Annotated in this window: 43 protein-coding genes and 1 tRNA gene (1 of these 44 running past the window's edge); 22 read left to right on the plus strand and 22 right to left on the minus strand. The window is 47.3% G+C overall.

Going from position 1 to position 57,671, the window contains the following annotated elements; all coding sequences use genetic code 11:
* The 3 genes from A3860_RS21185 to A3860_RS21195 form a co-directional block, all read left to right on the plus strand.
* A partial coding sequence (locus A3860_RS21185) for a T9SS type A sorting domain-containing protein (RefSeq protein ID WP_158085319.1) occupies positions 1-321 on the plus strand: 321 nt, incomplete at its 5' end.
* 35 nt (positions 322-356) lie between these two features.
* Positions 357-920, plus strand: coding sequence for a M23 family metallopeptidase (locus A3860_RS21190; RefSeq protein ID WP_216823481.1), 564 nt, complete (start codon positions 357-359; stop codon positions 918-920).
* A gap of 236 nt (positions 921-1,156) precedes the next feature.
* Positions 1,157-2,404: a sialidase family protein gene (locus A3860_RS21195; RefSeq protein WP_081149522.1), complete on the plus strand. Its 1,248-nt coding sequence runs from the start codon at positions 1,157-1,159 to the stop codon at positions 2,402-2,404.
* A 66-nt stretch (positions 2,405-2,470) separates the two neighbouring features.
* On the opposite strand, the gene A3860_RS21200 is transcribed toward A3860_RS21195, so the two are convergent.
* The 3 genes from A3860_RS21200 to A3860_RS21210 form a co-directional block, all read right to left on the minus strand.
* Entirely contained in the window at positions 2,471-3,220 is a 750-nt protein-coding gene (locus tag A3860_RS21200; protein WP_081149524.1) for a DUF542 domain-containing protein, read from the minus strand.
* A gap of 77 nt (positions 3,221-3,297) precedes the next feature.
* Positions 3,298-5,475, minus strand: coding sequence for a sensor histidine kinase (locus A3860_RS21205; RefSeq protein WP_216823482.1), 2,178 nt, complete (start codon positions 5,473-5,475; stop codon positions 3,298-3,300).
* Between the two features lie 312 nt (positions 5,476-5,787).
* Entirely contained in the window at positions 5,788-6,357 is a 570-nt protein-coding gene (locus A3860_RS21210; RefSeq protein ID WP_216823483.1) for a GNAT family N-acetyltransferase, read from the minus strand.
* Between the two features lie 355 nt (positions 6,358-6,712).
* Here A3860_RS21210 and A3860_RS21215 point away from each other — a divergent pair, with 355 nt between their 5' ends.
* The 7 genes from A3860_RS21215 to A3860_RS21245 all read left to right on the plus strand — a co-directional run bounded on the left by A3860_RS21215 (position 6,713) and on the right by A3860_RS21245 (position 14,139).
* The gene (locus A3860_RS21215; RefSeq protein ID WP_081149530.1) at positions 6,713-9,778 is read left to right on the plus strand and encodes a SusC/RagA family TonB-linked outer membrane protein; all 3,066 of its coding nucleotides are present in this window, start codon (positions 6,713-6,715) and stop codon (positions 9,776-9,778) included.
* Between the two features lie 31 nt (positions 9,779-9,809).
* Complete coding sequence (locus A3860_RS21220) at positions 9,810-11,228, plus strand: SusD/RagB family nutrient-binding outer membrane lipoprotein (RefSeq protein ID WP_081149843.1); 1,419 nt, start codon at positions 9,810-9,812, stop codon at positions 11,226-11,228.
* Positions 11,229-11,550: 322 nt separating this feature from the next.
* Positions 11,551-11,621: transfer RNA gene (locus A3860_RS21225), tRNA-Gln, on the plus strand.
* Between the two features lie 170 nt (positions 11,622-11,791).
* Entirely contained in the window at positions 11,792-12,376 is a 585-nt protein-coding gene (locus A3860_RS21230) for an RNA polymerase sigma factor (protein WP_081149532.1), read from the plus strand.
* Between the two features lie 64 nt (positions 12,377-12,440).
* Positions 12,441-12,779 carry a hypothetical protein gene (locus tag A3860_RS21235; RefSeq protein WP_081149535.1) on the plus strand — a complete coding sequence of 113 codons (339 nt, stop codon included), beginning with the start codon at positions 12,441-12,443 and terminating at the stop codon, positions 12,777-12,779.
* Positions 12,776-13,291: a hypothetical protein gene (locus tag A3860_RS21240; RefSeq protein WP_143774207.1), complete on the plus strand. Its 516-nt coding sequence runs from the start codon at positions 12,776-12,778 to the stop codon at positions 13,289-13,291. The genes A3860_RS21235 and A3860_RS21240 overlap by 4 nt, the downstream gene beginning before the upstream one ends.
* 167 nt (positions 13,292-13,458) lie before the next feature.
* Entirely contained in the window at positions 13,459-14,139 is a 681-nt protein-coding gene (locus A3860_RS21245; RefSeq protein WP_081149541.1) for a TapB family protein, read from the plus strand.
* 319 nt (positions 14,140-14,458) lie between these two features.
* Here the strand turns inward: A3860_RS21245 and A3860_RS21250 are convergent, their stop codons facing one another.
* From A3860_RS21250 to A3860_RS21280, 7 genes are all read right to left on the minus strand, one after another.
* On the minus strand, positions 14,459-17,920 hold the full coding sequence (locus A3860_RS21250) for a T9SS type A sorting domain-containing protein (RefSeq protein WP_081149544.1): 3,462 nt from the start codon (positions 17,918-17,920) through the stop codon (positions 14,459-14,461).
* Positions 17,921-18,162: 242 nt separating this feature from the next.
* On the minus strand, positions 18,163-19,038 hold the full coding sequence (rfbD, locus tag A3860_RS21255) for a dTDP-4-dehydrorhamnose reductase (RefSeq protein WP_081149547.1): 876 nt from the start codon (positions 19,036-19,038) through the stop codon (positions 18,163-18,165).
* Between the two features lie 9 nt (positions 19,039-19,047).
* Complete coding sequence (gene rfbC, locus A3860_RS21260) at positions 19,048-19,608, minus strand: dTDP-4-dehydrorhamnose 3,5-epimerase (protein ID WP_081149550.1); 561 nt, start codon at positions 19,606-19,608, stop codon at positions 19,048-19,050.
* Between the two features lie 126 nt (positions 19,609-19,734).
* Entirely contained in the window at positions 19,735-20,808 is a 1,074-nt protein-coding gene (rfbB, locus tag A3860_RS21265) for a dTDP-glucose 4,6-dehydratase (RefSeq protein WP_216823484.1), read from the minus strand.
* A gap of 78 nt (positions 20,809-20,886) precedes the next feature.
* Positions 20,887-21,870, minus strand: a complete 984-nt coding sequence (locus tag A3860_RS21270; protein ID WP_081149552.1) for a UDP-glucuronic acid decarboxylase family protein — start codon at positions 21,868-21,870, stop codon at positions 20,887-20,889.
* A gap of 12 nt (positions 21,871-21,882) precedes the next feature.
* On the minus strand, positions 21,883-23,211 hold the full coding sequence (locus tag A3860_RS21275; RefSeq protein WP_081149555.1) for a UDP-glucose dehydrogenase family protein: 1,329 nt from the start codon (positions 23,209-23,211) through the stop codon (positions 21,883-21,885).
* Positions 23,212-23,249: 38 nt separating this feature from the next.
* Positions 23,250-24,383 (minus strand): DegT/DnrJ/EryC1/StrS family aminotransferase, encoded by a 1,134-nt coding sequence (locus tag A3860_RS21280; protein WP_081149558.1) that lies wholly within the window; start codon positions 24,381-24,383, stop codon positions 23,250-23,252.
* A 297-nt stretch (positions 24,384-24,680) separates the two neighbouring features.
* On the opposite strand from A3860_RS21280, the gene A3860_RS21285 reads away from it, so the two are divergent.
* A complete protein-coding gene (locus A3860_RS21285) occupies positions 24,681-26,090 on the plus strand; it encodes a 3-deoxy-D-manno-octulosonic acid transferase (RefSeq protein ID WP_081149561.1) in 1,410 nt (469 codons plus the stop codon).
* Here the strand turns inward: A3860_RS21285 and A3860_RS21290 are convergent.
* Positions 26,063-26,893 (minus strand): hypothetical protein, encoded by an 831-nt coding sequence (locus tag A3860_RS21290; protein ID WP_081149563.1) that lies wholly within the window; start codon positions 26,891-26,893, stop codon positions 26,063-26,065. The two genes, A3860_RS21285 and A3860_RS21290, sit on opposite strands and share 28 nt — an antisense overlap.
* Before the next feature lie 72 nt (positions 26,894-26,965).
* On the opposite strand from A3860_RS21290, the gene A3860_RS21295 reads away from it, so the two are divergent.
* From A3860_RS21295 to A3860_RS21315, 5 genes are all read left to right on the plus strand, one after another.
* Entirely contained in the window at positions 26,966-27,535 is a 570-nt protein-coding gene (locus A3860_RS21295; protein ID WP_081149566.1) for a thymidine kinase, read from the plus strand.
* A gap of 48 nt (positions 27,536-27,583) precedes the next feature.
* On the plus strand, positions 27,584-28,234 hold the full coding sequence (locus tag A3860_RS21300; protein WP_081149569.1) for a heme exporter protein CcmB: 651 nt from the start codon (positions 27,584-27,586) through the stop codon (positions 28,232-28,234).
* Positions 28,235-28,419: 185 nt separating this feature from the next.
* Complete coding sequence (gene ccsA, locus A3860_RS21305; RefSeq protein ID WP_081149572.1) at positions 28,420-29,106, plus strand: cytochrome c biogenesis protein CcsA; 687 nt, start codon at positions 28,420-28,422, stop codon at positions 29,104-29,106.
* Positions 29,107-29,114: 8 nt separating this feature from the next.
* The gene (locus A3860_RS21310; RefSeq protein ID WP_081149575.1) at positions 29,115-29,333 is read left to right on the plus strand and encodes a CcmD family protein; all 219 of its coding nucleotides are present in this window, start codon (positions 29,115-29,117) and stop codon (positions 29,331-29,333) included.
* 166 nt (positions 29,334-29,499) lie between these two features.
* A complete protein-coding gene (locus A3860_RS21315; protein WP_081149578.1) occupies positions 29,500-30,909 on the plus strand; it encodes a Glu/Leu/Phe/Val family dehydrogenase in 1,410 nt (469 codons plus the stop codon).
* Between the two features lie 112 nt (positions 30,910-31,021).
* Here the strand turns inward: A3860_RS21315 and A3860_RS21320 are convergent, their stop codons facing one another.
* Positions 31,022-31,387, minus strand: a complete 366-nt coding sequence (locus A3860_RS21320) for a winged helix-turn-helix transcriptional regulator (RefSeq protein ID WP_081149581.1) — start codon at positions 31,385-31,387, stop codon at positions 31,022-31,024.
* Between the two features lie 112 nt (positions 31,388-31,499).
* Here A3860_RS21320 and A3860_RS21325 point away from each other — a divergent pair, with 112 nt between their 5' ends.
* The gene (locus A3860_RS21325; RefSeq protein ID WP_216823485.1) at positions 31,500-31,907 is read left to right on the plus strand and encodes an antibiotic biosynthesis monooxygenase family protein; all 408 of its coding nucleotides are present in this window, start codon (positions 31,500-31,502) and stop codon (positions 31,905-31,907) included.
* Between the two features lie 27 nt (positions 31,908-31,934).
* Here the strand turns inward: A3860_RS21325 and A3860_RS21330 are convergent, their stop codons facing one another.
* Together A3860_RS21330 and A3860_RS21335 are read right to left on the minus strand one after the other, a co-directional pair.
* A complete protein-coding gene (locus tag A3860_RS21330) occupies positions 31,935-34,268 on the minus strand; it encodes a DUF2339 domain-containing protein (RefSeq protein WP_081149583.1) in 2,334 nt (777 codons plus the stop codon).
* A gap of 52 nt (positions 34,269-34,320) precedes the next feature.
* A complete protein-coding gene (locus tag A3860_RS21335; protein WP_081149586.1) occupies positions 34,321-34,761 on the minus strand; it encodes a type I restriction enzyme HsdR N-terminal domain-containing protein in 441 nt (146 codons plus the stop codon).
* A gap of 308 nt (positions 34,762-35,069) precedes the next feature.
* Here A3860_RS21335 and A3860_RS21340 point away from each other — a divergent pair, with 308 nt between their 5' ends.
* A complete protein-coding gene (locus A3860_RS21340) occupies positions 35,070-35,840 on the plus strand; it encodes an AMP nucleosidase (RefSeq protein ID WP_081149589.1) in 771 nt (256 codons plus the stop codon).
* A gap of 82 nt (positions 35,841-35,922) precedes the next feature.
* Here the strand turns inward: A3860_RS21340 and A3860_RS21345 are convergent, their stop codons facing one another.
* The 3 genes from A3860_RS21345 to rpsT form a co-directional block, all read right to left on the minus strand.
* Positions 35,923-38,964 (minus strand): BNR-repeat neuraminidase N-terminal domain-containing protein, encoded by a 3,042-nt coding sequence (locus tag A3860_RS21345; protein WP_081149592.1) that lies wholly within the window; start codon positions 38,962-38,964, stop codon positions 35,923-35,925.
* A gap of 231 nt (positions 38,965-39,195) precedes the next feature.
* Positions 39,196-40,914 carry a M14 family metallopeptidase gene (locus A3860_RS21350; protein ID WP_081149594.1) on the minus strand — a complete coding sequence of 573 codons (1,719 nt, stop codon included), beginning with the start codon at positions 40,912-40,914 and terminating at the stop codon, positions 39,196-39,198.
* A gap of 451 nt (positions 40,915-41,365) precedes the next feature.
* A complete protein-coding gene (rpsT, locus tag A3860_RS21355) occupies positions 41,366-41,623 on the minus strand; it encodes a 30S ribosomal protein S20 (protein ID WP_081149851.1) in 258 nt (85 codons plus the stop codon).
* Between the two features lie 313 nt (positions 41,624-41,936).
* Here rpsT and A3860_RS21360 point away from each other — a divergent pair, with 313 nt between their 5' ends.
* Positions 41,937-44,690 carry a 2-oxoglutarate dehydrogenase E1 component gene (locus A3860_RS21360; RefSeq protein WP_081149596.1) on the plus strand — a complete coding sequence of 918 codons (2,754 nt, stop codon included), beginning with the start codon at positions 41,937-41,939 and terminating at the stop codon, positions 44,688-44,690.
* A 27-nt stretch (positions 44,691-44,717) separates the two neighbouring features.
* Entirely contained in the window at positions 44,718-45,956 is a 1,239-nt protein-coding gene (odhB, locus tag A3860_RS21365; RefSeq protein WP_081149599.1) for a 2-oxoglutarate dehydrogenase complex dihydrolipoyllysine-residue succinyltransferase, read from the plus strand.
* A 152-nt stretch (positions 45,957-46,108) separates the two neighbouring features.
* Here odhB and A3860_RS21370 read toward each other — a convergent pair whose 3' ends face one another.
* Positions 46,109-46,735 carry a response regulator transcription factor gene (locus tag A3860_RS21370; protein ID WP_081149601.1) on the minus strand — a complete coding sequence of 209 codons (627 nt, stop codon included), beginning with the start codon at positions 46,733-46,735 and terminating at the stop codon, positions 46,109-46,111.
* 104 nt (positions 46,736-46,839) lie between these two features.
* Positions 46,840-49,920: a ligand-binding sensor domain-containing protein gene (locus tag A3860_RS21375; RefSeq protein ID WP_081149604.1), complete on the minus strand. Its 3,081-nt coding sequence runs from the start codon at positions 49,918-49,920 to the stop codon at positions 46,840-46,842.
* A gap of 73 nt (positions 49,921-49,993) precedes the next feature.
* On the opposite strand from A3860_RS21375, the gene A3860_RS21380 reads away from it, so the two are divergent.
* A complete protein-coding gene (locus tag A3860_RS21380; RefSeq protein WP_081149606.1) occupies positions 49,994-51,232 on the plus strand; it encodes an RsmB/NOP family class I SAM-dependent RNA methyltransferase in 1,239 nt (412 codons plus the stop codon).
* 6 nt (positions 51,233-51,238) lie between these two features.
* Here the strand turns inward: A3860_RS21380 and A3860_RS21385 are convergent, their stop codons facing one another.
* The 3 genes from A3860_RS21385 to mnmA form a co-directional block, all read right to left on the minus strand.
* Positions 51,239-53,209 (minus strand): S8 family peptidase, encoded by a 1,971-nt coding sequence (locus tag A3860_RS21385; RefSeq protein ID WP_081149609.1) that lies wholly within the window; start codon positions 53,207-53,209, stop codon positions 51,239-51,241.
* A 52-nt stretch (positions 53,210-53,261) separates the two neighbouring features.
* Positions 53,262-54,032, minus strand: a complete 771-nt coding sequence (locus A3860_RS21390; protein ID WP_081149612.1) for a hypothetical protein — start codon at positions 54,030-54,032, stop codon at positions 53,262-53,264.
* Between the two features lie 132 nt (positions 54,033-54,164).
* A complete protein-coding gene (gene mnmA, locus A3860_RS21395; protein ID WP_081149615.1) occupies positions 54,165-55,268 on the minus strand; it encodes a tRNA 2-thiouridine(34) synthase MnmA in 1,104 nt (367 codons plus the stop codon).
* A gap of 189 nt (positions 55,269-55,457) precedes the next feature.
* Here mnmA and A3860_RS21400 point away from each other — a divergent pair, with 189 nt between their 5' ends.
* Positions 55,458-57,671: the 5' portion of a M14 metallopeptidase family protein gene (locus A3860_RS21400; protein ID WP_081149617.1), read on the plus strand. Its footprint extends 381 nt past the window's final position; the window shows 2,214 of its 2,595 coding nt (coding positions 1-2,214); it begins with the start codon at positions 55,458-55,460; its stop codon lies beyond the right edge, outside the window.

The following is a 57,671-nucleotide window of genomic DNA, read 5'->3' on the forward strand; positions in this document are numbered from 1 at the left end:
ATTCAAACCGGCACTTTGGCTACCAGCAGCACCAGCGACAGCCGCATAACAGAAAACGGTACGTTGAAGCTGGCGCCCAACCCGGCAACAGGAAGCGCTGTCACTATTGAATATACGCTGGCCGATGCTTCGCAACCTGCCAGCATTGTAGTGACCGACAATTTTGGACAGGCAGCGCAACAACGCAATGTGGTATTGCAACAAGGGGTGAACCGCCTTACCATCAATACCGGCAGCCTGAAACCAGGCATCTATAATGTAACTATCCGTTTGGGCGCTTCTGGCAAAACAACCAGCAAGAAGCTATTGATAGTTAAATAACCTATGAGTTTATAATTCTAAAATAAATGAAAACTATGAAAAGAAACACCGCAAGAAATGTGTCATTAGGTCTTTTGGTTCTAACAATGGCTTTTATGGCCTGCAACAAAGGAGAGACCTCTGCTGCTACAGAACAGCAGGATTCAGAAGTTGCCCTAACACCTGTTATCGCTGCTGAAGAAACCACCGCTACTGCAGCCGTGGCCGCAGCCGCCAAAGTAAAATCGCCGGTGCCGGGTTATGGCATCAGCTATCCTTATGGCGTTAAGAATCCACGGTATGCCGCCGGCTATCATACCGGTGATGATTATGCCTCCCCTACCGGTACCAAGGTTGTAGCCGTGCTGGATGGCACCATTGCCTGGTCGAACAATAATGGTGGCGCCTATGGCCGCTGGATCGGGTTGCGCGCTTCTAACGGCCGCGATTATGTGTATTGTCATTTGAGTGTTCGCTCGGTAAGCGCCGGCACTAAAGTAGTTGCCGGCCAAAAGCTGGGTGAAGTAGGCGCTACCGGCAATGTTACCGGACCTCACCTGCATTTTGAAGACCGGCCCAAAGGTGGTGGATATGGTCAGGTGAGAAAACCCAGTTGGTAAGTTATTTAGTTTTTAAGTTTAAGAACTAAATAACCCAACAACTCAATAATTAATAAACTCCCCGTCAGGGGTAAACAACCCTTTACAAGACGCCCCTCTTCCGGGAAACTGAGGGATTCACCAGTGCTTCTTTAAATGGTTTGTTTCACCAGTAAGCTATGTTCTTTATTAGTGTGACCCGGTTTGTTCGCCGGGAACGCCGGGTACACTTGTTTTTAAACAGTAAAACTTAACAAATGAAACAAACAAAGTTTCCGGAAACAACAAGCATTAACCGGCTGCCGGGCCTGCTCACCTTTATTACGGTGATGGCCCTATCGGCCACCGCCTGCAAAAAAGGAATTGCAGACAACAAAGCAGCCACCGGTTCAGCGCGAAAAGCCAGTACCGAGGCTACCCAAACCCATACCTATGTCAAGATCTTTGATGGCGGTACCGACGGGTATCATTCCTTCCGTATTCCCTCCATTGTACGCACCAACGCCAATACATTGCTCGCTTTTGTAGAAGGACGCATGAGCGCCAACAAGGATTACGGAAACATTAATGTGGAGTATAAACGTTCTACCGACAATGGCGCTACCTGGTCGGCCATGAAGGAAGTGGTAGGCGCGGGTCAGGTTACCTGGGGCAACCCAACGGCGGTAGTTGACCACACTACCGGCCGCATTTGGGTATTTATGAGCTGGAATTCTGCTACCAAGAACCAAAGCGGTACCGATGGCTACGATAAAATTGATACCTGGGGCGATCGCCGGGTATATTCTTCCTACAGCGACGACGATGGGCTCTCTTTTTCTACCCCCGTTGATATGACCAGCACCCTGCTGCCACCCGGGCGCACCTGGGATGCCATGGGCCCCGGCGTTGGTATTCAAACCAGCAATGGCACGCTGGTAATTCCCGCCATTGGCAGAAATATTTACAGCACCGATCATGGCGCAACCTGGCAATACCAGCTGATCCCCGGCGGCACCAGTGAAGGCGCTATTGTAGAATTGAACGATGGCCGCCTGATGCGGAACGACCGCGCTACCAGCAGCACCTGGGCAACGGCCAAACGCCGCTGGGTATCGCGTGGTACACTCACCGGTAGTTTCAGCGCTTTTGAACCGGATGATGTGCTGCTCGATCCTGCCTGCCAGGGTTCTATTGTACGCTACACCGGTTCGCCCGACCGTATTATGGTATTAAATTCGGCCAGTACAGAAACCCGTTGCAAAATGCGGGTACGTATTAGTTATGATGGCGGCGTTACCTGGCCACTTAGCCGTAAAATATACGATTGGTTAACCGATGACCAAGCCTGGTCGCAAGGTAAAGGCGGTTATAGCAGTATGGTAAAAACAGCCGACTATACCATTGGCGCGTTGATAGAAGTGAATGAGAATACCAGTGACAGCGAGAACAGTCACCGCTCTATAGAATTCCATAAATTCAATTTACCGTGGATGACGAGTGGCGCTACCGAGCCCATTCCATAACGGTGTACCTATTTAGCATAAAGGGTAGAAGGCGCGCCTTCTACCCTTTTATTTTTATCAATTTGCTTACGCCCGCTTCAATTCACCTTCTATTGTCAGTAAACGGGGCAGCAGGATATTTTTCTCCAGGTGCATGTGCTGCACCAGGTCATTATCGAGCTCGCGCAATTTCATAAACACCACCCAGTGACTGCGGCAGGCATTGGCCGGCAACGTGTAATCATTGGTAAGGGTACGCATGCGGTGCAATACGCCCATAATGAGCTGGTGCTCCTGGTCCATTACCTTTTCAACGGGTTTGCGCAGGGTGCGGGTATATAAACCGGCCAGTGAATCCTTTGAGGCCCAGGCCCGGTTCAATTGTTTTATATAGGGGAAAATACTTTCTTCTTCCTGTATCATGTACAGGGGCAGCTGGGCATGCAGCCGGGTAAATTGTTGCTGCAGCTCATCGAGCCAGGTAAATTTTTTCCGGTGTTCGGCAATGAAATTTGCCAAGTGAGTTTCAAGCACCGGCAGGGTGTGGCGCAAATAACTGTGGTGCACCTGAACAATATAATCGGCCAGAAAATCGAGCGGCCATTGCGTAAAAGGCAAAGCCGTGGAAATTTGAACGGTTCGCACCGCTTCTTCCAGTTCCTGTTTTACGATGGCCACATCCAGTCCGCGCATTTCACAGGCTGTTTGCAAAGGCCAGCGGGCCCCGCAGCAATAGTCGATATTATACTTTTTAAAAATATCGGCGGTGCGGTAATCGCTCAACAGGATCTCTGTCACCAATGCCTGTTCATCAATTTTATTCAACGGATGCATCATACTCCCGGGCTTTCTGTTTGTGCTAATGAATTAGCAACAAATTAAATCCATTGCCCGCAGATTCTACCTGATTTTCGTCAGGTCACCGGTATTTGCACCAGAATTCGGCAGCCACCCATTGGTTTTGTATCAATTATGAGGGTTCCACCCAGTGTTTCGGCCCGGTTCAGGATGTTGAGCAGGCCAATGCCTTTGGTTTGTTTGGTTATATCGAATCCTTTTCCATTATCCTGTATCAGCAGGGTAAGAGACTGTTCGTTCTTTTCTATGGCTATTCTTACATAACCTGCTTCGGCATAGCGCAGGATATTATTGGTTTGCTCCTGTATAATACGGTACAGCATCAGCTGCACATCGTGACTCAGTTCATCTTCCAGCTCAGGATCGCACTCAAAATCAACCACCACCGGCCGAACCAGCTGCATATTCTTGATAATGTCTTCAACCGGATCAATAAGGCCCACCTCTTTTATGATAGAGGAATTCAGTGATTTGGAGATCTTCCTTATTTCCTGGATGGCCAGGTCGATATACTGGGTTGTTTTTTCGATCAGGAATTCCTGCTCATCGGCACTGCTGCGGGCAGTGGTGAGCATGATCATGGCCGATGACAGGATCTGGTTCACATTATCATGCAACTCTTTTGAAATTTCGTTCCGTTCAAAATCCTGACCGGCGATCATGGCCTGGTTAATGCGCAGGCGCTCCTTTTCTTTTTGCTGGGTCAGCTCTGCTTCCAGCTTTCTTTTTTCGGTAAGGTCCTGAATGGCGCCGATCGCGCGTACGGCTATTCCATCTTTATAAATGATATACCCTTTATCTGACAAATATTTATAGCTGCCATCGGCACAACGGAAACGGTATTCATCGTGCCAGTAATTATTGCGGGCCATTAAACAGGCATTGATGTGCCCCATTACCCGCTGGCGGTCCTCGATATGGATCTTTTCCAACAACCAGTAAAGGTCATTGTCCATATCGTTTTGCATATACCCGGTGAGCTGGCTGAAGGGCTCGCTGCGGTAGATGGTGCCTTTTTCAATATTCCAGTCCCAGATATAATCAGAGGAGGCCTTGGTGGTATAGTAAAACCGTTCGTTGCTTTTTATGATCTCTTCCTGGGCCTTTCTTTCTTCGGTGATATCGATCGATTGTCCGCCAATGAGCCGTTTTGGTGTGGAGGTTTGCAGCAGGAACTTGAACACCAGGTATACACCGGGCGTGCCATCGCGCCGGATGGAATTTTCAATGGTGATGAGGGGCTGATTCGTATCAAGCACCTTGCGGTTGTTGGCCATATACTCTTCCACCATTGCTTTCGGCATCAGGTCGCGCATATTGCTGTACAGGTGGGCATCGTTCAGTTTCCACACCCGCTTGAAAGTATCATTCATGTAAATTATAAAGCCATCCTCGTCGATGATCCAGGCCGGGCTGTGCGTATTATTCATAAACGACTGAAAGATGTATTCACTTTCAGTTAAACGCGATTCGGCCTCCTTGCAGGCGGTGACATCATTAAAGGTAACCGCTACCAGTCCCGGTACCCGGGCATTGTATTCTTCGAGCAAACAGGTATTTATCGATAACCAGGTGAGCCTGCCCCTGGCATTGATGAAACCCAATACCCTGTTCTGGATAACTTCCCCGGTACGCAGGGTCACCATGGCCGGATATTCCTGAACCTGTAGCGGCGTGCCGTCTTCCTTGAAAAGTTTGCCGCCCAATTCGGTCAGGTTCCGCCCAATGATTTGCTCATGGCTGAAGCCGGTGATATCGCAGGCCTTGTTATTGGCTGAAATAATGGTCCCCTGTTCGCCCTGCAACAACAGCACCCCTTCATCTAATGAGTTTAGCAGGGTATTATATAATACGCCGGGTGTGATATTTTTTTTGCGGTGAATGGTGGCCTGCAGGTCGCGAATGATGATCACCACATCGAGCAGGTACTGGGTGCCCGGAAATTTATGCGTATAGCACGAGACCCGGTAAGTGCGGTCATCGGGGGCAGCCACAAAAATATCCTCTACCTGTTCATCGAGCGCAATGGCCCGCTGTAACTGGCTATGCACTTCGGCATGCCCCGGGAACAGCGTGTTGAGGAAATCGACTATATTTTTTTTAGCAGGTCTTCGCGATTGTTTAAACCACATTTCTTCTGCTGCCACATTCCAGTGCAGCAGGTTAAAATGCCTGTCGGTTATGAATACGGAATCCTGGCAATCATTCAGGATGGCTTCCAGCCAGGGGGCCATCTCTCGGTAGTTGGTTGTAAAAGACGGGTTCATAGGGATCTCTGTAAAATGTTAAATCAGGTGGAACGCACTGTTGCTACTACCCAAATTGTGCCAATGATGTAATCACTTTACTTTCAACGCTAATCAAATCAGGCACCGGGTTTTTCTTTCCCACAAATAGAAAAACGTTCCCACATATTAGTATCTTATGTGGTTGTTTTGTTTGTGCGAAAAAATTTATTAATCACAGAATTACATACAAGTACTTACCATGCGGTACGTACATCTTCAGGTTGTGTAGAATTGTATTAACCGTCTGTGATACATGTATTAATGCTGCGTTTTGTGGTTCCATTCTTCTTTTAATACAGAATACACATACAGATCAACAAACTGATTGTTCACAAACTCTCCCTGCCTGATGATGCCTTCTTTTTTAAAGCCCAGCCGTTCGGGAATGGCCTGGCTTTTATAGTTTTCGAGAGCGGCCCTGATCTCTATGCGGTTTAAGTGCAGGTGCCTGAACCCTTCATCGATCACGGCTTTGCAACACCGGGTGATGATGCCCTTGCCCAGCCATTGCTGACTAAGCCAATAGCCAATGGATGCCGACTTGTTGTGCAGATCAATATTGTACAGGCCCAGCCGCCCGATCATTACCCCATTGGCCATGACCACATACCCCATTTCAGTATGATTGACATACCGCTGTTTTGAGCCGTTGATGTATTTTCTGAAATCATCAACAGAACGCATGTGATCGACCCAGGGAAGCCATTCCCGCAAATGCTGCCGGTTGACCTTCACCAGCTGGCACAATGTTTCAGCATGATGATGATCTATGAGCTCAAGAACAATTGACTCATCCACTTTTAATTTAATTGCCATTGCAGGAAGCATGTTGTGATTTTTCGGTTTTTGGATTTTGGGATTTAGAGATTTCAAAATTGCGAATAATTGAATTTACAGATTTATCAGGGGTCCCCAAATAAATAAATCTCAAAATCGCGAAATCCCGAAATCAGCAATTAACAATAATATCATTTTCTGTAAACAAGTCGTCAAGAACCATTAACACATTTACACGCAGTCAATATAAATTCGTACTCATGGGGAGCGTGCACTCTCCCGACCCCGTCAGTCACTACCAAAACCTGGTCCAGTACTCTAGCGATTGCCCAACCGAGTAACCGAGTAACACAACCGAAAAACACTTTCCGTAGCATTTTACGACATACAACCAAAACAATACAACATGCAATCAAAACTGCTATGTATAATGGCATTCACTGCAGCGCTGTTCATTTACACAGGGGCCCTTGCCCAAAGCAAACTGGTAAAGGGAAAGGTACAGGATGAGAACGGAGGCCCCGTACCCAAAGCATCTGTGCTGTTGAAAGGTTCAAAATCGGGCACCAGCACCGGTGATGACGGCTCGTTCCAGCTCAGCGTTCCGGCCAATGCCACGCTGATCGTTACCGCCATAGGTTATAACCGCAGCGAAATAAAAACCGGTGCACAGGAATTTGTAACGGTATCACTGATGCCCGATGGCCGCGCGTTGAATGAAGTAGTGGTTACCGCATTGGGCGTTAAGCGGGAGAAGAGAAATCTTACGTTCAGCTCGCAGGAGATCAAGACCGATGAACTGGTTCGCGCCAAGGAACCAAACATCCTCAATGCCATGACGGGTAAAGTGTCCGGTGTGCAGATCACCAGCTCATCGGGTACGCCCGGCGCTTCGAGCCGCATTGTGATCAGGGGCGTTACTTCCATCACCCGTAACAACGAAGCGTTGATAGTGGTAGATGGCATACCGGTAAACAATTCCGAAACCGGCGCCGTGAACAGTGGGCCCGGCAGCAACCGGCTTATTGATTTTGATCCTTCTATTATTGAAAGCGTGAATGTGCTGAAAGGCGCCGCCGCCACTGCCTTATACGGCTCTGCCGGGGCCCGGGGCGTGGTGATGATCACCACCAAAAGCGGGTCGGGCAGTAAAAAACCAGCCATCACTATTTCGCAGGACCTCTCGTTCGAGAACGGCATCTTCCCCAAAATACAAAACAAGTATGCCCAGGGCGACCGCAAAGTAATTAATGGTGTGTTGTATGACAACGTATATTATGATGGGGAAACAGATAAAGCCAGCAGCTCCTGGGGCCCCCTGATGGATACCCTGCGGGTGAACGGCCAGCCGGTGCAGAAAAGGAACCAGGTAAAAGACTTCTTTCAAACCGGTGTTACCAGTAACAGCACCATCAGCTTCTCCGGTTCAAACAGTCCGGGCTCCAATTATTTTGCGTCATATTCATACCTCGACCAAAAAGGCATTGTACCCACTACTTACCTGAAGCGACATACGCTTTTTAGCAAGTTCACCACCAAACTCACCGACAAACTATCGGGTACTTTCCAGTTCAACTATGCCAACAGCCGCACCAACCGCATGCCTGAGGGATATATACTGGAAAGCCCCATCTGGACCATTTATACAGCGCCCATATCGTGGAATCCCCTGCCCTACCTGAATACCGATGGTACGCAACGGCTTTACCGGTTCTCGCGCAATAATCCCTACTGGGTGCTTGACAATGTGTATACGCATGGTACGGTTAATCGTTTTGTACCGGTGGTGACCCTGAATTACGCCCCGTTCAACTGGATGAACATTACCGAAAGAATGGGCGCCGACATTTACACCGAGCAGGTGAAATATTATGAAGCCGTTGGTTCGGTAGCCAACCCCAATGGGGTGATCGTTGACCGGGTGAATACGTTCAGGCAATACAACCATGATCTCATCATCGATCTGCATAAACAGTTCAATAAATTCAATGTACAGTTGTTACTGGGTAATAATGTGCTTTCGACCTACAACCAGGATGTGCAGGGCCGCGGCGTGGGTTTATCGGTTACCAGCGGTTACGACAATGTGGCCAATGCCTCGTCCCAAACCTATAGCGAGAAGCATTACCTCACCCGCAAAACAGGTTTTTATTCGCAGGCGAATATCGACTACAACCATATGCTGAACCTGGCTTTGACCGGCCGGTACGATGGCACTTCGGTGCTGGCCCAGAAAAAGAACTTTTATCCCTACGGATCAGTGGCGGCCGGGTTTGTTTTCTCAGAGCTGTTCAACCCGAAATTATCGTCGGTGATCAACTTTGGTAAAGTGCGGGCCTCCTATGCAACGGTGGGTAATGACAATGTGGATGCATATGCGCTCACCACACCCTACCTCAGCGTCAACAGCATCAATAATACCGATGTTGGAGGCATCTCCTTTCCTTACCAGGGGCAAAATGGTTTCCTGTTAAGCGATATACTGGGCAACCCGCTGCTCAAGAATGAGCTCGTTAAAGAATTTGAGACCGGCATTGAATTGAAAGCATTGAACAACCGCATTGGCGCCGAGATCTCGTGGTTCTATAAAAAAGTGCAGGACGGCCTTATACCGGTTACCATTTCACCAACAACCGGGTATAACCAAACGACCATCAATACCGCCCGCATGCAAACGAAGGGCATTGAAATATTGTTGAACGCCAATCCGGTGCGGACAGGTAAATTCAACTGGGACCTGGTATTCAGCTTTACCAAACTCAGGAATAAAATACTGGCCCTGCACGAAGGCCTTAACAGTGTGAACATTGGGTTTACACAAGCTATTGTAGGCGAACCTTATGGTGTTAAATACGGCACCCGCTTTGCCCGCGACAGCGCCACCGGCAAATTGCTTATAGATGCCGATGGCCTTCCCTTTGCCGATGACAAGCAGGGCATACTGGGCACAGTTACGCCCGACTGGCTGGCCGGGCTCACCAATAACCTGAGCTATGGCCCCTTCAGCCTCAGCTTCTTTTTTGATATGAAGAAAGGCGGGGTCACCGAAAATAACGTAGATGGATACGGTTATTTTTATGGAACGCCCAAAGTAACCGAAGACCGGGGTGTTCGTACAGTAGCCGGCATCAGTATCGTCGACGGCAAAGACAACACTGTTGCGGTAAAAGGACAGGATTACTGGCGCCGCGTATCGGGCGTGATGGAATCGGTGATACAGGACGCCACCTACATCAAACTGCGCAACGTAACCATTGGTTATGTGCTGCCCGCCAAACTGATCGAGAAAACACCGCTTAAATCAGCCTCATTGACCGTTACCGGCCGAAACCTGTGGATACACAGTCCGCACTTTACCGGCGGCGACCCTGAGAACAATTCATTCGGTTCTTCGAATGGGTCGTTGGGCCTGTACTCTTTTTCAACCCCAACCCCACGGTCGATCAATATCAGTTTGAAAGTTGGCTTATAATCCGGTTCCGAACCATTTAAACAAGATCAATATGCGCACTATATTATATGCAGTTCTCTTTATATGTTGTTTCATTCACCTCACGGGGTGCAAAAAATATACAGATGTAAATAGCAATCCCAATGACCCTGTAAGCGTACAGGAAGCGTTGATACTGTCGCCGGTTGAATTGAATATAGCATCTGTAATTAACAGTGGCGCCAGCACCGGTACACTCACCAGTGGCTTTGCTGCCGTACTGGCCAACCATTATATGCAAAACATTGCGTTGAACCAGCCTGTGCCTAATGAGGGCACGTACCGGTTGTTCAACCCCGATATCAATGACAGCTGGAAGAATATTTATGTAGCCTGCCTCAATAACCTGAAGGCCATGAACGACAAGGGCACCACCAATGGCAACTATAACTACAGCGGCATTGCCAAAATACTCACGGCCTATTGTTTGGGGGTTGCTACCGATTACTGGGGCGATATTCCTTATTCAGAAGCATTGAACGGCAGCAGCAAACTGCAACCGGCTTATGACTCACAGGAGAGCATTTATAAGGCCATGCAACAATTGCTCGACGATGGTATTGCCGATATCAATAAGAACGCCGTTAAAACACCCGGAACCGACGATTTTTTTTATGGCGGGGACATGGACCAATGGAAACGGTTCGCCTATACTTTGAAGGCACGGTATTATATGCATTTGACCAAAGCGCCGGGTTACACCGCACTGGCGCAGGCCAACCTGGCTTTAACGGCCCTGCAAAACGGCATGGTGGATAATAACGACAATGTGAAGATGACCTATACGGGCGGCGCAGGTGAACAAAACCCCTGGTATGTAAACTTTCTGCCGGTGAGTACGCTGGTATTGTCGTCGACCTGTGTTGATACGCTGGTAACACGTAATGATCCGCGGTTGCCGAAGCTGGTGGCAAAAGCCAAACAAACGGGATTGTATACCGGGCGGCCCATTGGTTCTATAAATATCAGCGGCAGCCTCGATGTGTATTCGCTGCCCGGTTCGGCCTATGGCGCAACCGGCTCACCGGTGTATGTATTTAATTATGCCGAAGCGTTGTTCCTGAAAGCCGAGGCCACGCTCATAAAATCGGGGTATGCAGCAGCGCAACCGATATACCAGGATGCCATCAGGGCCGATATGAACAAACTGGGCATTGCAACCAGCGATGCCGACAATTACCTGACGGCCCGCGGCACGCTTACTGCCGCCAATGCGTTGCAACGGATCATGGAAGAAAAGAAGATCGCCAACTTTTTATCGATAGAGAATTTCAATGACTGGCGGCGGACGGGATTTCCGGTGCTCACCAAGGTGCCCAATGCGTTATCAGAGATCCCGCGGCGGTTGTTATACCCGGAGGTAGAGGTGCTGAGTAACCCGCAGGCGGGGCAATCGGCCAAGCTGACTGACAGGGTTTGGTGGGATAAGTAACGCCCCCCAGCCCCCCTAAAGGGGGAGCTTGTACCCGATAATTGGTTGCCGGTTCCTGGTTTCAAAGCTTGCTCCGACGCCAGGTTCCAGTGCTGGGCGCTACATTTCACGTTTGCTGTTTCACGTTTCGGATTCATTCGCAGTTAGTTTCATATGGCAAGTCAGGGTGAGTCTTTTTAAGGCTCACCTTTTTATTGCCCACCAGCTAGCCGGGTTACCGGGTTCAACCCATTCAAGTTCAACCAACTTTCTTTTTGTCGCCATTTGTAGAAGCTTTATTTTTGTACCCGCCTTTTTGAACAAGGTGTGTTCTTATTCTGATTGCCCGATAGTATAATGGTAGTACGTCAGATTCTGGATCTGAAGGTTGGGGTTCGAGCCCCTGTCGGGTAACTTTCTTGCATGCCAAAGGGCTCTTCTGATTTTATCGGGAGAGCCCTTTTTTTATCGTTCAAATACTAAAATGAGGCAATGATCTACCCTTTTGGCCGGTCTGTCTCGTTTTCCCCTCTCATATCGAATGATTTCGTAAGTTGTAGCCTCAAATTTAAACGGCCGTCTTTTTGAACGAACTGGAACTGATACAACAACTCCGGGCAGGAGACGAACTGGCATTCAAATCCCTGGTAGAAAACTATCAGGACCTCGTTTACAATACGGCACTGGGCGTTGTACAAAACAGTGAGGATGCCGAAGACGTAGCCCAGGAAGTATTTATTCAGGTATACCGCTCCATCGATCAATTCAAGGGCGATGCCCGCCTCAGTACCTGGATCTACCGCATTACCACCACCAAGGCCCTGGACCATATTCGCAGCCGCAAGCGCAAAAAGCGTTTTGCCTTTATTACCAGTCTCTTTGGCCCCAACGACGAGCTTATTCATGAACCCGTTGATTTTCAACACCCGGGAGTGGCTTTGGACAGAAAGGAACAGGCCGCCCTGTTGTTCCGGATGATTGATCAATTGCCTGAAAATCAAAAAGTAGCATTTACTTTACATAAATCGGAAGAGCTGAGTTACCAGGAAATCGCCGACGTAATGCAACTGTCGGTATCGGCCGTGGAGTCCCTGTTGTTCAGGGCGCGGCAAAATCTGCGTAAGTTGCTGGAAAAATATTATCAACAGAATAATTCACAAGGCAAATAAGCGTTTCGAAGGTTTTGCTTTTTATTAGCGTCAAATGTATAAGTTTACATCGTAAATTAGATTTATGTCAGTCGATTCAAATAACAACTCCCGGATAGATGCGGTGCTGAATAGCCTGGAGGGGATGCAGCGGGCCAAAGCGCCTGATTTTCTGTATACCCGGCTCAGGGGGAGAATGGAGCAGGAGTTTGACCAGGGCGGACGGCTTGGCCGTTGGCTTACCCGGCCCGTGCTGGCTTTAACGATTGCAGCTATTATTCTCATCATAAATGCTACCACTGTGCTTAAAATGTGGGGCAGCAATAACGCCGCTAAAAGCAATATTGAATCAGGTCAGATAGTAGCTGCTGATTACCCGGCAGGAGTATATCCTGTATATAATGAAAATTCAGTGGAACCATGATGAGGCCCCCCCGACAAAAATGGCTGTTGGTACTTGTAGCGATCTTACTTATAACCAATATTGCCACCCTTTCTATTTACTGGTTTAAAAAGCCCGACCACGAAGGCGGTCCCGGCCATGGCGAACCCGGCAACCGGGAAAAAAGATTCGGCCAGTTTATGGTTGACCAACTGAAGTTCGACACTGTTCAGGAGGCTGCCTACTGGAAGCTGCGCGATTCTATGATGGCCATTCAAAAACCGGTGATGGATAGCATGCGCAGCTCCAAAAAAAGATTTTTCGACCTGCTGAACGAACCAGGTGCAACAGATTCCATGCTCACCGCCCGCAGCAATGAAATAGCTATTATGCAGAAAAAACTTGATTCGGTAACCTTCCGGCATTTCCAGAAAGTACGCGCTATCTGCCGGCCCGATCAATTGCAAAAGTTCGATACGGTCATCAAAGAGATCGTAAACCGTATGACGCCGTTCAGAAGAAACAGACCAGACTCTACATTTAATAAAAAATAGTTCGCTCGATAGTTTATAGTTCCTAAATCCTTTAAGCACCATTCAGGTGGGCTATTAGCCATCATCAACCTTCATTTTTACGGTTCAACTTTACCACTAAAAGGGTATTATCTCATACTCATTTTGGTTGTTACTTTGCTCATGCAATAACACCAAAATTATTGTTTATGCGATTGACCTTTTTGTTGGCCTGTAGTTTCGGTCTGCTCACAAACGCCAGTCAGGGCCAGGACTGCAAGAGCTATTATTTCCTGCAAAAAAACAAAACCATTGAAATGACCATCTACAACAAAAAGGGAGAGGCCAATGGAAAGCAGGTGTATACCGTTTCGGATGTCACCAATAAAGGCAGCAACACTACAGCTACCGTTAATTCAGAACTGTTTAATAGTAAAGGCAAATCAATGGCCAAAGGCCATAGTGAAATTGCGTGTTCCGGGGGCGTTATGATGATAGATATGACCATGCAGTTACCGCAACAGCAACAGGAACAATATGCCAAAGCAGATGTAAAGGCCGACAAGATCTATATAGAGTACCCGGCCAATATGAAGGCAGGGGATAAATTAAAAGATGCCACACTGGATATGACGATAGACAACCAGGGCATGAAACAATCCGTAAATATGGTTACCAGCGATCGTGTTGTTGAAGGGAAAGAAAGCGTTACCACCACTGCAGGCACCTGGGATTGTTTCAAGATCACGTTTAAAAGCAAGATCACCATAAAAACGATGGGCATTGGAATGCCATTTAACATGGAAGGAACAGAATGGTTTGCACCCGGATTCGGCATTGTAAAAACAGAAAGCAAACATGGCGGCACAGCCATAACAGCCATCAAATAAGTAATATCCTCAGTACGGAAACCAGGCCCCGATGTTCAGTCGGGGCTTTTCTTTTGGCGGCAACAGATGCGTTACTACTTTCATTAATAAACAATGAGGCTTCACCCGTCAATGGTGAATGGTCAATGGTGAATAATACCCGGCGGCGCGGCCTACGAAATAATAGCGAGGCCCAAAATTGAGCAAACCTATTCACCATTCACCATTGACCATTCACCATAAAAAAACCGGGACCATTGAAATGGCCCCGGGTGTTCTGACTTGTGTATGTATGAATTACCTGTTGTTCGAAGCGTTTATATTGCTCTTATGTAACTGATCACTGTTTCACCATCTTTATGCGGTATTGACGGCTGCCCTGCTGTACCTGCAGGTAATACATGCCAGCCGTCAGGGATTGTGCATTTACCGTTTGCCCATTGCTGATAGTTTGTTTGTGCACCTGTATACCGGCGGCATTGTAAATGACCAGTATGGCCGGCGCGCTGTTATCGGGCAATTGCACGCGGAAATTGGTTTGAACCGGGTTGGGTTGCAGGCGGGCTACCTCCTGCTCACCGGGCTGCACGGTCACGATCTTCGAAAAGCTGTACACCCCATCTTTATCGGTTTGTTTCAGGCGGTAGAACCATTTCTGTTGAACCGGTACGGCATCGGTAAAGCTGTAATTGGCAGATCCGTTGTGGTTTCCACTGGCGGCCACCCGGCCTGCTTCGCTGAATGCTGCCCCATTTTCGCTTCTTTCCACGATAAAATATTCGCTGTTGATCTCTGCCGAGGTGCCCCAGGTAAGCACTACCTTATCACTCTTTTGAGTGGCATTGAAGTATAACCAGGTTACAGGCAATGTTCCGGTAGCGATGTTGCCACTTAGAACGCTGCTGGTATTGTATACCGGCGCCATTGCTCCATTGTATTCAAATACTTTGTAATAGTATACATCGCCGGCGTTCAAACCGGTCACTGTTACGCTGCTGCCATTGCCTGCATACACCACATATTCATCAATAGCGATCTGTGATCCCGACTTAAATACGGTGTTGGCAGGATAAGCACTCAGGTCGGCCGGCATTGCTGACACGTTACTTCCCTTTTTCAGCACCACCAACCTGTTAGCACCATTTCCATTTTGCCAGTTCAGGGTAAGGCTGTTGGTAGTTGATGAAGCTACCCCGTTGCTGGCTCCCTGTGTAGGTGCAAACACTGTGGCCCCGGTAGTGGCCAGCACGCTGCTGGTAAGGTAACGCTGTAAAGAGCCGGTTCCATTATATTCAAAAACGGTGAGGTAATAGGTAGTTGATGGCAACAGATTCGTTACAGTTACGGTATTGCCGGTAGTATTATTAAACACCACATACTGATCATTACCCAGGTTGCTGCCACTGCCAAAAGAAGCATTGGCAGTATAATTGGTGGCACTGGCCGGTGTAAAGTTCACTGCACTGCCCGCACGCATTACAACCATGCGACCGGCGCCATCTCCGTTTGTCCACTTGAAAGTGAATTTATTGCCATCAACTGCCGAAATAAGCGGCGCTGAGGCAGCTACAGTAGGTGTAGTGGCGCCAGGCAGATCGGTGGTCGTAAAGCTGAAACTGTTGCCGGGCACCAGATAAGCCAGGGCTGATGACCCATTGAATTCAAAAGCCGTTACATAATAAGTTGTGTTAGGCGACAGGTTAGTAACAGAAAAAGGTCCAACAGCGCTGGAAGTACGGTATACAATGGCGTTATCGGTGGCGCCAAACTTTACCGTTCCAAATGTTTGACTATATCCAAGGTAGCTGGTCATATCCTGTGGCACCGCATCAACCGGTGTATTGGCCCTCATGAAGAAGATACGTGAGGCGCCATTGCCGGCTGAGAAATTGATATTCGCCTGTGTTGCCTGAATACTGGTTGCATTTAATCCACTGGTTTGAGTAACAGGCCAGGTAATGGTGGCCGCATTGCCAGCTAAAAATGATGACGTCAAATAATCATTCGCACCAGCAACAGAAGTATTATAGTCATACACAGCAAAATAATAGGTAGCGCCTATTTCAAGCCCGGTCATATCAAAATAATACGTGGTTCCATCATATACCACAAATTCACCGGGAGCTACCTCTGTACCCTGACCGAAAATAGTATTGGCAGTGTAGCTGCTTCCATCAATGGGTTTATAGGTTACGGCCATGCCTTTGCGGGCGATCACGATCCTTTTACCGCCGTTTCCGTTTGTCCACAAAACACGCATTCTGTCTCCATCCCGCGATATCTGGGTAAAACCAGTGGCTGCCTGGGTAGGTTCCAACGGAATGGAAAAGTTGATAGTAGCCGGTGTTTTATTATATACCGGGTAATTAGTGCCGTTATATTCAAAAATGGCGGCATGGTATGTAAAACCCGCTTTGAGCGAGTTGAGACTAAAGCTGGAGCCATTCATTTGACCGGCCACAGAATAATTGCCGGGGGCTATCTGGGGACCGCTACCAAATGCAGCGTTTCCTCCGTACAATGTAAGATCATTAGGAATAGCATCTACTGCACTGCCTTCTTTCACTACCGCCAGGCGGTAATTGCCTGAACCAGGGGTAAAATTAACGGTTGCCGTAGAACCGGTTATATTGCTTACGCTAAGGTTCGTGGCAATAGAAGCTGGCGGAATGGCCGTGCTTTTGTTGCCATCGACTGGTGTATTTAAATAATACGGATAATTACCCGCTGTTTCATCAAATTCGAATATCCGGAAATGATAAACGACACCGGGTTCCAGATTAGTGACAGTTACACTGTTAGAATTCGTGTTGCTCACTACAAATTCACCCGTTGCGATCTCCTGTCCTGAACCAAATACGGTATTCGCAGTATATACTGCTCCGTTAATGGGTGTAGCCGTTACAGGAGATCCTTTACGGGCAATGATCAGCCGTTTGCTGCCATTGCCGATAGAACAACCTACAGTAAGCCGGTTGCCTTCAATATTATTAAATACGATTGACTGGGTAGGTTTGGTTGGACCCGCATTGGTTGTAGTGTTCCAGTTGGAAGCGGGTTTTAAATATACAGGGGAGGCACTTCCATTGTATTCAAAAAACGCAAAATGATAGGTTGTGTTGGGCTCTAAATTGGTAACGGTCGTGACTGGACCACTACCTACGTATAACGTATAATTATCCACGTTGATCACGCTACCGGTTCCATATTCACCGTTCCTGACCGTAGAGTAACTTTTAAGGTCTACCGGTTCACCATTTACCGGCGATGTTTTGCGGACCAGAATAAGCCGGCCTGCGCCATTACCATTTACCCAGTTCAATTTTACCGAATTGCCGGTTGCTTCAGAAAAGGTTACGCCGCTGGTTTGTACAGTAGGGGCGGTTGCAGTAGCCTTGTTACCTGCCAATGGTATCATCAGGTATTTTGTAGCAGTACCGGTACCATTGTATTCAAACACGGCTATATAGTAGGTGGTAGCGGGTTTCAATTTATCAATGGTTACGGAGTTCCAGCTGTTTTTCTGAACCACATATTCACCAGCCATAGTAAATTCAGAGCCTGCGGTTCCAAAATTTGAATTGGCTGTATAATCTACACCGTTCACCGGTGTGCCCATAACGTCACTACCTTCTTTAACAACAATGAGGTGATTGGCGCCATTCCCTACATCAAAGAGAATAGTTAATCTTCCGCCATCGATGGTAGTAAACCTCAGGTTGCTGGCCGGTACGGTTGGCGCTGTTTGCGCAGTGGCCATCATACTTAATAAAACAAATAAAAACGTACAAATGGGTCTCATGGGTCAACTAAATTGTATAATAAATGATTGATTGGCCCTGCTACAGGGCATGCATGGTAATGCTGCATGTAATCTGCGCACGATTACATTAGTGAATCATTGGATCATAAATGAGGTCATAACCGGTATGCGGCAGCAAATGTAGGCGTAGCCAGAAAGTATAAAACCAACCGGGTCATGGAATGCCAAAAAGGAGTTATGAATTGTAGTAGGGTGGAACTGGAATGGGACAGCGAAAACAGCTACAGCAATAGTTTTAAACATTCCTGCAACGAATCCTTCCATTCAGGAATGGTACAATGAAATGTGTGTTGAATTTTACTGGTATCCAGTAAAGAGAAGGCTGGTCTTTTGGCCGGTGTGGGATATTGTTCGGTAGGAATGGGATTCACCGTACAGGCACTGCCGGTCAGTTCCCTGATGGCAACGGCAAAATCATACCAGCTGATGCGGCCCAGGTTGCTGTAATGATATATTCCGGGAACCCAATTGGTAGCGGAGACCTGGCTATTGGCCACTATCGTCATCATGCATTTTGCCAGGTCGGCTGCATAGGTTGGCGCCCCCACCTGGTCGTTCACTACATTGATGGCGGGCCGGTCGTGCATCAGCTTCATCATGGTCTTTACAAAGTTCTTACCAAATGAAGAGTATACCCAGGCGGTTCTTATAATGATGGCTTCGGGATTGGTTTGCACACAAAGCTGCTCGCCTTTTAATTTGGAAGCCCCGTACAGGTTAACGGGGTCTGTTGCCGCCTCTTCTTTATAAGGTGTGGGCGACTGGCCATTAAAGACATAGTCTGTTGAAATATGAATGAACCGGGTATTAAATGTTTTGCAGGCTGCAGCCAGTATACGTGTGCCCTCTGCATTTACCCTGTAAGCGATCTCCTGTTCCGATTCAGCTTTATCAACCGCCGTATAGGCCGCACAGTTCAAACAATACGCCGGGCGGTGGGCAGCAAAAGTTTGCTGTACCGCCGCTTCATCGTGCACCGGCATAGTATCATGCGAGGTAAAAACAAATTCAAACGAGGGATATAATGCCGCCAGCACCCGCAATTCCTGCCCTACCTGTCCATTGGCGCCGGTCACTAATATAACTGGTTGCGACATAGTCAATGATTATCCTTTAAATTCAAATGGATTTACGCAATTGGCCAATCCGGGCAATACCAGGTCTTTATCTGAGATAATAGCTTTTTCAAGCGGTATTTGCCAGTCAATGTTCAATGTGGCATCGTTGTATATAATACCATGTTCATTGGCCTTGCTATAGAACTGATCGCATTTATACATTACTTCTGCCACCTCGCTTAATACGGAAAAGCCGTGCGCAAAACCTGCCGGTATAAATAATTGCTTTTTATTATCGGCCGATAATTCAATAGCGAACACTTTACCAAATGTGGGTGAGCCTTTTCTGATATCAACGGCCACATCGAGTATAGAGCCTACCAGCACCCGTACCAGTTTTGCCTGGGCAAAGGGCGCCACCTGGTAATGCAATCCCCGTATAACGCCATAGGTTGAGCGGGATTGGTTATCCTGTACAAACTGGCATTCAATTCCGGCACCGCCAAATATTTTCTGGTTATAGGCTTCGAAAAAAAATCCGCGGCTATCTTCAAATACCATGGGTTCAAATACCAATAAACCTGGCAACCCTGTTTCAATAAAAGGCACTATAAAATAATTTTTGATTTAGAGATTTTTTGATTTTTCGATTTTGAGTTCGCGAGATTTAAAAAAGAAGCACAAATTGAAGAAATCCCGAAATCTCAAAATCTCCAAATCAGCAATAATAAGCTCCTATCTGCGGGCATATTGCTCTTCATAATAATGCTGGTAGTCGCCTGATGTTACATGCTTTACCCAGTCTTCGTTTTGCAGGTACCAGTCAACCGTTTTTTCGAGCCCTTCTTCAAACTGAAGCGAAGGCTCCCAGCCCAGCTCTTTATTCAACTTGGTAGCATCGATGGCATACCTTAAGTCGTGGCCGGGACGGTCGGTTACATAAGTGATCAGTTTGGCTGATGTGCCTTCAGCCCTGCCCAGCTTGCTATCCATTATTTTGCACAACAGATGCACCAGGTCAATATTCGTCCATTCATTGAAACCGCCGATATTGTATTTATCACCGGTTTTTCCTTTATGGAAGATGACATCGATGGCCCTTGCATGGTCTTCAACAAATAACCAGTCGCGTACGTTTTCGCCTTTACCATACACCGGCAGTGACTTATTATTTTTGATGTTGTTGATCATTAACGGGATCAGCTTCTCGGGAAAATGGTATGAACCGTAGTTATTGCTGCAGTTGCTCATAACCACAGGTAAACCATAAGTATGGTACCAGGCACTTACCAAATGATCTGAGGATGCTTTGGAAGCAGAATACGGCGACCGCGGGTCATACGAAGTTTCTTCGGTAAAGAAACCTTCTTCGCCCAGCGAACCGTATACTTCATCGGTTGAAACGTGGTAAAAACGTTTCCCTTCCATCTTGCTTTCTGTTTTTGCCCAGTACTTGCGGCTGCTATTCAGCAAAGTAGCCGTGCCCAGTACATTTGTTTTTACAAATGCCAGCGGATCAATGATCGACCGGTCAACATGGCTTTCTGCCGCCAGGTGTATCACTGCATCAAATGCATATTGCTCGAACAGGGCATCTATTCTGGCCGCATCGGTAATATCGGCTCTTTCGAACCGGTAATTGGATGCCTGCTCTACGTCTTTCAGGTTCTCGAGATTTCCTGCATAGGTCAATGCATCGGCATTTACGATCAAATAACCGGGATACTTGTTTACAAATAACCGCACCACATGTGAACCGATAAAACCGGCTCCCCCGGTAACCATGATCGTTTTCGAAAATGTACTCATAGATTATTTATTAAAGTTGCCTTCCGATAGCTATCGGAAGGCAAACATAAATTTATGGAACTAAAGCTGCAAGCAGTATTATTTCTTCGCTACAAACTCTTTCGGTTGTTTAAACCATTCTTCCTCAGGCAGCGATTTAAAATATTCATAGGTCACTTTCAATCCGTCTTTACGGCTTACTTTAGGCGACCAGCCGAGGATCTCTTTTGCCCGGCTAATGTCGGGCTGCCGTTGCTTGGGATCATCTACGGGCAGTGGCTTGTATACGATCTTTTGTGTGGTGTTGGTAAGCGTAATGATCTCTTCGGCAAAGTCTTTCAGCGATATTTCATCGGGATTGCCCACATTAACAGGCAAATGGTAATCGCTCATCAATAACCGGTATATTCCTTCAATAAGGTCATCAACAAAACAAAAGCTTCTTGTTTGTGAGCCATCGCCGAATACGGTGAGGTCTTCGCCCCGTAATGCCTGGCCAATAAAGGCGGGCAGGGCGCGGCCGTCGTTCAACCGCATGCGCGGCCCATAGGTATTGAAGATACGCACAATGCGGGTTTGCACCCCATGGAAGGTATGGTACGCCATGGTCATGGCTTCCTGGAAGCGTTTGGCTTCATCGTACACACCCCTTGGCCCTACCGGGTTTACATTACCCCAGTATTCTTCATTTTGCGGATGCACCAGCGGATCGCCATAGATCTCTGAAGTAGAAGCAACCAGAATGCGGGCGCCTTTTGCTTTGGCAAGCCCCAGACAGTTATGGGTGCCCAATGACCCTACTTTCAATGTTTGAATAGGAATTTTCAGGTAGTCGATGGGGCTGGCTGGAGAAGCGAAATGTAAGATATAATGCAGTTCGCCGGGAACATGAATGAACTTCGATACATCGTGATGATAAAATTCAAATTGTTCCAGCTTGAATAAATGTTCAATATTGCGCAGGTCGCCCGTGATCAGGTTATCCATACCAATAACATGGAAACCTTCTTTAACAAAACGATCGCATAAGTGTGAACCTAAAAAACCAGCAGCTCCGGTAATAAGTACTCTTTTCTTTGACATGGGAAAGGTTATTTATTTTTGTTTAACTGCCGGATCTGCTACGGCCCGGCCCACACTTTCATAGTAAAAGCCTAATTCCTTAATAGCATCCGTTTCGAACAGGTTACGTCCGTCGAAGATCACCTTATTCCTGAGTGCCGTTACGATCTTCAGGAAGTTGGGCGTGCGAAACTCATTCCACTCGGTGGCAATGATCAGTGCATCGGCGCCTTCCAGACAATCGTACTGGTTTTCGGCATATACAATTTTATCGCCCAGCAAATGGCGCACGTTGTTCACCGCTTCGGGATCATAGGCACAAACGGTTGCACCTTCTTTTACCAGTTCATCGATGATGTATAAAGCCGGGGCTTCGCGAATATCATCGGTGTTGGGCTTAAAGGCCAGTCCCCACAGGGCAAAACGTTTGCCTTTCAGGTTATTCTTGAAATAGCTTTTGATCTTGGGCAGCAGGTGCAGCTTTTGTTTTTCATTCACATCCATCACGGCATTGAGGATCTGAAAATCGTACCCTACTTCATTGGATGATTTCACCAGGGCCTGCACATCTTTGGGGAAACAGCTTCCACCATACCCAATGCCCGGGAACAGGAAGCGTTTACCAATGCGGTCGTCGCTGCCGATACCACGGCGCACCATATCTACATCGGCGCCCAGGCGTTCACACAGCTGGGCAACTTCATTCATAAAAGAGATCTTGGTTGCCAGGAAGGAGTTAGCGGCATATTTGGTAAGCTCGGCCGAGCGAACATCCATATAAATAACAGGGTTACCCGAACGTACAAAAGGGGCATACAATTCACCCATTACCTTGCGGGCCCTTTCAGAAGAAGCGCCTATTACAACGCGGTCGGGTTTCATGAAATCATCCACAGCCACCCCTTCGCGCAAAAACTCGGGGTTACTCACTACATCAAAATCACCTACATATGTTTTGGAAATTGCATCGTATACTTTTTCAGCAGTACCTACAGGCACGGTGCTTTTATCAACGATCACTTTATAATCGGTCATCAGCCCGCCCAGGTCTTTGGCAACGCCGAGGATATATTTAAGATCGGCGCTTCCATCTTCACCCGGCGGTGTGGGCAATGCCAGGAAAACGATCTCGGCATCTTTTACGCCATCATACAGGCTGGTGGTAAAGCGTAACCGCTCTTCTTTTACGTTGCGCAAAAATAATTTTTCGAGTCCTGGTTCGTAAATAGTGATCTGGCCTGAAGAAAGTTTCTCAACTTTTACCTTGTCAATATCTACGCAGGTAACATCATTACCCGTTTCGGCAAAACAGGTTCCTGTCACCAATCCTACGTAGCCCGTGCCTACTACAGCAATTTTCATTTTGAGGATGTTTTAATAGTGCCTTAATAGAAATAAGGTTACTGGTTATTAATAAACTCCAACACTTTGCTGGTAATGAACTGGAGCTGCTCATTACTCAGTTCGGTATGCATAGGAAGGGATATTACCCGTTCGGTCAACCAGTCGGTTGTTTTCAGTTCGAATTGGGAACCGCCAAAAGCTGCAAACATTTGCTGGCGGTGGGCAGGTACCGGATAATAGATCATGGAAGGAATGCCATGGTCGGCCAGGAATTTGTTCAACGCATCGCGGTCAACGCCTTCAAGCAACAGGGTATACTGGTGAAACACGTGGTTGCTGTAAGGCGCCCTGTAAGGTACCGTGATCTTTTTATTTCCGGCAAAGGCCTTATCATAAAAATCAGCGGCACTGCGGCGTGCGGCAATATATTCATCCAAATGCGGCAGCTTTACGTTCAATACTGCTGCCTGTATAGTATCGAGCCGGCTGTTACAGCCAACACGGTCGTGGTAATATCTTTTCGATCCTCCATGGTTGGCTATCATCTTCAACACAACAGCCAGTTCATCATCATTGGTAAAGAGGGCGCCGCCATCACCATAGCAACCCAGATTTTTTGAAGGGAAAAAAGAAGTGGTACCAATAGTACCCAGGGTGCCGGTCTTTTTCGTTGTGCCGTCGTTCAACTGAATATCACCGCCAATGGCCTGCGCATTGTCTTCAATAACATAGATCTTATGGCGGTTGGCGATGTCCATGATGGCTTCCATATTGGCTGCCTGTCCGTACAGGTGAACCGGAATAATGGCTTTCGTTTTTGGCGTAATTGCCTTTTCAATGGCAATGGGATCTATACAGAAAGTTTTAGGGTCTACTTCAACAAAAACAGGTTTCAATTGCAACAGGGCAATCACTTCTGTGGTAGCAATAAAGGTAAAAGAAGGTGTTATCACTTCATCGCCCGGTTTAAGGTCCAATGCCATTAAAGCGATCTGCAGGGCATCGGTTCCATTGGCGCAGGGAATAACATGCTTAACCCCCAGGTATTTGCTCAGCCCGGCAGCAAAGTCCTGCACCGCCTTGCCATTAATAAAAGCAGTGCTGTCGATCACCTCTTTTATAGCTAAATCTACCTCAGTTTTTATTTTTGCGTATTGCTGCTTTAAATCAACCATTTGTATGGGCTGCATGCTATTCTATTTTTGATTAAAAACGGGCACAAACGTACTGCAAAAAAACGGTGTTAGCAAGCCTATCACAAAGTGCGGCAGCCTTACAACCCAATTGGCTGCAACCATATAAAAAATATTTATAGTACATATACCTGCGGCCCGAATTAACGTTTTGGCAAAATGAACCATTCCGGAGCTGAAAAAGGGGTGGCAGCACACACTATAAAAACAACCGCAAAACCGCTATTTTGCGCTATTTGACAATTCTGACGATAAAAACGACATTTGTTTTTTTTTCTGGATTAAATTATTACCGTGCACCTGTTTATTTATAATATCTTTTTGATTATATATTCGATCGGCATCCGTATTAGTTCCCTTTGGAACCCCAAAGCGCGTTTATGGCTCAGGGGCCGCAGGTCAATATGGACTGAATTACAGGAAATAAGAGGGCAGGAAGTTGGAAAACAACTCCCGGAAATCAAGGGGCCGAAGTCGGAAGTAAGAAGTAAGAAAGTGGAAAGCGAACCCGAAAACCCGGAGGGCGCCCACTCACCACTCACCACTCACCATTCGCCCCTCGTGTGGATACATTGTTCTTCCCTCGGTGAATTTGAACAGGGCCGGCCGGTGCTGGAAGCCATCAGGCACCAATATCCCACCGCCAAAATTTTACTGACCTTCTTCTCCCCCAGCGGTTATGAAGTACGTAAAAACAGTTCCGGGGCCGACTATGTAATGTACCTGCCACTGGATTCGAAGCCAAATGCCCGCCGGTTCATCAAAACGGTTCAACCCGATCTGGTGATCTGGATCAAATACGAATACTGGTTCTATTATTTAACTGAATTAAAAAAGAAGCAAATCCCGCTGTTACTGGTATCGGGTATTTTCAGGAACGACCAGCCATTTTTCAAATGGTATGGCCGCCTGCACTGGTACATGCTTGAAAGTTTCAACCACCTGTTTGTTCAAACAAAAGAGTCAAAACAATTACTGGGCACCATAGGCTTCAACAATAATGTAAGTGTAAGCGGCGATACGCGGTTCGACCGGGTTGTACAAATAGCGGAACAATTCAGGAACATTGACCCAATAGCTCATTTTTGTGGCGATAGTGCCGTGGTGGTGGCCGGCAGTACCTGGCCCGAGGATGAAGAAGAACTCGATCATTATGCCAATACCCACCCCGAAATAAAGTTCATTATTGCCCCGCACGAAATACATGAAGAGCATTTGAAAGAAGTGGAGAAGCTGTTTAAAAACAGTGTGCGTTTTTCGGGCCTGCCCGCTAACCCCGAGGCGCCCCGCCCGGTGCCCAGAGGCCGGCAGCTCGACAGCCCCGCCCCGGCGCCCAATACTCTTATTATCGACAATATTGGCATGTTATCGAAACTGTACAAATATGCCACTATTACGTATGTAGGCGGTGGATTTGGCGATGATGGCGTACACAATGTGCTGGAGGCTGCGGTCTATGGCAAACCGGTAGTGATTGGTCCGGTGTACGATAAATATATAGAAGCGGTGGAACTGGTTCAGCAGGGTGGCGCGTTGGTGATCAATACGGCCCTTGAACTGGAGAAAACATTAAATGACCTGCTATCCGATGGCCCTGCGTACAGGGCAAGCTGTGAAGCCGCCCGTAATTACGTATATAATAATAAGGGAGCTACAGAAAAGATAATGCAATACATTCAGGAGAACCGTCTTTTAACCAGCTGATAGAAGTGGCGGGTGCTTTCTTTATTTTCATCCCAGCCCAGTTTGACCTTTAATTCCCGTTCGATCCAGTATTGGGCTTCGGGCAATATGCGAAAACTGTTAATGGTCTTTATGCTGCGTTCGTACATCACTTCGTCGTTGCGGAAGAGTTCGCTGATAAATACAAAGCGGTCGTTGATGCCGATAGCCCGGCGCAGATCGCGTACCGGTGCATCGTTGAGCACATGTGCTACTTCCTTTACCTCTTCTTTTAACTTTTCATTAAGGGAAGCGTCTTTGGTAGCCATTACCTCGTTCAGTTCTTTTACCGCATGTTGATGAGCCAGGGTAGGAATTTCGCGCAGGGGGTCGAATTTGTACCCATATTCGGCCTGTTCGGCCTCGTGGTGATGGCCATTATTTTTTTCCACAGTTCCGTTGGTTCCGTTTACGGTAGCATTTACCACGGGCTGGGTTTCAACCACTACCGGAGCTTCTACCACCACGGGGGCGGCAGCCACAATGGCTGGTGCAGTTACAACAGTTGAAGTTTCTTCAACGGTTGGGGTTTCTACTACAGCCGGTTTATTTACCACTGGCTGATGTCTTGCTTCATCCGCTGTACGCCGGTTGGGGTAGGCATGCCCATTAGCCGCCGGCATCACCACTGCCACTTTAGACGAATTGACAGTTCGGTGTGTGGACGTCGACATCTGTACCAATTCTGTTTCAATTAATTGGGTAGTGACTAATAGTTGAAACGGATCGGCATTTTGTGCAAATTGTTCATTTAATTTGCCAATAAGTTGTGCTAAACGTTCCATAATAAGCGGGTACTTTTTTATGGTTAGAGTTAATTGATAAAGTTAACAATTATTGTACCTATTTCCGTTAAGATGTTTATAGAACCTAATATATCAGGTGAACGCCGGGGCAGTATTGAAGTAATTTGCGGGTCTATGTTTTCCGGAAAAACCGAAGAATTGATCCGGAGACTAAAACGGGCAAAGATCGCCAACCTGCGGGTAGAAATCTTTAAGCCGAAGCTGGATGTGCGGTATGATGTGCTGAACATCGTATCACACGATGAGAACGCCATTCTGAGTACCCCTATTGATAACTCCCAAACAATATTATTATTGCATGGGGAGGCTGACGTTATCGGCATTGATGAAGCGCAGTTCTTTGATGATCAGCTACCCGATGTTTGCGATCAGCTCGCATTAAAAGGAATAAGGGTTATTGTAGCCGGCCTCGATATGGATTTTACCGGTAAACCGTTCGGGCAAATGCCCTTTCTGTTATCAAAAGCCGATTTTATTACCAAGCTGCACGCTATTTGCGTAAAATGCGGCCATATCGCTAATTATTCCTTTCGTAAAAAAGCGGTCAATGCACAGGTCTTGCTGGGTGAAAAAGATCTGTACGAACCAAGATGCAGGAAGTGTTATTATGAACGGCAATAAGCAAGCCGGTGAAATGTAAGTAAATAGTTAAAAGTAAATTTCAGGGCATTGAATCATATACTGGCACTTATTAAAAAAGACCTGCTGCTCGAGATCAGGCAGCAATACACTTTTTACGGTATTTTACTGTATGTAGCCTCCACCATCTTCGTATTGTACCTCGCGATGGGACAACCCGAAGAAAAAGTGTGGAACGGGTTGTTCTGGATGATACAACTGTTTATTTGCGTGAATGCGGTTGCCAAAAGTTTTTTACAGGAAAGCCAGGGCCGCATGTTATACTTTTATACAGTAGCCGGTGCACGTGATTTCATTCTTGCCAAATTATTATTCAATGCCGGCTTAATGATACTTATGAGCATTGTAAGCCTGTTGTTGTTTCAGGTGCTTATGGGGAACCCGTTGCAAAATCCCGTACGGTTTATCGGGTTTGTGTGCCTCGGCGGCTGCAGTTTAAGCCTGGTATTTACCTTTTTGGCAGCCATTGCCGCCCGTGCCCGCCAGGGCGCTGCCCTTATGGCCATTCTGGGTTTTCCGTTAATAATTCCCCAGGTATTGTTGCTGATGAAAATGTCGAACACCGCCTTTGCCGATGTAATACAGGCAGGTCTGCTGCAGATCGTTCTATTGCTGGTGGCGCTTGATGTGCTCGTCATTGCACTGGCGGTCATTCTTTTTCCATTCCTCTGGAAAGACTAGGGGCCTGGTAACTGGAAACTGGTAACCGGAAACTACGGTACAATTCATCCAAAGAACTTGCAGGTAATCCAAAAACCCCTTCTAATTACTTTCTTTCCCCTAATTTTGCCCCACCTATTTCGGATCATTGGGTTGGTCGGATTGCTTACAGGTACCAATGATCATTCAACAAACTACAGGACTCTATGCGCCTCCAATGGTGGAAAATACTGAGTATCATATTACTGCTCTATACTTTTATTGCAGGCCTATTAATTCCCCTTCCATACGAAACGGCGTATGCCAACAGTAACCTGTACGAAAGCATGCGCAATTTCTTCTTCCATGTGCCCATGTGGTTCGGCCAGTTAATATTAATTACTGTATCGCTGGTGTATTCCATTCTCTACCTGCGTAAACCCAACCACAGGTACGACATTATTGCCACGGAATTTGCCCGTACAGGAACAGTAATGGGCTGCCTGGGTTTGCTCACCGGGGCCATTTGGGCCAACTATACCTGGGGGGCAGCCTGGAGCAACGACCCCAAACAAATTGGCGCTGCCATTGCCCTGCTTATCTATATAGCCTACTTTGTACTGCGCAATTCCATGCCCGATATGGATAAAAGAAGCCGGGTGGCGGCTGTTTATAACATATTTGCCTATTTTATTTATATACCCATGATCATGATCTTACCCCGGTTAACAGAATCCCTGCATCCCGGCGGTAAAGGAAATGAAGGAAACCCGGGGTTAGGCGGCAGTAGTTTGGATGCTACCATGGAAACCGTTTTCTGGCCTGCCGTATTTGGCTGGACCCTTTTGACCACCTGGATATCTACCCTCAGACTACGTGTTCGTATACTGGAAGAGAAAAAACATTCTGCATAAATTTTAGTATGAAGCAACTAATTGTCACCCTGATCGTTTTATTTGTCCAATTACTGGCCAAGGCCCAGGACACCGCGAACCATACAACAGCGCAAACCCCTACCGGTTTGGGCGCAGGAAACAAGATCTATGTTGTGCTGGCCGTTGCCGTTACTATCCTGATCGGTTTATTCCTGTACGTGATCCGGCTCGATAGAAAGATCTCAAAGTTGGAGAAAAGCGCTTAAAGCGCCTGGTGAAGCAGATGTTGTATAGCCGTACCATTTGTATCTGAATCTATTAACGGGGCGGTAGTTTTTGGTTAGAACCGGAACTTTATTCCGGCAGCTACCCGACTATTAGCCATCAGCTTGTCATATACTGCTCAATACATAAACAAAAACAGCTTAAGTCATGTCAGATTACAGTTTTTTTGGCGCGGTTGAAAAAAGCTTCGACAAAGCCGCCCAATTCACTACCTGGGATCCCGGTATCCTGGAACAGATCAAACAATGCAATGCAGTATACCGCATGCATTTCCCGGTTAAGATCGGCGATAAGATAGAAGTGATCAAGGCTTATCGCGTACAGCACTCACATCACAAACTGCCCTGTAAAGGGGGTATTCGTTTTGCCCTTTCAGTGAACCTCGATGAAGTAATGGCCCTTGCCGCCCTCATGACCTACAAATGCGCCATCGTGAACGTGCCATTTGCAGGCGCCAAAGGCGGTATCACCATCGACCCCAAAAAGTACACGCCCTATGAACTGGAAAAAATTACCCGGCGATATACTTCCGAGCTGATCAAAAAGAACTTTATTGGCCCCGGCATCGACGTACCGGCCCCTGATTATGGTACCGGCGAACGTGAAATGGCCTGGATCGTGGATACCTATACCAGCATGCGCCCCGGCGAAATTGACGGACTGGGTTGCGTAACCGGTAAACCCGTTACGCAAGGGGGTGTACGCGGCCGTCGCGAAGCAACCGGTTTGGGTGTTTTCTTTGGCCTGCGCGAAGTACTGTCAATGCATGAGGTAATGGATAAACTCGGTTTACCCGTTGGTGTTGAAGGTAAACGCGTAGTGGTGCAGGGTTTGGGTAATGTGGGCTACCACACCGCCAAATTCTTCCAGGAACACGGCGCTAAAATTGTAGGCTTAAGTGAATATGAAGGCGCTATTTATAATATGGACGGGCTCGATATTGAGAAAGTGATAGAGCACCGCAAAAACAAAGGTTCTCTCCTGAATTTCCCCGGCGGCACCAATTTCGCCAAAAATACCGACGCCCTGGAAATGGAGTGCGACATCCTGATCCCGGCAGCGCTGGAGAACGTGATCAATGGTCAAAACGCACCTAACGTAAAAGCAAAGATCATTGGTGAAGCCGCGAACGGACCGCTTACGCCTGAAGCCGATGAAATATTTGCCAAAAGAGGCATACTGGTAGTGCCCGATATGTACCTCAATGCCGGTGGGGTAACCGTTTCTTATTTCGAATGGCTGAAAAACCTTAGCCATGTGCGTTATGGCCGTATGGAAAAACGCTTTACTGAAAATTTGAACACACATATATTGGGAAGCATTGAAGATCTTACCGGTAAAAGAGTGGATGGCAAAGAGAAAGAGCTCATTCTGCATGGTCCGGAGGAAGTTGACCTGGTGCGCAGTGGTTTGGAAGAGACCATGATCACCGCCACGCGCGAGATCATGGATGTGTGGAAAAAGAACCCGCAAATTCCTGATATGCGTACCGCCGCCTATGTAGTTGCCATCAACAAAGTAGGTACCAGCTACGCTGAGTTGGGGATATTCCCATAGAAGAATGCTGAACACATTTTAAAAGAGCCCCGATGGTACCGTCGGGGCTCTTTTTGTACCGGCACTAAATAAAAAGACTCTTTGATCCATTATTCATTTCTTTAAGATAATTTTATTTATACAACGCCTGGTCCTTCACATAATCGATCCCATTCTCTTTTAAATAACCGATGCCCCATTCACTAATGAAGGCGTAAAGCGGCGACAGGCTTTTGCCAAACGCCGTTAAACTATATTCCACTCTATACGGCTTAAGTGATAATACTTTCTTCTCAATTAATTTATCACGCTCCAGCTCCTTCAATTGCTGACTTAACATTTTTTCAGAAACCCCGGGCAAATTATCCCTGATCTCACTGAAGCTTTTCTTTTCAAACTGATGCAGGTGCGATAATATCAGCAACTTCCACTTACCGCCAATAAAGCTGAGCGTAACATCAACCGGACAGGTATAGGTTTTGTTGTGCAATTTGATCATGAGATAACAGTTTCTGCAATTTAATAAACAAACAACAGGCCGGGCTTACTTTCAGGTAAGTTATTGTTTCACCCATTTGTACCGGCTAACTTGGACGCCGAAATCTTATACAATGAAACATGCACTATTACTGCTGCTGTTAACAGGCGGCCTTTTATCGAAACACAACTTTGCACAAACCAATAGTAACAAAATGGAAAAGAAAAAAGATTATTCCGTTGAAATTATCCGGTACAACATTGCTGCCGGTCAGCAAGCCAGCTTTGAACAGGCGTATACCAGCGCCGGCAAATACCTGCAATCATCACCCTATTGTTTAGGATATAAAGTGGTGCATGGTAAGGAAGAACCCAACCGGTATATCGTTATCATTCATTGGACCTCTATGGATGAGCATTTGAACGGCTTTAGAAAAAGCGCTGACTTCATGCCCTTCTTTAATCTCGTAAAACCATTTTTTAATAACATAGAAGAAATGAAGCATTACGAAACAACGCCTATTGAATGGAATAAAGAATAATAACAAGGCGGGAACCTGTTCCCGCTCTTATTCCCCACTCCTGTCTGGTTCACCAAACAATACTTCCTTATACTTATTATACAGGAACGACACTACCAGCAACAATACACCCAGCGAAATGAACGATACCGTTTTGGTAATGGTGCCGGCACCGGCCAGGTCGTACAGGAATAATTTGATCAGCGTAACGGAGAACAATACAATACCGGCCAGCCGCAAATGCTTTTGCTTTTTGCGGATGCCCAGCACCACCAGCGCCAACGCATATATGCCCCAAAGAATGCTCAATCCTAATTTGTATTGATTGTCGGAACCATCGGCAGTCGTCCAGCTCAGGTACTCCGCGCTCATAAAAGAAAATATAATGGTATGCACCATCAATGACCAGGCTTTTGGCACCCAGGCCTCCCGTACAAATGCCAACCGGGTTTGGTTCCCGGTGTACAGCATAATAGCTGTGAATGCGACCACGGCATACCTGATAATAAATTCCATTACTCCAAAATAGCCCGGCCCATGTTGATGGTAAGTTCGCGTTATTTCGTTCAACACCGATAAAGCCTTCGTCACCAGCACGATCATCATCAAAGCAATACCAAGTTGCGAAAAAGCCGCCAGTATTTTATTGCGTACCCATCGCTGGTTGATCAGCATTAGTACAATATTAAACGTCATGGAATATAACAGCAATACAATAAATTCAAACGCTTCATAGCGTGAGCCCCAGACTCCCTCATATATACCATACGAAAGATGCTGTGTTTCGACCTGCAGGAAATATCCTCCAATTTCAAAAAAGAATAAAAAATAAGCGGTAACAAGGAATATAGCCGGCAAGGCATAATTATAAAAACCCCGGTAAATACTGCCGGCCGGTAATTCAGACTGGTATTTTTTATTGTTGTTATAAAAAATAATGGCTCCCTGCGCCACCGCTACCAGCACCCCGGTGGCAAATACAATATTTATAAAAGGATGAACCGGATTTTTATCGGGATAAAGGAACGTGTTTGTGTGGTTGAACCAGTCCTGCACCAGGCTTACAAAGCTCAGTATCACCAGCCCGGCGCCCAGCTGTTCATAAGCAGGCGCCTTTCGCAACCGCCCTATTAAAAATACCAGCACCGCTTCGGCGGTCCATAACAGGGTAACCCAGTTACCATCCAGCTGCACAGGAATGGCAATGGTACAAAATACGATCACCAGCCCCAGCACCAGGTAATATAAAGACCGGTCGGCCAGTTGCAGCCGCCTGATCACCTGGCTTACCACCAAATGAATGGCCGCATTGACAAGCGTAAATGCGCCGGCGTAATTAATACCCGTTTGCTCATACTGCAACAGGCTATACCCAATACCATAAAAGATGAACGCATTGCTCAACAGCACAAACACATCATGCAGCTCATACTTTTCTTTCCTGATGATCTTGTACGCGAGAAAGGTTATATAAAAGATCAGGAAGAAAATACTGAGGTAGGTCCAGGCAATGGTGTTATGCAACCCGTTTTTAAAACTCAAAAAATACCAGGAGCCATAAATGATCCAGGTAAGTATAAAGGCGGCATAGAACAACGACTTCCAGTACTTGTACAGCGACACTACCAGTATGCCGGTATTAATGACCGCCATATAGGCAAAGAAAACGGCATACCGTCCTGAATTATCACTTAATAAGAATGGGATGGCATAGGCGCCTATTTGCGCCAGGTGTGCAATAATAACGCGGTTATATAACAAGGCGGCATATACAGTGCCGGCGGTAAACACCAGCATCAATCCAAAGGCTGCCAGTTGTGGCATCAGTGCGTAAAAGCTGTACCCAATGTAGGTGATGAAATACAATACTGCCAGTCCGCCCCCCATTAATACACTGCTATAGGCTTCATATTTCTTCTTTAACCAGGCGGCAACGGCAATCAATGCGGCCCCGCTTATATACCCGGCCATCACCCGTACCGCCGGGCTCACCATATCATGGTCAATAGCGTATTTGGCGCCAATAAAAATACCTATAATGGTAACCAGTATACCTACCTTGCTGGCAACATTCTTTCCAATGAATTCTTCAAAAGAGGAAGACGAACGTGGCGCCGCCGGGCGAACTATTCTGCGCGGTGGTGGTGGCGGTGGTGGCAAATGCGTGGGGGCTTCTATTACCTCATGTACTTCAATGGTTGTTACCGCGGGTTGTTCTATTGCAGATCCGGTTACGGTTGTTGACGTATTAATTGACCGCTTCAGCTCGTCGAGCTCATTGATCAACTGTAGCAGTTGATTGCTGATGGTTGTTTGCTGCCTCGCCAGCGCCTGAATGCGGCTGGTGAGGGCTTCAATTTTCTCATGGATAGATCTATCCATAAAACAGGTTGTTGGTTAAGCTAAAGAAAGCATAAAAAGCGTTAACAACAACTTAAATTCCAAACTCGGGCAAAGCCTCAAGCAATTGCAGCTGGTTATTTTTTCTAATATAAGCAAAACAGGCTGAACCATTGGTAATTACCAAATAAGGAACGGGTACGGCTATGTTATATCGCAATACCTGTTGCAATACAGCATCATTTAATGCAACCTCCATTCCTTTGCATTCAACCATTAACCAGGGTTGATGCTGCGCATCATATACCAGTATATCGAACCGCTTTTTCAACTCCCCCAGCCTGATCTCTTTTTCAACAGCAGTGAGCGAACCCGGATACTTCTTAACCTGTAATAAGTATTGCATAAAATTCTGCCTTACCCATTCTTCGGAGGTCAGCCGCAGCCATTGCCGGCGGTTCTCATCAAAAATAAATTCCTTCCCTTCTTCCTTTTTCATCCGGAACGGGAAGTCGGGATATTCAATCCTGATCATAGCCTCAAAACTACTATTTGTTGTACAAAAGGCTGCCGGTTACAAATCACACGCTCCCCTACTTCATAACTAATTAACCAAAAAACACCGCCTGTTTGCCTAAAATAAACGAAATTTATTGATTAACTTAAACGGTATCATCATCTGCGATCAGCAAATGCCCACCGGGAATAACGATTGACCCAACTAAAAAAGAAGAATAAAAAAGATGAAACGTCAATGGCAAAATTTTCATTATTACATTCAGCGAAATGAAAATTTTGCCATTGTAAGTTCCATCTGGCCAAAAAAAAATAATATATTTTCAGATGAAAACAAAAGATGAAATCGTCAAAAACTGGCTGCCCCGTTACACCGGAGAGTCCCTCGAGAATTTTGGTCAATACATTCTGCTCACCAACTTCAGCGGTTATGTAAAAATGTTTGCCGAATGGAACAATGTTCCCGTAATTGGCAACGACCGCCCCATGCAATGCGCCACTGCCGAAAACATTACCATCATCAATTTTGGTATGGGCAGCCCCACCGCAGCTACTGTTATGGACCTGCTAACAGCCATTGAACCCAAGGCCGCCCTGTTCCTGGGTAAATGCGGCGGATTGAAAAAGCGCAACAACATCGGCGACCTCATTCTCCCCATTGCAGCCATTAGAGGAGAAGGTACTTCCAACGACTATTTTCCACCCGAAGTGCCTGCCCTGCCGGCATTCGCCCTGCAAAAAGCCGTTTCCACCACCATTCGCGATTATGGCATCGATTACTGGACCGGAACCGTATACTCAACCAACCGCCGGGTATGGGAACACGATGAGAATTTCAAGGAATACCTGCAAAAGATCAGGGCCATGGCCATTGATATGGAAACAGCCACCATCTTTTCTGTAGGCTTTTACAACAAGGTACCAACTGGTGCGCTGTTACTGGTAAGCGATCAGCCCATGGTGCCCGAAGGCGTAAAAACCGAGGAAAGCGACAAAAAGGTTACCGCTAACTTTGTAGAACGTCATGTACGCATTGGCATCGACTCGCTGAAACAGCTGATCAATGATGGGTTAACTGTAAGGCATCTGAAGTTCTAACTACCTGCCCCAAAAAAAGGAAGAGCCTCCGCAACTGGCGGAGACCCTCCTTATCAAATACCTGGCTGTTATCAACCCATAGCTATTGTTTAACCAGCCGGAACACCCTTTTATTTTCGTTGATAGAAAGGGAAAGCATGTAGACACCCGTCTTCAGGGTACCTGTTACAGGAAACCGGTAAGTTCCCTGGGTCATATTTTGTTTGCCTGTTACGCCAGGAACCGCATACCGCCGGCCCATTGCATCGAACAGGGCTAATTCCACTGCTGCATGTTGGGATAATTGCAGGAACAACTCCGACTCCCCGCTTGTGGCATCGGTTGCCAGCCGAACCAGTTCAGTTCCACAATCAACAAACGTCATTATGGAAGAATAACTGGTTGTATTATCGGCACCGGTGGTTTTTATGCGGTAGTAACTAGTTCCAGCCAGGGGCGCTGCATCTGTCCAACGGTACGACTGCTGCCCCGTAGCAGCACGGCTTTTTACATCGGCCAAAGGTGTAAAGTTCCTTCCATCGGCACTGCGTTCAATTGAATAGCGATCAGTATTTATTTCATTCTCGGTCGTAAAGTTTATTTGAGCCGTACTGCCGGCACAATTGGCATTCAATTTCACAAACCGTAACGGCAATGGCGTGCTGGCCGATACAGAGGCCAGGGTAAAGTAGGGCGTACTGGTGAAATTGGCCGCCGGCACCGTAACAGTAACAACACTGGCCGAAACGGTGATGGTTACGGCCGGACTGCCCAGTATGGTGGCATTGGTAAAGTTTCCGTCATTATCAACCAGCAAACGCAGATCGGCCGTGTTCAATGGCGAATAGCCCGGAGTGATCACATTAAAATCGAATTCCAGTTTGAGATCGGTATTGGTGAAATTCGTTTTTTGCGACAACCACTCCCGTTGCAACCGGCAGCAAATACCGGCTGGCACCTCAGTGGCAGCGCCGGTGTATAAATAAGGGTCACCGTTATGCGCAGCCATAAAGAACGATTGATCGCCGGCAGTGAACGTTCCGGTATTACCGGCCTGGTTCACTATTTTTGACGGCCCTACATACAGTGTAAGAATATCAGGCACCACAGCCGTGCTTTTCGATTGCTTCTGGTTCAACCCGCTGTTATTATCCTGCGCAATGCCAATGATATTGTTATTGTATACCGTATTTATGCTCCGGTTCCATACCGTAGTACCTACTGACGATAAATAGTTATGCGAAAGCGTAACCCCGTATTTGATGGCGAGGTACGATTCAATCTTATACCGGGTAGTGGCGTCGTGCGAAGTATTTGCATAGGAAATGATCTCGGCAATACCGCCATCATAAAATTCCTTGTTGGGTGTAACAGCCCGTTGACAACCCAGCGCACAATTGAGGTCACTCGAATTGCGGGCGCTGCCAACTTTTGCGCCCACCGATGTACCGGCGTTAAACATCTGCCGTTGTACCGAATTAAAATCATAGGTAGCCAGGCTGGGATAGCTGGCCGTCCACTGACCAGTGGAGATGAGGTCATTCAAACACCACGAATCGTTAAAGGATGTATTTGAGCGGATATCAAAAGAATTAAAAGTATTACCTGCCGCATCGAAGATCCCCGAAAAAAGGAATTTACCCGGCGTACTCAGGTTACCGGTACCCGGTTTTAATACCGCATATACCGTATAAGGATTATTGCCCGATGATAAGATCCCGTTTGAGGAGATGTCCATAAAATCGGCCAGCGCCGTGTTTTGGGCAGCCGCATCAAAATTTACAACCGGATTGAAATTTATGTTGTTGGTGCTGTTATCATAATACACCGGACTGGTTGCAGCAACTGCGGAAGTGGCATTGCGGCTGTTACCCGATTGATCGCTCCACAAGGTCAATGCAGTAGTATTGACCGTAGAGGAAGTGCCTGCATTTGCTTTCACCCAGAAGGCCAGGTTGCTCTTCACACTGCCCGGCGCTATTGCGCAGGCGGCAATGGCGCGGTTGCCTGCCGGGTTGGTGGTTACAGGTGTATAGTTGAGGCCGGTGATCGTGAGCTGGGTACACTGCGCATCGAGCACATTACCGGTAGTGGCGGTAGCCGTATTGATATCATACACGATCCAGAAATAATTGATACCGCTTACCAGCGCCTGCGAGCCGCTGGCCGTAACAGTACCCGTAGCCGGTGTTACACCGCCGCTTACAAATTCATTGGCAGTGGCCGCAACCGCAGAATTGCCGGTATAATAAATATGGATCTTCGATACGTCGTTGGTATTGGTACCCGCAATGGTTGAACCGGTCATATTGAATTGCAGCTGTGTAAGGCTTTGCGATGCTGCGCACGACGAAACCGTAACCTGTACCCCCAGTATAACCTGGTTCTGCTCACATTTGGGAACAGCAGCTGTGCTGGCCTGAACCGCCGTGACCGTACCTATGCCCGGCACAAACCGGTAGACCTGGTTGCTGGCAGGTTGACTGTTAAGATCGTATTTTTCTATGCCATACACCGCTGCAGGGGCTGTACCAGTCCCATTCAGCGAATAATAGTCAGTAGCACTGCTGCCTCCATTTATCCCAATGGAAGCCGTTGGATTGTTTAAAGTGGTTGATTCACGCCTGTAAATAAACTCAATAACATTGGAGGTTTCATACAACTTAACCTGGAAAGAAGTGGAAGCTACGGGGGCCTGGTAATTCCATTTCATATTCAACCATTCTACGGTGAGCACCCGGTTGGGCGCGGTGCCGGTAAGCACATAATTTACACTGCCGCCGGTACCAACGACAAGATCATCCCATAGCGGCGCAATAAGCGGCCCCTGGCCGGTTGTTGCAAGTGCATTAGTATAGGTATTGTTGGTTGCAGCTGCTCCCAGACTTATAAATCCGTTTGAACACACTTTAAATTGCGTATAACTGTTGCAGCCATAAACAAAGGTGAAGCCGATATTCTGTGCGGCCGACAGCTCATCATCGGTGCCGGCGGAATACAAAGTGGTGGCCCCGGTATTGGGAGTGAACGTACCCGTAGCAGCGGTAAATCCATACTGGATCTGCGCTTCGGTTACAGCAGTGAATAAAGTTGCCAGCCACAGTAAAGCAACTTTACCAAAGCTTTGGTTCAGGATGGTTCTCATTGGGATACGATTAGGGTTACGGTATCCTTAAAATTGTAGCTTATATTTTTTAGCTGCAAACGGAAAACTACGCATATTACAGCCCGTTGTTTATTTTAATAAGTAATCGTTTGCTGTGCTCCGTATTACAAATTAGAAGTACATCGAAAAACTTTGAGAAACCGCTCAAAAAACGTTGAGGCATTGCTAGAAATAACAATGTAATGCATATACGAAGAAACCTGTTAAGGCCTACAGTACCTCTCTGTAAACAGGATACCGCAGGTATTCCGGTTCAAAATAAGGGGAGTTCTTATAAATAAAATCAAGCTGTGCCGATGCGCTGTTGGCAAAAGTGGAATCGCTGGCCTTACGTGCTTCCAGTTGTTTTTTAAGCTCAGGATGTTCATTCAGGTACGTTGCCGCAATGTCTTCAAAAGCGTAAGCGCTGTAGCCTTCCTTGCGGCCGAGAATGCCATCAAAATAATTCCAGGCAAAATAAGAGTCGTCTGACTGGGGTTCCAGTACGGTTACGATAAAACGCGCGTCGGTCCTGAATGTAGGAATATAATAATCCCCTTTGCGAAATTTCACCACCTGTTTGGTGGTACTTACTTTCACCTCGGTGTTCAAATGATGCATCTCGTACGGGCGGGGTAATGTTTTATAATCCTCGATATGGTATACCTCCACTTCAATGCTCGTATCCTGGCGAAAGGCCATCATGCCCACCTGGTTCAGCTTCAGCAGTTCTATCACTTTATACCAGCCTTGCGGAATAATATAGGCCATGGGTTTTTGAATGGTGGTCTTCGGCGTATAGAAGTTATAGTAAGGCAATTGCTTTACGTAAGGTTTGTTGCGGTCGTAATACAACCTGGGCAGGCCCGATACGTCGCTGTTCTTATAGCCAGCCTCATACCCTTTGAATTGCACCTGCTCCTGGCGGGTGGTATCCAGCTTCCAGCTCACCGGGAAACCGCTCGCCTTCAGATCATTTATTCGGGCATTAGACCGTAATTGACTAATGGCAGCGCTGTTGGTGGAAGTAAATTCAATAAACGACCGCATAAGGGCATAAGTAGCTTTTACGCGTTGCTCATAGGGCTTCAACATATGGGTTTCGGGCACAAATGCAAAGGTGTGCCACAGCGAGGCGTATCCGCTGCTGTACCGGGGGCCGTCGAAATAAGCGGTAAGCCCCGCATCGGGGGTATTGCCGGCAAAATCAACATAGGGCACCAGGTCGTACCCTTTATCCTTCATCAGCCTGTACAAACCGGGTTCAAAAGTATTATGCAGGTATTCGCCCATAACACCGCCCAGTTTATTATACTCACTGGTAAGCAGGGTCATTACATGCTGGTAATCGGCCCCGTTGCTTACATGGTTGTCAACAAATACATCGGGATCGCACAGGTGAAAGATGGCCGCAAAGGAGCGGGCTTCTCTGGAATCGCATTTTATAAAATCGCGGTTAAGGTCGAGGTTTTGAGAATTGCCACGGGAGCCAAAACTGTCGGGCCCATTCTGATCGGCCCGGTACCAGGGGCTGCGGTTCAAACAGCCGCCGATATTGTAAACCGGTATAATGGCCAGCACCACATTATCGGGCAGGGTTATTTTATGAACAGCAATATCGCGCACCAGCAGCATGCTGGCATCGATGCCATCGGGTTCGCCGGGATGAATGCCGTTGTTGATAAGGATAATGCGTTTGTTCTTCCGGCGCAGGCTGGCCATATCAAAATCGCCATCGTTCGACACCACTACCAGGTGCAGGGGAAAACCGGCATCGGTGGGCCCCATGGTTTGCATTTTTATGGTGGGGAACCGGGCATCCATCATTTTCCACCAGGAAATGATCTCGCTATAGGTAGGCGTTTCTTTTGCCTGGGTTTGTTCGAATTTGGTTGGAATGGATTGGCTGAAAAGGGATACAGGTAATAAAATAAGCAGCAGTATTCTCATAATGTGACTGTTGGGCCTTAAATATAGGAAAACTGCCGGTTATTGGATGCCAGTTTGGAGTTCAAGGGTACCTCCACGCTCCCGATACGGTATTTTAGGACGAGACATTTGTAGCAATTTGCTGATAGGGGTTGCACCGGAGTTGCACTGGGGTTGCACTGCAGCCTTAACATCCAGTGCAACTCCGGTGTAATACCCAGGCCATTAGACTACCATGCCCAGGCAATAAGAGCACCATTGCACTACCATCAGCGCCTACAATTACAAGTGTTTGAAATGGGGCTTCCTTTTTTCATCCTCAATATTAATATGTTATACGGCCGGGGCCCCTGAACCAGCCACAAATAAAAAAACCTCCCGCGTGAACGGGAGGAAAAAACAAAAAAAATAATATCTTCTAATCTATTGTGTTGGCTCATTATGCTAACGCATAATTAAAAGCAAACACAACTTATTTTGCCAAGGTATTGATTTTCTTAGCCAGCTTACTTTTCAGGTTAGCGGCTTTATTCTTATGGATAATACCTCTTTTAGCTAATTTATCGATCATAGAAGCTACTTCAGGAAACTCTTTTGTAGCTTCAGCGCCAGTCTTGAGTGCTTTCAGATCACGGATGGCATTACGGGTAGTTTTACCGTAATACTTATTTCTTTCACGTCTTTTAGCAGCTTGACGCACGTCTTTTTTGGTAGCCTTATGATTTGCCATTTCGTTCCAATGTTTAAGTCCGAATAATTTTCGGGGATGCAAAGGTAGGGATTTGCACCAAAAAACGAAAAATAAAACTGGAAAAATCTTGAACCCGGTCGCCTGGCCATGAATAACAATCATTTAACCGGTCTTTTATCCACTAAATTACCATAGAATGCCCGTCCCTTGCAGGTTTTAGCGGCGGCCTGGTAATATTGCGGGCAAAAAACACAAAATCAGGGAAATTGACTTCCGTTCCTACCTTTTTTGACCGATATTTGTACCCCGATTTTAAATAACTCAATACACATTAAGTTTCAATTGCATCCTCATGAAGGATTTTTCGTATATCACCAATTCCCACCCGGCCTTTATTGAAAACCTGTATCAGGATTTCTTACAAGACCCAAACAGTGTTGATCCCGACCTTAAAAAATTTTTTGAAGGATTTGACTTTGCCGTGGGACAAGGCAAAAATGGGACAAACGGAACCGCAGTAGCCGGCGAAACGACCGGCGCCACAGAAAGTTTCGACTGGAAAAAAGAAGTGGGCGCCTACCGCCTCATTCTGGGTTACCGCAACAAAGGCCACCTCATCGCTAAAACCAACCCCATACGGCAACGGAAAGACCGTGGCGCCAATCTCGACCTCGGGTTCTATGGTTTTACCGAAGCTGACCTCGATAAAACTTTACATGCAGGCAATATGATCGGGCTGGGTACCACTACCCTGCGCAATATTCTGCAGCACATGCAGAATACCTATGCCGCCCATGTAGGTATCGAGTTCAAGTACATCAGCGAGCAGAAAAAGGTTGACTGGCTCACCAATGAAATGGAACGGAGCTTTACCAAACCATTGGCCATCAACCAGAAAAAACGCATCCTCGACAAACTCAACCAGGGTGTCATCTTCGAAAAGTTCCTCCACACCAAATATATCGGCCAAAAGCGGTTCTCCCTTGAAGGTGGCGAAACCACTATTGCCGCCCTCGACGCTATCATCACTACCGCTGCCAATAACGATGTGCAGGAAGTGGTGATCGGGATGGCGCACCGCGGCCGTTTGAACGTGCTGGCCAACATCATGGGTAAAACCTATGAGCAGATCTTCAGCGAATTTGAAGGAACCGCAACGCCCGACCAAACCATGGGCAGCGGCGACGTAAAATACCATAAAGGCTACGGCAGCGTGGTGCAAACAGCCGATAACAAGGAAGTTCACCTGAAACTGTTGCCCAACCCATCGCACCTTGAAGCCGTTGACCCGGTTGTAGTAGGTTTTGCCCGCGCAAAAGCCGATGTACTGTACAAAAGCGATTTCGACAAAATACTACCCATACTCATTCACGGTGATGCGTCAATTGCCGGACAGGGCGTTGTTTACGAAGTGCTGCAAATGAGCGACCTCGATGGCTATTACACCGGTGGTACCATTCACTTCGTGATCAATAACCAGATCGGTTTCACTACCGATTTTGAAGATGCCCGCAGCTCCGACTACTGTACTTCACTGGCAGCCATGATTCAGGCGCCGGTATTGCACGTAAACGGCGATGATGCAGAAGCGGTGATCAAATGCGTGGAAATAGCAACCCGCTACCGCCAGGAGTTCAATTCAGATGTGTTCATTGATATGGTTTGTTACCGCCGTCATGGACATAACGAAGGCGATGATCCCAAATTCACCCAGCCTCAGCTGTATGCACTCATCGAAAAACACGCCAACCCGCGTGAAGTGTATACCAACTATTTGCTCGAGAACGGGGAATCAGACGCCAAAGACCTGGCCAAGGAAATGGAGAAGAAATTCTGGGCCGACCTGCAGGAACGCCTCGATGAATTAAAGCAGAAACCACTGCCCTACTATTACCAACAGCCTGAACTGGATTGGAAGAACCTGCGTAAAGCCACTGAAGAAGACTTCGACAGATCACCTGCAACCGCGCTTAGCGAAGGCGATTTCAAAAAAGTGTTCGACGCCCTCATGAAATGGCCTGCCGATTTCAAACCATTGAAAAAGGTAGAAAAGATCATAAACGATAAAGTAAAATTATACAACGAGGAAGGCAAGGTTGACTGGGCTACCGGTGAACTGCTCGCCTATGGCAGCCTGTTGCTCGAAGGCAAGGATGTGCGTATGAGCGGACAGGATGTACGCCGCGGCACCTTCTCGCACCGCCACGCTGTACTGCGCGACGAGAACACCGACAAAGCCTACAGCCGGTTAAGCCAGATACCCGATGCCAGCGGTCAGTTCAGGATTTACAACTCCCTGCTGAGCGAATATGGTGTACTGGGTTTTGAATATGGCTATGCCATGGCAAATCCCAACTCCCTGGTATTATGGGAAGCCCAGTTCGGCGATTTCTGTAACGGCGCGCAAACCATGATCGACCAGTTCATTTCGGCCGGCGAAACAAAATGGCAACGCATGAACGGTATAACCATGTTATTGCCCCACGGTTATGAAGGACAGGGTCCTGAGCACAGCAGCGCCCGTATGGAACGCTTCCTGCAAATGTGCGCCGAAAACAATATGGTGATCACCAATATTACAACGGCCGCCAACTTATTCCATGCCCTGCGCCGCCAGCTGGCATGGCCTTTCCGCAAGCCGTTGATCAACTTCTCACCCAAAGCCAACCTGCGCCATGTAGGCTCCTATTCACCCGCACAGGAATTCCTGAGCGGCGGCTTTAAAGAAGTGATCGACGATACGTATGCAGATGATGCCAACCGGGTTCGGAAAGTATTATTCTGCACCGGTAAAGTGTATTTCGACCTCGCAGAACGTCAGCAAAAAGAGAACAAGAAAGATACCGCCATCGTACGGCTCGAACAGTTGTATCCTTTACCTGTTAAACAACTGGAAGAACTGTATCGCAAATACAGCAAAGCCACCTGGTTCTGGGTACAGGAAGAACCATTGAACATGGGCGCAGCCAGTTTCCTGCAAATGAACCTGAAGAGCATTAACTATGGTGTTATCAGCCGCCAGCCAAGCGCTGCCACGGCTACCGGTTATGCCAAAGTACATGCCCAGGAACAAGCTGAAATTATTGATACTGCCTTTTCGATTTAACACGTAAACAAGCAAGAAACGTTTTTTATGATAGATATAAAAGTTCCGACAGTTGGAGAATCCATTAGCGAGGTTACTTTATTAAAATGGGTAAAGAACAGCGGAGATTATGTTGAGCGTGACGAAGTGATCGCTGAGCTGGAAAGCGAAAAAGCCACGTTTGAAGTAAATGCCGAACAGGCAGGCGTGCTGAAACAATCAGCCCAGGAAGGCGACACCCTGAAGATCGGTGACATCCTGGCTTCTATTGATGAAACAGCTGCCAAACCCGAAAAAGCAGCCTCCAACGGAACACCGGCAAAAGAAGAAAAAGCGGAACCTAAAAAAGAGGCCCCCGCAACACAAACTTCACAAGCACCTGTAACAGCTGTATCAAACGATATCAAAGCTACACCTGTTGCTGCTGCCATCATTGCCGATAAAAAGGTAGATCCCAAATCAGTTACACCCAGCGGATTCAGCGGAAAGATCGTGAAGAACGATGTACTGGCCGCCTTATCAAATCCCGGCAGGGTAACCGGCGGTAAACCGCTGTTCGGCCGTGAAGAAAGAAAGGAAAAAATGAGCCAGCTGCGCAAGACCATCAGCCGCCGCCTGGTTGAAGCCAAGAATACCACGGCCATGCTCACCACCTTTAATGAGGTTGACATGAGCCGCATTATGGAGATCCGCAGCAAGCATAAAGACAAGTTCAAGGAAAGCCATGGGGTTAACCTCGGTTTCATGAGCTTTTTTGCCAAAGCCTGCGCCATCGCTTTACAGGAATGGCCCGCCGTTAATGCCTATATCGATGGCGACCACCTGGTTTACCACGACTACGCCGACATTTCTGTTGCCGTTTCTACACCCCGCGGGTTGACCGTTCCGGTTATCCGTAATGTAGAAAGCCTGAGCATGGCTGAAATTGAAAAGAAAGTGATTGAGCTGGCCGGTAAAGCAAGAGATAATAAATTATCAATGGATGAGCTCACCGGCGGCACCTTTACCATCACCAATGGTGGTGTGTTTGGTTCTTTAATGAGCACACCCATCATCAACCTGCCACAAAGCGCCATCCTCGGTATGCACAAGATACAGGAGCGCCCAATGGCCATAAACGGACAGGTAGTTGTTAAACCCATGATGTACCTGGCATTAAGCTACGATCACCGCATCATCGATGGCCGTGAATCAGTAAGCTTCCTGGTACGGGTGAAAGAATTGCTCGAAAATCCTGAGCTGTTGCTGTTTGGTAAAGATCCGGTGAAAGCGTTACTTGAGTTGTAATTGAAACCTGAAATAATATAGAGAAGCCTTCGCAGAGAGCGGAGGCTTTTTCTTTTAAACTCGTCAATGGTGAAAAGCTCGCGAATTTTGAATTAATGGAAAATCTCGCGCCGCCGGAGATTCATTGACCATTCACCATTGACCATTCACCTTCATACAATCCTTTCACTCAGCGCCTTTGCAATTGCTTCCTTACCGCAGTTCACATGCAGTTTCTGGTAAATATTCTTCAGGTGCGAACGAACTGTATCGAAGGCCAGTTTCATTTCAGCAGCAATGATCTTGATGCTATAGCCCTTTATAAGCCATTGCAGCACCTCTATTTCGCGGGGCGACAAATTATACTTATTGGAAGTTGCCTTTACCTGAAATGTGTTCAACACCTTACGCGCAATCACCGGGCTCATGGGCGCGCCGCCTTCCAGCACTTCCTGTATGGCATCGAACAACCGGGCCGGGGGCGTTTTCTTGAGCAGGTACCCATTGGCGCCGGCGCACAAACATTCGAAAAGCTTTTCATCATCCTCAAAAACCGTATACATGATCACCGAGGTTTGCGGGCGCGATTCCTTGATCCACTGCACGCCTTTTATGCCATTATCGCCCGGCATGTCGATGTCCATCAGCACCACATCGGGCTCGTACACCCTGGCAATATTGGCCGCATCGGTACACTGGTTATAATCCCCCACCACATCGTACCCATTCATCTTTAGCAGATAGGCCAAAGACTCACGCAACCGGTCATTATCTTCAAATAATACGATCTTTATAGGCATATACAAATGTAACTATGTTATACAACTTAAGGGTATCGCTCATTAGGGGGAGTTTGTTAGTTCATGAGTTTACTCAACAACTTAATAACTCAAAAACTAACGAACTAAGAAAGCGGAAAATGAACCCGGGTTTCTGTCCCCTTTCCCGGCACTGATGACAACGCGATGTGACCGTTCCACTTTTCTATCCGGTTACGAATGTTCTTGATGCCGTTGCGATGGGTAGCGGTATTGATATCGAATCCTTTGCCATCGTCCTGGATAACCAGGTGCAACCGGCTTTTCTCAATCCATACTTTTATTTCAACATGTTTTGCATTGGCATGCTTGTAAATATTATTGATGGCCTCCTTAAAGATCAGAAAAATATCGCGCCGCTGTTCCATATTCAGCTTATACTTTTCGAACTGTTCATCGAGCTGCAGGGTATAGGTAATATTGGCAGCGTCAAATACTTCCGCCGCATACCGGCGCATACGCGCTACGGTTTGCTCCAGCGTATCGTTCTTGGTGTTGATGCTCCATACAATATCATCCAGGGCCTGGCTCGAATTATGCACTTCTTCAGCAATGCGGTCGAGGAAGGTGCCCGCGTCTTCCTTTTGCAGCAGCTTCTTTTTACTTAGCTCAGACAGGATGCTGATATTGGTGAGTGTAGTGCCTATATCGTCGTGCAGATCGGTAGCTATGCGGTTGCGAACCTTTTGCAAACGCAATAGCTGGTTAATGCGGTACCGGTAAACGGCATACAGTAAACCCGCCAGTGCCAGCACACACAACAAAACAAACCAGGGCGTACGCCAGAAGGGCGGATCAATAATGATGGTGAGCAGGGTTACCGGACTGTTCTCAGGCAACTGCATGGCCGCTTTTACCTTGAACACATACCGGCCCGGCGGCAGGTTGGTATAGGCCACATAATTTCTGTTGCCCGCATCGATCCATTTGGTATCGTAGCCCGAAAGCTGATAATAATAGTTGAACCGGCGGGGCGAAACAAAATCAAGTGCGGCAAAATTGAAAGAGACCGCATTCTGGCTATACGGCAGGCGCAGGAATTTCTTATATGCCATACCGGTATCGCTCAACAACGGCTGATTGTTCACCATCGCCTGGGTGATCACCACCCGTGCCGGCTGGTTAAGCAACGCAATTTGATCTGGTTGAAAAATAGTAAGTCCATTGATGCCGCCAAACAAAAACCGGCCATCGGCTGCCTTGTGATACGCGCCGGTATTGAACTCATTGCTTTGCAATCCGTCTTCTGCCAAAAAAGTGGTAAACGCAGAACGGTTAACCTGGCCCAGATTGCCAGGCGATACAAAACGGCAAATGCCTTTGTTGGTGCTTATCCATACATGCCCCAGCTCATCGCACAACATACCATATACCGTGTTATTGGGCAATCCCTGTTCATCGTTGATGACATGCGTTTCACCGGTATTGAGGTTACAGGCTACCATGCCCCGGCCCAGCGTACCGATCCATAAGACAGGCTGCCGGTACCAGCAGCATTTGAAAATGGTTTCCTTCGCCATCATACCATCGAGCGTAGCGTTGGGCCTGGTAAATAAGCGGCCCGTTTTTGTTTGCAGGAACTGGATCCCTCTTTTCTCGAACCCTATACAAAGCGTGGTATCATTGATAAGGGTTAAAAAGCGCACATTATTCTCCAACGTACGGTAGCCCGCCTCACCGCTGGTATTGTAATTCTTTATAAGTCCTTTTTGTTTATCCATGAGGCAAAGCCCGCCGTTGCGGGTGCCGGCCCATACCTGGTTGTTGGGCGCCGGCAACATACACCAGATGGTATGATCGGGAATATGCTGTACCCCTTCCCCATCGGGGAAAAACCGGGTCTTTATTTTTTTGGTGACTGCATCAACCACCAGCAAGCCATTGCCTTGTGTACCCACCCATATATCGCCCTGCGCATCGGTGAACAGCGATACCACCCGGTCGTAATTGCCCTGCGCCCAGGGCGCCGGTGGGTAATGGAATGTTTCGAAGGCATTATTTCGGATGTTGGCAAAGGTGAGCCCACTATTACTGGTGCCTATCCATACATTCCCTTTTTGATCGGTGGTAATGGCCCGCACCTGTTCAATGGAAATGCTTTGCGGTACATTATTACTGGTAAGCATTGCAAAATTATTCAGGCGCTTGTCATAATGACTTACACCGCCGCCATCGGTGCCGATCCAGATACCGCCCTGTTTATCTTCTTTAATACTCAGGATATCGTTATAACTTATGGAGAACGGATCTTTTTTATTGACCAGGTAGTGTGTGATGGTAGCTTTGGCGGGGTTGATCAAATACAACCCATTGCCATAGGTGCCCACCCATATTTGACCATCTGCATCTGCTTTTACCGATTCAATCACCAGGTTGCCTGGTAAATTGTTCTGGCCGCCATAACCGGTAAAGGGGACAAAATCAAAATTTTGCCCTTTTTGCATATAAAGTCCTTTACCATATGTTCCTATCCACAGCGTTTTGGCTGTATCTTCATCCATAACACTAAATGGAATACCTTCTTTCATGGGCGACATAGAACCCATCAACCCGTTTGATAACGGAACAAGTATTGTATACCCGTTGTTTGTTAACACCCATATTCCTTTTTGGCTGTCCTGAAAAATGTACAGAATTGAACTTCGTTGGTTCCGGCCGAAATCATCAACGTTTACATGATCAACCACTTTATTTTTTGCAACATCATATTTATACAACCCATCATTTTCCGTTCCAATCCACAGTATATTTTTTTTATCCGGGAGCAAACTGGTCACCGGCGGCGGCACCATACTATCGGCGCCGATGGTACGAATGGGTGTGAATTTCTCATTATACAGATCCAACTTTTCGAGCCTGCCGCCACTGGTGATCAGCCACAGGGTGTTGTTTCGCCCGTTCACGATCTTGCCCAACCGGCTGCCGGTGGTAGTGGTAATATCATCGAAGTTCTTTTTGAAGATCACCAGTTCGCGTCCATCGTAGCGGTTCAGCCCATCCTGCGTGGCCAGCCATAAAAAACCGGCATCATCGGTGGCAACATCCACCACGCTGCTTTGGGAAAGCCCTTCATTGATGCTCATATTCCGGAAAGAAAAAGGAACAGCCTGGCCTTCTGCAAACAAATGCCATAAAAGCATCGATACTATAAAAAGCCATGTACGCATTCCAGGGAAGTATTGAAGATCAAGTTATTATTTTTTTGGGAAAGAACCGGTGGTGAATGGTAACTTGCGCCTTATGAAATACTTCTCCCATTTGAACACCGCTGTGCAGTTGCTGCAACAATACAACGGCAGCCAACCGTTCGGGAGTTTTATTAAACAATTCTTCAGCCAGCATAAGAAATACGGGTCAAAAGACCGCAAGAATATTTCCCAGTTATGTTATGCATTCTTTCGCCTGGGCAAGGCATTGCCGCAACTGCCGGCAGAAGAACGCATCGTCACAGCACTGTTCTTTTGCAGCCACGAACCCAATGAACTGCTGCAACACCTGAAACCGGCATGGAACGAAAAAACGCGCTTACCGTTACCTGAAAAAATACAGGTCTTTAATGATGACCAGGGTGCAGCCGGACAAATATTGACCATGTATGACCTGTTTCCCTGGCGCGAAGCCTTAAGCGATGACATAAACTATGAACATTTCTGCGTTTCCTTTTTCACCCAACCCGATCTGTTTTTGCGGGTACGCGCGGGTGCAGGAGCAACCGTAAAAGGGAAACTGCAACAGGCAGGCATTCCCTTCGGCGAACCAGGTGCTTCCTGTGTGGCCTTACCCAATGCATCGAAGATCGATGGAGTGATTGAAATAGATAAAGAAGCAGTGATACAGGACTTTAGCTCGCAAAGGATTGGGGAGTTAATGGAGTATATACGCGATTCAATAGAACGCCCCTCGACTACGCTTGGGGCCCGCGGTTCCGCCCCTTCCACTTCGCCCAAAGCGCTCAGGATCTGGGATGCCTGCGCAGCCAGCGGCGGTAAATCTATTCTGGCCCATGATATCTTTCCGAAGATCGACCTCACGGTGACGGATGTAAGAAAATCGATCCTTTTTAATCTGGAGAAGCGTTTTGCTGCAGCAGGCATCAGGCATTATCATTCCTATGTAGCAGACCTTTCCTCTTCTATGCTTCCGGGCGAACATCCATTATTCGATATCATCATCACCGACGTGCCCTGCACCGGTTCCGGCACCTGGAGCCGTACACCCGAGCAATTGTATTATTTCGATCCGCAACAAATAGAAAAGTACAGCAACCTGCAAAAAAAGATCGTCAGCAATGCCATTCCCCACCTGAAGCCGGGCGGCTTTTTTTTGTATTGTACCTGTTCGGTATTCAGAAAAGAAAATGAGGAAGTACTTCAGTTCATCCAGGAACAGCATTCGCTGCAACTGTTACGCTCAACCTTGCTGACTGGTTATGATCAAAAGGCAGACACCTTATTTGGAGCGGTATTTCAAAAACAATAAGCAGGCTTATTTCTTCAACACCTTACGGTTGTAGATGCGTTTGGTATTGTTGTACAATGCAACATCATAAATACCGGCGTTCCAGCTGGCTGTTTGCACGGTTGTGCTATAATAGCCGGCCGGCTTATCAGCTTTTTTCGAATATACAATACGGCCCATCATATCAGTTATCTGGATACCCATATTGGCGATCGCTTCCGGTAAATTAACCACTACCTGCAACTGCTGATTGAAGGGGCTGGGCAGGGCCATTAACGTATTATCGGGAAAACAAACTGTGTTAACCGTCTGTTGCAGGTTGGCTATTTCAACAGCCGTATCGGCCGACCGTATGGTTTGTACAATACGGTACTGAATAATTCCGGCGCCTGCTGCGCGTAAGGTATCGTTATAAATATAACTGTTCGCTTTAAATGACAGGGAGGAAGAATTGATCTGATTAACGGTTGAAAAACCGGCCTCGCCTGGCAATTGCCGTTGCAGGGTATACACCGAGCTGGTATCGTCCCTGCTCTTCCAGTTTATGGTAACTACGCAATTGTTTATTGAAGTGCCGGCCGACGCAGATCTTTTGATCAACAGGGCCACCCCTCTTTTGAAATTGGGAAGGCCATAGCCGAACCGGAAATCAGGATTGGTGTATTTGCTGGCGCTTTGTTGAATGGCGTCGATGATCTGCATATTACCGAATTCGGGGAACATCTGCCATAAACAGGCTGTCATGCCGGCCATGAGCGGACAGGCATAGGAAGTACCGCTGCCCGTAGTAGGATTACCCGTTGTTAAGGTGGAGATCACGGCGTTTTGCCCAACAGATACTACATTCGGTTTTAGCAGTCCGGCCCCGTTAGGTCCCCAGCTGCTCGATGACGCAATATTCTGGTTTATATCAATTGACCCTATTGTGAACACGCTATCGCCATCGGCCGGGCAGCCCACATATTTCGTGTCGGTTGAACTGCCACCACTGTTACCCGCAGCCACTACTACCAGTATACCCTTCTTTGCAGCCAAATCGGCCGCGATGGTGATCATAGCCGTATTGCCATTGCGTTGTGCGTAAGCATGATTGAAAACAGAATTATCGAAATCAGTATAACCAAGGGAGCTGGAGATCATATCGACCCCGGCGCTATCGGCAAATTCAGCCGCTACCGCCCAGTTTTGTTCTTCAACCGGGTATTCGCTGCTCACGTCTTCTGTACGCAACAGCCAATAACTGGCATGTGGCGCCGAACCTATCAGCACACCCGGCCGGTTACTGGCCAGTAAGGAGAACACATAGGCGCCATGCGAATAATCTTCATTTACACTGGCTTCATTATTTACATAATCCCAGGTGCCCAGCACCCGGCCCTGCAACCGCACACTGTCAAAAGCGGGGTTTACGAGATAGTTATTAAAGCCCGCATCGAGTACGGCAATGGTCATGCCCCGGCCCGTAAAGCCAAGCTTATGCATGTAATCGCCGTTAAAGAGATGTATCTGGTTGTACATGCTGCCATAATCCGCGGCAGTATAGGTAGTGGTACCGAAAGACTGTTTAACCGAAACGGGCGATTGGCCGCTTTCATTTGGCTGTTCGGTCGAGAGTATATGTCTTGTACTGCTGCGGGGCGCAATACCGTTCGACTTTTTTACAAAAGGCAATGCATTGATGGTGGCAATGGCATTGGCGTCGGAGGTTTTAATAAGCACCTGGTTCAGCCATTTGGAAGTATTCAAAATGGTCACATTGGGAACATTGCGAATGCTTTCGAGATAAGCGGGGTTTACCGGCAGGTCGGTTGAATCAAGGAGGATATTCTGGTTGATCCTGCGGGTAATTGATTTCGGTGATAAATAGGCAGCTGGCGAAGAAAGCGTATAAGGCGTTCCATTTTTATCGGTAAACTGAACTATATATCGGGTAAACTGAGCTTGCGTAATACCGGTAATTACCGTCAATCCTATTATCAGCGTAACTATTTTATTCATGGAAGGTTATCGTTTTGGTAAGGATCCCATGCCTAACCGGAGATGTGCCCGGTTAATTATGATCAATAATAGTCATTTTCACGCCAAATCCATGCCGGTAACCAGAAACATTGGTGGGCGGTTGGTATTCCCACAGTTCCACTTCTTTATAAACAAGGCCTATTCCTTTTGCATATTTTTCAATCCAATATGATTTGGAAGCAGGTACGGTTACCTGAATGGGCAAATTGGTTGAATCGGCTATCTGTAAAACAGAAATGGTGCTGTCGTAATTCTTGTTATTCAGCGTAAGGCTGGCGCCAATATCCTGGTAGGTATAATCCCATTTCTGAATATCTTCATCGTTGCTGAAATCGTACAGGTCCTGGTAAGGGTTATCGGGTAAATAGCCATTACCCCGCCAGGTATGCCCATCCGTTACAGGGGTGGTAAGCTTTATGTACCGGAAATTGCTCTCACTCACTTCAACCTGTTGGTGCGAGGGGATCACCATATAGGTCATTATCGGCCTCCAGTCGTTTTCGTTGGTACTGTTGACACCACGCAGGTACCTTATAATTCGCCAGCCGCTGCGGCCCAGGTTATCGGTAGCGGGCCCTTCCACCATATCTTTTGCCTGGTACGACACAATGGTATCTTTTTGCCCGTAATTGGTGAACCCCAGGGAATCGTACCGGTAGGTGATGTATTTACCGGTTTGCAGATTCATATAATCTTCCAGTGCTATGGAGGAAAAACTATCATCTTTCTTATCGCAACCGGCAACCAGAAAACTTACAACCAGCACACCGGCGGCAATTATGGAGATAAAACATTTCTTCATACAATGATTTGTAAAACAGCGACTTTGTTACAGGACAACCTTAGGGGTTATTTAGTTGCTTTATAAAAGAACCGTCCCGGCAAAACCGGGACGGTTGGTAACGTTCTATAATATTTATTTATTGCCTGAGAATCAGGCTATTTGTCCGCGCTGAATTACCCCGCCGCCGATCACATCATCGCCTTCATAAAAAACCGCGCTTTGGCCGGGGGCAATGCCTTTGGCATAATGGGAGAACTGTACCCGTACGCCATTATCCTGGTTAAACAGGGTGGCCAGTGCCCCTTTATCTTTATAACGGATCTTGGTAAGTGCTTCCAGCCCGTCGGTTATACCTTCGTATTTTATCCAGTTTATCTTGTTCACCAGCATATCCTGGCGGTTCAGGTCATCTTCTTCGCCCAGCATCACGGTATTGGTTTCGGGTATAATGTTGGTTACATAAACCGGTTTGCCAAAAGTGATATCGAGGCCCTTCCGTTGCCCGATGGTATAAAAAGGATAGCCTTTATGTTTTCCCAACACCTTACCGGTTTTGTCAACAAAATTGCCACCCAGTACTTTTTCTTCCAGCCCTTCTACCCTTCTTTTCAAAAAGCCCCGGTAATCGTTATCGGGTACGAAGCAGATCTCATAGCTTTCGCTCTTTTTTGCCAGTTCGGGATAGCCGTAATCGAGCGCCATTTGGCGGATCTCGGTCTTATGATAGGTACCCAGTGGTAACAGGGTACGGCTCAACAGGTCCTGCTGTAAACCCCATAGTACATAGCTCTGGTCCTTGGTTTCGTCGGCTCCCTTGCTGATGTAAAAACGGCCATTGTTATGCTGATGCACATTGGCATAATGGCCGGTGGCAATATAATCGCAGCCCAGCGCATCGGCCCGCTTTAACAGCGCCCGCCATTTGATATGGGTATTGCACATAACGCAGGGATTGGGGGTGCGGCCAGCCAGGTATTCTTCTACAAAATTCTCGATCACAAAATCGCCGAACTCATCCCGTATATCGAGGATATAATGCGGGAACCCATGCTGCACCGCAGCCATGCGCGCATCATTGAAAGAATCGATATTACAACAGCCGGTTTCTTTTTTACTGCCGCCACTGGCAGCGTAATCCCATGTTTTCATGGTAATACCCACCACTTCATATCCCTGATCATTGAGCATCAGGGCCGTAACGGTACTGTCGATACCGCCGCTCATTGCCACCAAAACTTTTCCTTTCCGGCTCATATCATAATAAAAATTAGCGTGCAAAGATAATCTGGATTTCTGATTTCGGGATTTAGAGATTTAGAGATTACCTATTGCTCAGCAGTTCAACTAATTGCGAAATCCCAAAATCCCGAAATCCCGAAATCTCAAAATTTGTGTCTTATCTTCCCGGGCTAAACCTAATCAAACCACAAACGTAGAGTCATTATGAGAAGACCCGATTTCAACAATCGTGCATGGGCGATTGTTCCCCTGTTTTTATTTATTTTCTTCCCCTCCACGGCCCAGGACCTTAGCTATTATCTTCCCGACAGCGTAACGTACAACCCGGCCATTCCCAAACCAAAAGAGATCATTTACCATGAACCCGGCGAATGGCATGTTACCCACGACCGGCTGGTGAATTATATGCAGGCCATTGCAAAGGCGGCGCCCGACCGGGTAAAGCTGGAGTTGATGGGATTTTCGTATGAAAGCCGGCCGCAGGTGTTGCTGATCATTACTTCGCCCAAAAACCTTCAACGGCTGGAAGAGATCCGGGAGCAGCATATTCAGTTAAGCGACCCGCGCCGTTCAGCCGGTCTCGATATAGAACATATGCCCATCGTGGTATACATTGGTCATAGCATTCATGGCAATGAATCGAGCGGGGCCAATGCCGCCCTGGTAAGCGCCTATTACCTGGCGGCGGCCCAGGGAAAACAAATTGATGAGTTACTGGAAAATACGGTGATCCTTTTTGACCCTTCCTTTAACCCCGATGGATTGCAACGCTTCAGTACCTGGGTGAACCAGCATAAAAGCAAGAACCTGGTCACTGATCCGGATAGCCGCGAATTCAATGAAGTATGGCCCGGCGGCCGGTTCAACCATTACTGGTTCGATTTGAACCGCGACTGGCTGCCACTGGTACATGTTGAAAGCCGGAACCGCTTGCAATGGTTCCACAAATGGAAACCCAATATTTTAACCGATCACCATGAACAGAGCAGCAACGCCACCTTCTTTTTTCAGCCCGGCGTGCCATCGCGGGTGAATCCATTAACGCCAGCTGGCAACCAGGAGCTTACCGGCAAACTCGCTGCATACCATTCGGCCTTTCTTGACCGTATTGGTTCCCTGTATTTTACGCGTGAGAATTATGATGACTTTTATTATGGTAAAGGGTCTACCTACCCCGACATCAATGGCGCCATTGGAATTTTGTTTGAACAGGCCTCTTCGCGCGGGCATGCACAGCAAACAGAGAACGGCATTTTGCGTTTCCCCTTCACCATCAAAAATCAATTCACCACTACGCTCAGCACCCTCGAAGGTGCCAAAGTCCTGCGTAAGGAATTTCTGGCCTATCAACGCGATTTTTATAAGAACGCGCTGGTTGAAGCAGCGGTCGCACCGGTAAAAGGATATGTATTCGGAAGCGTTCGCGATAAGAACAAGACTGCGTTGTTTGTTGACCTGTTACGCCGCCAGCAGATCGATGTATATGAACTGAACACGGCCCTGCAGGCAGAAGGGTTTTCGTTTGAAAAAGGCAATGCATTTGTAGTGCCCGCCAATCAAACCCAATACAAAGTGATCAGGGCGATCTTTGATAAAACGCTCAACTATAAAGACAGTTTGTTTTACGACATTACCGCCTGGACGTTGCCGCTGGCTTTTGGCCTGCCTTATGCAGAATTGAATGCCACCCGTTTTAATACCGCGTTGATGGGCGCAAAAATTGATAAAGCGGTTCTACCCACCGGCACTGTATCGGGTGGGAAAAGCCAGTATGCCTATCTGTTTGAGTGGGATGAATATTATGCACCACGTGCGCTATACGCCTTGCAGCAAGCCGGCGTTTTGACCCGCGCCGCCACCAATACATTTGATATACCCACCCATGATGGCGACCGGACATTCAATTACGGCACTATTTGTATTCCGGTAAAACTGCAGCAAATGGATGCCGACAAATTGTATCAGCAGATGCAACAGGTAGCCGCACAAAACGGCATTACCATTTATGCCATCAATACCGCCAATGCGATCAGCGGCAGTGATTTGGGCAGTCCGAAAATGCGGCCGCTTGTACAACCGGCCATTGCCATGCTTACCGGAACGGGCGTGAACCCAACTGATGCCGGTGAGATCTGGTTTATGCTCGACCAGCAGTTTAATATGCCATCTACACACCTGGAAGTGCCCGTCTTCAACCGCGCCGATCTGAGCAAATACAACACGCTGATCATGGTGAGCGGTTCGTATAATAACCTCGACAAAGAGAAGCTGCGCAACTGGATACAGGCCGGCGGCACTTTTATTGTTACGGAAGAAGCGGTACAATGGGCCGCGCAAAACGGGTTCACCAATATTACATTTAAAAAGGCCAAAGAAGATACGAGCAAACAGATCGCTTATTCGGAACGCGATTACCGC

The sequence above is a fragment of the Niastella vici genome, assembly GCF_002077945.1.
GTDB lineage: Bacteria > Bacteroidota > Bacteroidia > Chitinophagales > Chitinophagaceae > Niastella > Niastella vici.

Bases quoted from the DNA above. Each gene is read 5' to 3' on its own strand.
- A3860_RS21340 (WP_081149589.1), top strand. From the start codon at position 35,070: ATGAAAACAAAAGATGAAATCGTCAAAAACTGGCTGCCCCGTTACACC.
- A3860_RS21270 (WP_081149552.1), bottom strand. From the start codon at position 21,870: ATGTCAAAGAAAAGAGTACTTATTACCGGAGCTGCTGGTTTTTTAGGT.
- A3860_RS21325 (WP_216823485.1), top strand. From the start codon at position 31,500: ATGAAACATGCACTATTACTGCTGCTGTTAACAGGCGGCCTTTTATCG.
- A3860_RS21240 (WP_143774207.1), top strand. From the start codon at position 12,776: ATGATGAGGCCCCCCCGACAAAAATGGCTGTTGGTACTTGTAGCGATC.
- A3860_RS21215 (WP_081149530.1), top strand. From the start codon at position 6,713: ATGCAATCAAAACTGCTATGTATAATGGCATTCACTGCAGCGCTGTTC.
- mnmA (WP_081149615.1), bottom strand. From the start codon at position 55,268: ATGAGCCGGAAAGGAAAAGTTTTGGTGGCAATGAGCGGCGGTATCGAC.
- rfbB (WP_216823484.1), bottom strand. From the start codon at position 20,808: ATGAGTACATTTTCGAAAACGATCATGGTTACCGGGGGAGCCGGTTTT.
- A3860_RS21335 (WP_081149586.1), bottom strand. From the start codon at position 34,761: ATGATCAGGATTGAATATCCCGACTTCCCGTTCCGGATGAAAAAGGAA.
- A3860_RS21370 (WP_081149601.1), bottom strand. From the start codon at position 46,735: ATGCCTATAAAGATCGTATTATTTGAAGATAATGACCGGTTGCGTGAG.
- A3860_RS21190 (WP_216823481.1), top strand. From the start codon at position 357: ATGAAAAGAAACACCGCAAGAAATGTGTCATTAGGTCTTTTGGTTCTA.
- A3860_RS21385 (WP_081149609.1), bottom strand. From the start codon at position 53,209: ATGAATAAAATAGTTACGCTGATAATAGGATTGACGGTAATTACCGGT.
- A3860_RS21315 (WP_081149578.1), top strand. From the start codon at position 29,500: ATGTCAGATTACAGTTTTTTTGGCGCGGTTGAAAAAAGCTTCGACAAA.
- A3860_RS21220 (WP_081149843.1), top strand. From the start codon at position 9,810: ATGCGCACTATATTATATGCAGTTCTCTTTATATGTTGTTTCATTCAC.
- A3860_RS21275 (WP_081149555.1), bottom strand. From the start codon at position 23,211: ATGAAAATTGCTGTAGTAGGCACGGGCTACGTAGGATTGGTGACAGGA.
- A3860_RS21205 (WP_216823482.1), bottom strand. From the start codon at position 5,475: ATGGCCCCCTGGCTGGAAGCCATCCTGAATGATTGCCAGGATTCCGTA.
- A3860_RS21320 (WP_081149581.1), bottom strand. From the start codon at position 31,387: ATGATCAAATTGCACAACAAAACCTATACCTGTCCGGTTGATGTTACG.
- A3860_RS21280 (WP_081149558.1), bottom strand. From the start codon at position 24,383: ATGCAGCCCATACAAATGGTTGATTTAAAGCAGCAATACGCAAAAATA.
- rfbD (WP_081149547.1), bottom strand. From the start codon at position 19,038: ATGTCGCAACCAGTTATATTAGTGACCGGCGCCAATGGACAGGTAGGG.
- A3860_RS21210 (WP_216823483.1), bottom strand. From the start codon at position 6,357: ATGCTTCCTGCAATGGCAATTAAATTAAAAGTGGATGAGTCAATTGTT.
- A3860_RS21235 (WP_081149535.1), top strand. From the start codon at position 12,441: ATGTCAGTCGATTCAAATAACAACTCCCGGATAGATGCGGTGCTGAAT.
- A3860_RS21295 (WP_081149566.1), top strand. From the start codon at position 26,966: ATGTTTATAGAACCTAATATATCAGGTGAACGCCGGGGCAGTATTGAA.
- A3860_RS21200 (WP_081149524.1), bottom strand. From the start codon at position 3,220: ATGATGCATCCGTTGAATAAAATTGATGAACAGGCATTGGTGACAGAG.
- rpsT (WP_081149851.1), bottom strand. From the start codon at position 41,623: ATGGCAAATCATAAGGCTACCAAAAAAGACGTGCGTCAAGCTGCTAAA.
- A3860_RS21380 (WP_081149606.1), top strand. From the start codon at position 49,994: ATGAAATACTTCTCCCATTTGAACACCGCTGTGCAGTTGCTGCAACAA.
- A3860_RS21350 (WP_081149594.1), bottom strand. From the start codon at position 40,914: ATGAGAATACTGCTGCTTATTTTATTACCTGTATCCCTTTTCAGCCAA.
- A3860_RS21390 (WP_081149612.1), bottom strand. From the start codon at position 54,032: ATGAAGAAATGTTTTATCTCCATAATTGCCGCCGGTGTGCTGGTTGTA.
- A3860_RS21330 (WP_081149583.1), bottom strand. From the start codon at position 34,268: ATGGATAGATCTATCCATGAGAAAATTGAAGCCCTCACCAGCCGCATT.
- ccsA (WP_081149572.1), top strand. From the start codon at position 28,420: ATGCGCCTCCAATGGTGGAAAATACTGAGTATCATATTACTGCTCTAT.
- A3860_RS21195 (WP_081149522.1), top strand. From the start codon at position 1,157: ATGAAACAAACAAAGTTTCCGGAAACAACAAGCATTAACCGGCTGCCG.
- A3860_RS21290 (WP_081149563.1), bottom strand. From the start codon at position 26,893: ATGGAACGTTTAGCACAACTTATTGGCAAATTAAATGAACAATTTGCA.
- A3860_RS21360 (WP_081149596.1), top strand. From the start codon at position 41,937: ATGAAGGATTTTTCGTATATCACCAATTCCCACCCGGCCTTTATTGAA.
- A3860_RS21245 (WP_081149541.1), top strand. From the start codon at position 13,459: ATGCGATTGACCTTTTTGTTGGCCTGTAGTTTCGGTCTGCTCACAAAC.
- A3860_RS21345 (WP_081149592.1), bottom strand. From the start codon at position 38,964: ATGAGAACCATCCTGAACCAAAGCTTTGGTAAAGTTGCTTTACTGTGG.
- A3860_RS21310 (WP_081149575.1), top strand. From the start codon at position 29,115: ATGAAGCAACTAATTGTCACCCTGATCGTTTTATTTGTCCAATTACTG.
- odhB (WP_081149599.1), top strand. From the start codon at position 44,718: ATGATAGATATAAAAGTTCCGACAGTTGGAGAATCCATTAGCGAGGTT.
- A3860_RS21250 (WP_081149544.1), bottom strand. From the start codon at position 17,920: ATGAGACCCATTTGTACGTTTTTATTTGTTTTATTAAGTATGATGGCC.
- A3860_RS21375 (WP_081149604.1), bottom strand. From the start codon at position 49,920: ATGCGTACATGGCTTTTTATAGTATCGATGCTTTTATGGCATTTGTTT.